Genomic DNA, 57,671 nt, shown 5'->3' with positions numbered 1-57,671 from the left:
TGATTTAGCCTCTTGCTCCGTGATTTTTCCTTTATTTAAATCTAGCCAAATTTCACTTTGAAAAATTGAATTACAGCGCGGTTGAAGATCATTAACCTCGCCAAAAGTAAGGCGAGTAATTTCTAATGGCGACCAGCGAACGATGACATTACCGATATCAAATACGACATTTTTGATGTTTTTGGATTGCATTGACTTTCCTCTTTCACGACGATCTGTTGGCATTTAGTTTAGCCAAAGCGCAGCAAAGTATTGTCAATAAAATCTAACTGTTTCGATGGCTATCTTGTTTTTGTTTATAAAAATAATACCCACCAATTAATGCCGCCATAGCACTACTTAGTGCACCTAAAGCGAGTGACCATCTTGGGCCGTAATGATCGGCTATCCAACCAACAATCGGCGCTCCAATTGGCGTACACCCCATTGCAATAGCCATACGTATCGCTATTACTCTGCCCCGCATGCTTGGTTCGGTAGTCAGCTGTAATAAGCTATTGCTGGATGTGTTAAAAGTTTGAACTGAAATGCCGATTAACATAAGTGTTGCGCCAAATAACCAATAGTTGGGGCTAATCGCTGCTACCGCAAACCCTATGGTGAGTACCGTACAGCCGACGACTAAAGATCGCATATTTGGCCCTTCACTTCTGGCTGAAAATAATGCCCCAGCAACCGAGCCTACTGCCATTAATGTGGTTAACAAACCAAAATGCCCAACTCCAACATCAAATACTTTCACTGCCATAGTTGAAATGAAAATTGGGAAGTTAAGCGCAAAGGTGCCAATCATAAATAGCATAAAGAAAATGGTGCGTAGGTCAGGGCGATTCCATGAATATTGGAAGCCTTTTAGTAATGCACCTGGCCCTTTAGCACTACGTGTACTTGGGTGTAATTCATCAAGTTTGAAATGAAAGAGTGAAAAGATCACGCCGATAAATGAAAGTGCATTGACGATAAATACCCAGCCAGTGCCAATGCCTGCGATAAGTAACGCCGCCAGAGAAGGGCCGATCATGCGAGCTGAGTTAAATGAGGTCGAGTTGAGTGCAACCGCGTTAGATAGATCTTTATCACTGACGAGTTCTGTCACAAAGGTTTGTCTGACCGGCGCATCAATCGCGGTAGTACAGCCTAAAATGAAAGCAAAAATATACACATGCCAAAGTTCAATATGGCCAGTTAAGGTAAGAATGCCGAGTAATAGCGGTAATAGAGCCAATAATGATTGAGTGATGATCAGCACTTTTCTACGGTCAAACTGATCGGCAATGTAACCTGAAAATGGCAGTAATAAGGCATGCGGGCCAAATTGCAAAGACATTACAATACCGACAGCGGTGGCATTATGCTGAGTCAGTTCTGTCAGTACCAACCAATCTTGAGCGGTACGCTGCATCCACGTACCAATGTTAGAGACCAATGCACCGATGGCCCACAGGCGGTAGTTAAAGAACCTTAAAGAGCGAAACGTGGCTTTAAATGCCGAAGCCATAACAGACCTTATTGAAAAGTGAGTGTGTGAAGAAGTTCACAAAAGGAGGGATATGTTACTCCGATAGACAGAGAAGCCCAAATTCCAAAAACATCTTAAAATAGGCATCATTATGACGAAAGGGCACTAAGATAGATTAATCTTAATGAAGCTGCGATGACCCGAGGAAAAAAGTCACGCTCAAGTGCTTTCAAGGGTAGAATGCCCTATATTTTTAATAAGTTATTTCAATTAAAGGAATTGATCCCTATGAAACCCATTGATGAAGCCTCTCGCGTGTTTGTGAATAACATGGTCGAGTCTGCCATCCGTATCGGTTTGATCTTTATTTTGGTGTGGGGCACGTACCACATTGTTCAACCTTTTATATTACCGGTACTTTGGGGTGCAGTTATTGCTGTGGCGCTGAACCCTGTTGTTAATATCTTAACCACTCGCATAAAAAGTAATCGTACCGTTGCTGCAACTATCGTAACCGTCGTTAGTATTTTGATTTTGATTGTTCCTTTCGCGCTGATCTCGACTTCTATTTATGATGGTTTGATGTATTTGACCAATATGGTGACATCCGGTGAATTAAAAGCATGGACACCAAATGTCGCAATCAAAGAATGGCCTCTAGTTGGAGAGCGAATTTTTGATGGGTTAACCTATTTAACGTTGCACATTAAAGAGCTGGTGGTTGAGTTTCTACCACAGATAAAAATGGTGCTAACGAAAATGCTATCGACCTTTGGTAGCGGACTAGGTAGCTTGATCATGTTCTTATTATCACTGGTGATTGCGGGTGTCTTCATGGCCGCTAGCGAGCCGATTTCGAATGTGGTGACTCAAGTTTTTGAGCGTAGTGCTGGAGATCATGGTAAGCATTGGGCGAATATGTTGGCAAACATTATACGTAGCGTGTTGGTTGGTGTTATCGGGGTAGCGTTTATTCAAAGTGCGATTATCAGTGCCGCATTGTTTACCTTCCATATTCCCGCGGCTGGACTGATTAGCTTATTGGTATTGGTGCTGTGTATTGCTCAACTACCTGCGATTTTACCGTTATTGCCATTGTTTGGTTATATGTACTTCACCGCAGATTTAACCTCATTTATCATTTTTACCGTGTGGGGTTTACTGGCAGGCTTGGCGGATAACGTACTTAAACCACTGCTAATGGGACGTGGCTCTATGGTGCCAATGCCGATTGTCGTGATTGGCTCATTAGGCGGAATGATGTTTGCCGGTATTATTGGTTTATTCCTAGGGGCTGTCGTGTTGTCACTATGGTGGGGCGTATTCACGGTATGGCTCAACACGGAAAAAGCCGAGAGCGAGAGCCTATAAATTAGCTTGAATAGTTCAAGTTTAATCTAAGAAATTAGAATAAACTGCCACTGGTCCCAACTTGGTATCAGTGGCTTTTTAGTTGTAGTAATGAGATAAACCACGGTGAAGTAGATACATCTATAACCGTTTGATTATATTGTGCGCACTTAAACAGAAATGTGCATAAAAGGGCTTTTTTTTTCTCTCGGTTGTGGCATAGTAACTCCCGTCTTCCAAAGACAGCTTACCCAGTAAGCGTGCGTCGTATAATGGCTATTACCTCAGCCTTCCAAGCTGATGATGCGGGTTCGATTCCCGCCGCACGCTCCAAATCTTCTAGCGACACCTTTCAAAAGCTACAGCATTCCAATATAAAGATTTGATAAATAACACTCTTTGTTGAGTGGTTTTGTGTTTCTGTCATTTTGGATTTATTCCCTCCAAATACTTCAGTGGCTAATGGGGCGATCTACTCTCTTTTGGCGTTAAATAAACAGACACTCCCCAATAAACAAAAAAGCCAATAACGACACCGTTATTGGCTTTTGAACTATACCTTAAATGGTTTTACTTTTTAAATGACGTTAACTCAAGTTTAGAGAAAGTCACGCTGTTGTAGTCACCATTTTTCACGTCAGTCGCGAAGTCACCAGTACCTGCACAGCCAGGAGACCAGAAACCATCATCGTCTTTCACGCTACATTGACCGTATGCGCCAGCTTTAAAGTAGAATGAATCTTCTGCGTAGCCACGTGGGTTATCTTTCTCATCTACAGTGCCGTCAGGCTTTAAGTTTTTAGATAGGTCGATTTTATATTCAACCGTCTTGTGGTTTTTCGAAGTGAAGGTTAAGTGCATGATGTTACCTTCAACATCAATAACATAGCTAAACTCTTCACCAAGTGCTAAACCAGCATCTTTAGGATCTTCTTTGTTTTCCCAAGTATTGCCCCAAACTGGGTAGGCAATATCAGTACGGTTTGGATCGTTCTTCTCTAAGTTACGTTCGTAGTTAAAGAATACAGAACCATTTTCATGTCCTGGCCATTTTTTGTAGAAGATTTTTAATGGCTCATTGCCGTAACCAAAGCCAGTTTTAGCTTCGATCATTTTTGGATCTTTGTTCGCGTGAATTTGACCTACCACAACAGAGTAAGCAGGGTATTTATCAGGCTGGTTAGCATGAGTCGCAACATGGTTTACTTTTAATGTTGCTTCAAGTTTGCCGCCAACTGCTGCGTATTTGTCAGCATCAGGGTGAGCAGCAATAGCAAAGTTATTTTCAGGGGCTTTTACGTGAATATCTAAGTTAGTGCCACGTAGCATTTGACGAAGTTCAGAGCGCGCATTCGATGAGCCAGATGTAGTGATGGCTTTATTTTGTACTTGGAAAACCATGTTGCCATCATCATCTAAAAAGAAATAGTCAGGGTTTGAATAGCTAAACATTGCTACCCCTTCAATTTCGTCAATTTTACCGTTTTTATCCCTGTCTTCTGGAACGGTAATTTTCCAGTTCATCATGTCAAACTTGTCAGCAGGTACAGGATCGGCTTGCGCCATCGCGTTTGCTGAACAACCTAGGATAACCGACATGCAGAGGAATTTTTTTAACATTTTCTATCCTTATTTAACGTTATGTTTTAATTGTTTTTTATACTTGGGTACAGATATCTAATTAACGTCTAGATAGTAAAATCTTATAATAATACAAAAGGTGGGGTGGTGAGTTTTGTCACATATTACGGAAGGGAAAATAGCGCAAGATCACTTTTTAAAACTTTTTATTCTCCCTAGCTTACATTTAACTAGGGAGAATAATTTTAATGATGGGATATCTTTATAACCCTCTAATTATTAATGAATTAAACCAAAGAATTTTGGTAAGAATAAGCTTAATGCTGGAATGAAGGTAATCAGCAATAAGGTAATAATTAGCACGCCACAGAATGGCAGAATGGCTCGAATAACTTTTTCAATTTTGACACCACTGACACTACAACCTACGAATAAAGCCGTACCAACTGGTGGGGTGGCAATACCAATACATAAGTTAAAGATAATCATCATGGCAAAATGAATCGGGTCCATACCAAGCTGTGCCGCGATTGGCATAAAGATTGGGGTGAAAATGAGCAGTGCAGGGGTTAAATCCATGAACATGCCGACGATTAATAAAATAAGATTCATTAATAGGAAAATAATGATCGGATTATCAGAAATAGATAACATCCAATCACTAATCATTCCCGGTAGGCCAGTAAACGCCATTGCCCAAGACATGATGGTAGAAGCACCGATAATAAACAGCATGATGCCAGTGATTTCAGTAGTTTCAATGCTGATTTGTTTAATATCTTGCCAGCTGATCGTTCGATAACACAGCGACAAAATAAAAGAATAAAGTACTGCGATACAAGCGCCTTCGGTTGCAGTAAATACCCCACCAATAATGCCGCCGATAACCACGAAGATTAAACCTAAGCTCGGTACGGCTTGCCATACAATAGAGGCCACTTGTCTTAAAGTATGACGCTCGACCGCGTGTTTATCGTAACCTTTACGTTTCGCAATAATGTAAGCCACAACCATGCAGCTTAAGCCCATTAATATGCCTGGAACGTAACCGGCAATAAATAAGGCCGCAACTGAAGTACCACCACTGACCACGGAAAAAACAATCAATGAATTACTTGGTGGAATAAGTAGGCCTGCAGGGCAAGAAGCGACGTTAACCGCCGTTGAGTAAGCCTTGTCGTAACCTTCTTTTTTCATTTCAGGTGCAAGGGTTTTACCTACCGCTGCCGCCGCCGCAACTGCCGAGCCAGATACCGCACCAAACATCATATTGGATAAAATATTAACGTGGGCAAGAGAGCCAGGAAGACGGCCAACTAACAATTTTGCAAAGTTAATCAACCTGCCAGCAATACCGCCTCGGTTCATTATATTGCCTGCCAGAATAAAGAATGGAATAGCAAGCAAACTAAAGCTATCGACCCCGGTGACAATCTTTTGTCCAGCAGTCATTGAAGCAACATCAAAAGGGAGAATGGTGTACATGATCACCAGTGAAGACATCGCAATTGCAATCGCAATCGGCACACTGAGCGCAACCATGGTTAAAAACAGGCATAACAGCCAAAAACCAACAGAAATATCCATATTCGCGGGACCTTAGTGAGATTCTTTAATAAAAGGTTCTAAAATGTTGAGTATTAAATAGAAAACAATTAGAACGCCGGACAAGGGTAAAATAAAATACACGTAGGCCATTGGGATTTGTAAAGCAGGGGAGAATTGCTGCATAGTACGCCCAATTAATGCCCAGCCACCTTTTAACATGGCAAGAGAAACAAAAGATAAAGCAAGGAAGTTAATAAAGAGTTGAAGGGCAGTGTTCCATTTAGGTGGAATATTATCAGCCAATAAAGTAATCGCTAAATGGCCTCTTTTACCAAATAAGTAACTGGCGCCCAGTAGGCCTAACCAAATCATTAAATAACGTGACAATTCATCAGTAAATGAACTTGGATCATTTAAAATATACCGACTAAATACTTGCCAAGTTACTGTGACAACTAAAGCCAGTAATGCAAAACCGCAAAAAATTAATATGGATTTATCTAGGTAGGATCTTATATTTTTAAGCAGAACAAACATGTGCGTTCCTTAATACTATCAAAAGCTGTTTACCCTTAGCCTACGAAGTTGAAACTGCAGATAAGTTGACAGTGTTTTTCACTTATCGCCTCACTGCAGTTCCAATTTTTTGGCTATATTGTTGTCAAAACTTCAATAGAGCAAACATGATAAAAGTACGATGTTGAATTATTGAATCGCTTGGATTTTATCGATGAAGTAGCTAAGTTTTGGATCTTTCTTCGCGTCATCCAGCATAGGTTTTACCTTCTCTTGGAATTTAGCTTTATCCACTTCAACAAACGTTACGCCCATTTTCTTCGCTTTTTCAACGTTAGCATTTTCAGTTTGATCCCAGATTTTAATTTCTTCTTCTAAAGATTCCGCTGCGGCTTCTTTCATGATCTTACGCTCTTCTTCACTTAGATTTGCCCAAGTGTTTTCAGAGATAATGATCAAATCAGGACTCATAGTGTGTTGGTCCATTGAGTAAAATTTAGCAACTTCACTGTGACGCATTTCAACTAAGCTCGACACGTTGTTTTCCGCTGCATCGATAACACCCTGTTGTAAGCCGGTATACACTTCTGTAAATGGAAGTGGCGTAGCTTTAGCACCAAGTAAGCTGATCATTTTCATCATGGTTGGAGATTCTGGAACACGAATTTTCAAACCAGCAAGATCTTCTGGGGTTTTAATTGGTTTTTTCGCATAGAAGCTACGTGAGCCTGAATCATAAAACGTTAAGCCAATGAAACCTTTACCTTTACTTGATTGAAGTAATTCTTCAGCAGAGTCACTACGCATGAATGAACGCATGTGCTCTGGGCTATTAAATAGGAATGGAATCGAGATAACTTTAAAGGTTGGTTCGAATGATTCTGCTAATGAACCATTGATTTTTGCCATATCAATCGCACCCGTCACAACTTGTTCTGCTTGATCACGCTCTGAACCAAGTTGCGCATTTGGGAAGATTTTGACCGTAAGATCCCCGTTCGATTTTTCTTTTACTTTGTCAGCAAAGATAACCATGCCTTTATGGGCTGCGTTGTCTAATGACATTGCATGGCCAAGAGTTAAGGTTTTTGCTGAGGCAGAAAAGTTAGTAAAGAGGGCCGCGATAGCAAGAGGTAAAATCAGCTTTTTCATGTAACGTCCTTATTATGTTGTTGTTTGATATTCAGTCTAGTTATGTAATTTTGTAATACAATAAATAAGGGTTCAGAATTTGACCGGCATCTTACATTTAGTCACATTTGTGATCTGAGTGGAATTAGTACTGAAATACATAAAACCACAATAAATGTATTGTTTATTATTGAGTTAAAAATAGTGTTTAAGTGATGGTTGTCACAACATTTTTATATTTCAATCGAATGACGTCTATTATTGATAGATTTAATTTGTAGTATTAAATTATTTAAAATGTGATCTCGATATGAACAAGTTTATGATTGGCTGCTATTTTATTTGAGCAGGCCAAAATGAGTATGTATCAAAAACTGGCTTGTATCCCTGCTTTACTAAAAGACGTGCTTTGCTAAAAGAAAGCATACTTTTCAAAAGACATGTTGATTCATAAGATATTTTTATTGAGGAAATATTCAGTTGAAAGGGCAGGGGTTAAATATTGATGGACCAATATTTAAGTAGTAATTGAAATATCAATATTCACAATAATTTTAATAAATGGTGAATAGAATGAAGTCATTTGGAAAAACAGCAAAAATAAGCTCATTAGCAGCATTAATTTCGCTTAGCTCAGCTGCCAATGCGGCACAATTAAATATCGTTGAAGCCTCAGACTGGGGTGGCGCTCATAGTAATTATCCAGCGTCTAAAGCGATTGATGGCACAACTCAATGGGAGTCGCGGTGGGCGGCTTATGATTCCGGCAGTGATGTTAACTTGGTGCTGGATCTAGGTGAGGTGAAGAACCTTAACTACATAAAAGTTGCTTGGGGTCGAGGCGACCAATTAAGTAACCGATTTGAGATTCGTACACTTGCCGATGGTTCAAGTAATACTTGGACTAAAGTGTATTCGGGAAATAGCTCAGGTTCATCGGCACAATTAGAAACCTATGATTTTGATGATATTCAAGCTCGTTGGGTTCGCATTAAAGTGTTTGATAATACCGCTGGCAGTGATTGGACCAATATTATGGAGGTTCAGGCCTTTGGTGATGATAGCTCGTCAGGCTCAGGCGGCTCGGGGTCAGGATCTAACTCAGGTGGTACGGACTTTGATCTAGATGCAAGTAAAGCACCTTCTAGCAATTTTGACTTACTAGATTGGTATCTAAGTATTCCTTTAGATGAAGGTGACGGTTACGCAACATCAATTAAAGAAAATGAATTAGCCGCAAGCTATGAAGATGACTTTTTCTACACAGGTTCAGATGGTGGAATGGTCTTCTATACGCCAGTGAAAGGCTATAAAACATCCGAAAACACTAAGTATGTTCGTACAGAACTACGTGAAATGTTGCGTCGTGGTGATACCTCTAAATCGACCAGTGGTGCAGAAAATAACTGGGCGTTCTCAAGCATTTCAAGTAGTGACCAAGGCGACTTTGCTGGTATCGATGGAACATTAAAAGCCACGTTAGCGGTGAACCATGTAACGACAACTTCATCAAACAATGAACAAGTTGGTCGTATTGTGGTTGGGCAGATCCATGCTCAGAATAATGAACCGATTCGCCTGTACTACCATAAGTTGCCGAACAACAGTAAAGGGGCGATCTACTTTGCTCACGAAACATCAAAATCAGATGGTGGCGATGAAACCTGGTACAACTTACTTGGTTCAATGGTGAGCTCTAGTGGTAGCTTAAATTCAACCAGCAATCCATCAGATGGTATTGAGTTGGATGAAACCTTCTCATACGACATTACGGTCAACGGTGACGATTTAATTGTGACGATTAGCCAAAATGGTTCACAGCTCGCACAGAAAACGGTCGATATGTCGGGCAGTGGTTATGATGATGCAAGTAACTACATGTACTTCAAAGCAGGTATTTACTTACAAGATAACACCAGTGAAGACGATGATTATGCGAAAGTCACTTTCTACGAGTTAAGCAATACTCACGACAATTACAGTCATTAATAGAATAGACAAATCTTAAGATAATAAGAGCTTACTTATCGGTAGGCTCTTATTTTTTTATCCGTCTAATGCTGAGAAAGATCACAAAAATGAACTTATTTGTATGATTAATCTTTGTAGGGTTGATTGTGCTGATGCTAGACGAAACAAGGCTTTAACGGCTTTTCGATATTAACTTCCTTGCCTTTTCAGTTGCTTGTAGTTGAATGAAAAGATTATAAATCTACCCACCTCACATTAAGTAATACAATATTAAGTTATAGTTTTTTGCATTAGAGACGCAGTTATTATCTGAATTAGGGAATGTATCTAAAATGAAAAAAGTATATTTAGGATTGGTTGTTGCAGGTCTATTAGCGGGTTGTTCGACAGCAGAACAATCAAACTCTACATCGACAGCCATGGCAGCTCCGACTGCAACCCAAGCAGAGTTAATCAAACAGCTTGATGTCAATAAAGCGCCTGCTGAAAACTTTGACTTATCTAAATGGAAAATTAACTTACCGTACCCAGATGATAAACCAGGGCGTCAAGGTAAGACCATGGAATTATCAAAAGAACAGTTAAACAACCATGTTCCTCCATTCTCACATCCAGATTGGTTCTTTACTGACCCAGAATCTGGCGCGATGGTATTTAGTGTTCCAAACCATGCGGTAACGACGCCAAATAGTAAAAATGCTCGTACTGAGTTACGTGCAATGCTAGGAACAGAATATAAAGCACCAGATAACAACTTTGCGATCGCAGCTAATGACAATGCTGATGAATACGGTTCAGTGGGTGGCCACTTATCTGCAGTCTTAAAAGTAGATTGGGTGAGCACCAGTGGTAATGATTCAAAATCTGGCGCACATGCGGTGGTTATTGGTCAAATCCATGGCTCAAACAACGAACCATTGAAGATCATTTACCGCAAACTACCTAACCACGATCTAGGTTCACTTTCTTGGAACTATGAAACAAACCCAGAAAACAAAGCTGACCGTAAAGACATCAAACACGATGTATTTGGGAAAAATCGCTTAAAGCAATCTGATGCATCACCAGAAGATGGTATCGCACTAGGGGAAGTTTTCTCTTACGATGTCAATGTTGAAGATAACGTTATGCACCTAACATTCAAAAAGAATATTGGTGAGCCGACTGAAATCGTTAAAACCTTTGATATTGATTTAAGCAAGCCGTACCCAGGTGAAGCGAAAGATACTAGCTACGCACAAGATTGGATGTACTTTAAAGCGGGTGCATACAACCAATGTAATACTGGCTCATCTCAATGTACCAACAATGGGATAGAAGCGGGTGATTACACAAAAGTAAGTTTCTACAAGTTAACGCTTGATCAATAGAAGATTTTTAATCCTATGCTCCACTGATTTGCTCTTATAGGTTGAAGTACTTTGCCCCACATTATCGTGGGGCTTTTTTTGCTTATGATTTATCTTGGATGCTAGTTCAAATCTAACCAACGATCATTTTTACGAATGTGGTCGATAATTTGTTGGTACTCCGCGCCTTCTTTAAAACCTTGATACGGTTCTACGTTTTCGCCTTGTAAATCCAGCACTAATTGCTTAGCTAAGTGAGTCCAACTTCTTTGGGTATCATCTTCGATTTTAGGCAGTTCATCCGCAATATGTTGAGGCAATTCAACTTCTACCCATTCTTTGTTTTCACCCCATAGATACAGTGGGCCATTACCATAGTGACCTTTAATGTAAATCGAGCCTTTGCTGCCGTGGAAAACAATATGATCTTCATTAAAGCGTGGAGTTAAGCCACCATGTTTGAATAGAACAGAAACCGGTTGAGCGGCAGGCAGTCGGCTTTCAATCTTGATTAATACCGTATAAGACCACTCTACATTACAATCTTTCCATTCTAGGCTTGGATCATTGATGTCTTTTGGAATGAAATTTCGACGCTCAGTAAAGTTATGTACCCCTGAAACCACAGGCGCTTTTGGCATATCGTTACGGACTTCACCTTGTACCGCTAAAATGTTTTCACCTACTACCGATGTGACAATCGACACCAAGTGAGTGAAGTTATTATTTAAACGACCGCCGCCATTTTCGATGGTATGTGACCAGCCAAAAGGAATGTAAGGGTCGAGATTAAAGTGCGAAATACACTCAACTTCACGAGGTTCACCAATATAGCCTTGAGCCACTAATTCTTTAGCTTGCATGATGTGTGGCATATAACGGAAGCTTGCCGCAAAAGCTGTTTTCACTTGTTTTTCTTCGGCCAATCGATACAACTCTTGCGCCGAATCACCACCTTCGGTTAATGGCTTATCACAAAAAACATGGCAGCCAAATTGGATAGCTTGCTTGATAGGCTCCACATGAGCGCCACCTGGCGTTGCAATCGATACAATATCCGGTTGGCAAGTTTCTAATGCTTGTTGCCAATCGGTACCAAAATAAGGAACGTTAATTTTTTTCGCGACTTCTTCAACGATGTTTGGGGTACGACCCACAATGCCTACCACTTCAGCGCCAGCATCACGAAATGCTTGTGCATGGCCTTGTCCGGCAAAGCCTGTTCCATATACCAATACTTTCAGTTTGCTTGTCATGGAATTCTCCTTAATTCTATTTAAATGCTTGATTACCAGTGCCACAAGGTGCCATCTTCTAAACGGCTTACTGGCAGATATGAACGCTTATAAGGAAACTCTGCGGCTTTGGTTTCATCAAACTCGACACCGAGTCCCGGTGCATCACTAATGATCACCATGCCATTTTCTAGCGTCATGCCATGTTTAAAGATGGTTTTAGATTCTTCATTACCAAACCCAACGAACTCTTGAATGCCAAAGTTATGGGTCGAAATATTTAAGTGCATGTGCGCGGCGAAACAAATTGGAGAAAGATCCGGTGCGCCATGAGGAGCAGTACGAACATTGTAAACGGCGGCAAAGTCAGAGATCTTTTTCACTCCGGTAATCCCACCTGCATGAGTTGCTGCGACGCGAATATAATCAATCAACTGGTTTTGCAGCAGATCTTTACAATCCCATATCGTGTTATAAGTTTCACCTAATGCTAAAGGCGTGGTGGTGTGATGACGAATAAGTTTGTAGTTTTCTTGGTTTTCGGCAATCGACGCATCTTCTAAGAATAACAAGTTATATTCTTCTAACATCTTGCCTAATTTAGCGGATTCGATAGGGGTGAGGCGACTATGGACATCATGTAAGAAGTGAACTTGGTCGCCAAAACGTTCGCGAGCTTTTTTGAATAATTCCGGGACAAGTTTGAAATATTTTGCCGTTGACCATTCTTGCTCGGGCGGTAGTGGACGGTTGCCTTGTAGCTCGAAGTAATCTTTTTTATCGCCTAATACTCCGTAAGTTTCAGATAACCCAGGAATAGCCGATTGCAGTCTGACAGCTTTAAAGCCTTGGTCGATACATTCTTGGACTTTATCCAATGTATCGTCAATATTTTCGCCATTGGCATGAGCATACAAACTGACACCAGTACGGCATTTACCACCTAGTAGTTGATAAACCGGTAGGCCAGCGACTTTACCTTTAATATCCCATAAAGCCATATCAATTGCGGCAATGGCAGCCATAGTGATTGGTCCACGACGCCAATACACACCTTGATATAGGTATTGCCAAATATCTTCAATACTGTGCGCATCACGGCCAATTAAGCAAGGAACAACGTGTTCTTCTAAGTAGGTGGCCACGGCTAACTCGCGTCCATTGACCGTCGCATCGCCTAAACCGTAAGTACCATCTTCTGTGATGACCTTAACGGTGACGAAGTTTCTTCCCGGACTGCAAACGAATACTTTTATGTCTTGAATTTTCATTACTTACCTCGTGAATGATGACGGTAACAGAAGATATTTTGTATTTTACCAAATCGATTTAGTAAATCGGTTTACTTGATTAGAATAAAGGATCCAGATAGGATGTCAAATAACCAAGTTGATCCAGTTAACAAAAAATAATAATGACTAAAATTAGAATGATTGATGTGGCAAATCATGCCAACGTATCGAAAAGTACGGTTTCCCAATACTTTAATGGCCGCTATAGCCACATGTCTGAAACGACAAAAGAAAAGATCCGTATTGCGGTGGAAGCGCTGAACTATGTGCCGAATCCAATTGCACGAAGTTTAAAAAGCGATAAAACCAAAACGATTGGTGTGATAGTGCGAGATATTACCGGCTTTAATACCAGCCGGATCTTACGAGGCATTGATGATTTCTGTAAGCAAGCGGGCTACAACGTTTTAATCTATAACACCGACTTTGATGAAGAAATTGAAAAACGCTCGTTAATGGCATTAAAGCAAATGTGTGTCGATGGCATTATTATTACTTCAACGGGCAAAAATGCCGATTTGATCAATCAATACACTGCCAGTGACTACCCAGTCGTTCAATTCCAATTAGAGTACCAACATTGCCAAACCGATATTGTGCTATCTGATTTTAAACAAGCGGCTAGGAAAGCCACAGAACATTTGATTGCATTAGGTCATAAACGAATTGGCTTTATGACTCAGGACTTTGAATCAAGCATCTCAAGAAAAGAACGCTACTTGGGCTATGTAGAAGCTTTGAAGGCACATCAAATTCCTTTTGATAAGGATTTGCTTAGCATCTGGGATCGAGAATCTGGCTTTGAGGTTTCTCCGGTTGAGCAACTGCATACTAGCAATCCGCCAACCGCATTTTTTACTCAACATTTGGCGATTACTGTCGATTTACTGAAAGCACTCGATGAGCATCAAATTGAGATTCCACAACAGGTTTCTGTATTGGGGTTTGATGAAATTCCGATGGTCGATATGTTTAAAGTGCCAGTTAGTGTCATTCAACAAGACTCTTATCAACTCGGTGTTGAATCGGCGAGCTTATTATTAAATCGATTAAATGAATCATCTGATTCGGTGGGCTATAAAAAAGTGGTGGTGCCATGCCGATTAGTCGAAAGAGCTTCTATTCAAAAGAATTAGGCACTTTGAAGCTAGTGGCTATAAAACTAGTTATCAATAGATAAAAAAAAGCCCTGACAGGGGAGTCAGGGCAAAAAAATCATTCGGGGTGAGAATGATAAGATTTTGTACTTAGGAAATACAATTACTTTATACCCAAGTGTCTTGGGCAACTTTAAACTAGTTTACTTTTGCTACTGCATCTTTAACTAATGCACCTAACTCATCCCATTGCTCGTTATCAATAAGAGAAGTTGGAACCATCCAAGTGCCGCCACAAGCAAGTACCGCTGGGATAGATAGGTAGTCATCAATGTTTGATAAGCTTACGCCGCCAGTTGGCATAAATTTCACTGGGTAAACAGCGGTTAATGCTTTCAACATGCCAACGCCACCAGATGGCTCTGCTGGGAAGAACTTAACGGTTTTAAGACCTAATTCCATTGCTTGCTCAACTAGGCTTGGGTTGTTAACACCCGGAACAATTGGCATGTTCTTTTGTTGACAGTATTTAACCGTCGTTGGGTTCAAGCCTGGGCTTACGATGAAATCAACGCCAGCTTCAATAGCTTGATCAACTTGCTCAGGTGTCAAAATTGTACCCGCGCCAATCAGCATCTCAGGGTACGCTTCACGCATTGCTTTGATTGAACCTACAGCAGCTTCGGTACGGAAAGTAATTTCTGCACAAGGCATGCCGTTTTCCATTAATGCTTTCGCAAGCGGAAGGGCGTGTTCAACTTTATTCAGTGCAATCACTGGAATGACTTTTAAGTCAGCAAGTTGTTGATCTAAGTTAGACATTTTTAAATCCTTAAATTTTATAAACTGGTCGTTAATCGACCAGCTTTTAGAAGCTAATATTTACAAGCCAATGTCAGGCATGGCTTCACTTGGAATAATCGCGCCTTGATGTTGGATAACAGTGCCAGCTACTTTGTGACCTGATAGGGCAGAGTCTTTCGCGCTGTGACCATTTAAACGTCTAGCTAAATAACCCGCACTGAATGAGTCACCTGCGGCAGTCGTGTCGACTACGTTATCAACCGGTTTAGTTGCAACGTATTGAATGCTGTCTTCTTCTACAACAACACAATCTTTGCTGCCACGTTTAATCGCAATCTCTTTAACGCCTTGGCCTTGAGTACGAGCAATACATTGTTCGATATTGTCGTCACCAAAGAGGTCTTGTTCATCATCGAATGTCAGCAAGGCAATATCACAGAATGATAGTGTTTTAAGATACGCTTGTTGCGCTTCTTCAACCGATTCCCACAATTTTGGACGGAAGTTATTATCAAAAATCACTTTGCTGCCATTGGCTTTCAATTTACCAAGTAGTGTGAACAACTGCTCACGACCTTGCTCAGTCAAAATAGCTAATGTGATACCACTTAAATAAACCGCATCGAAGGTTGATAATGTTTCGATCAGTTGAGCGCTCTCAGCTTGATCAAACATGTATTTCGCAGCGGCATCATTACGCCAGTAGTAGAAGCTACGCTCACCAGTGTCATCGGTTTCGATGTAGTACATACCGGGTTGCTTGTTTTCAAAACGAAGGATGTGTTGAGTATCAATCGCTTCTTTTGACCAGCTATCAATCATGTTTTGGCTAAAGCCTTCACGACCAAGTGCGGTAATGTAGCTTGTTTTAATAGCAGTATGTTTGGTTAGGCGAGCAAGATACAACGCAGTATTAAGCGTATCACCACCAAATTTTTGCGTTAGGAATTCGCCTGATTTTTGCAGTTCAATCATACATTCGCCAATTACTGCAATATTGAATGTTGTCATTTGTTCACCTAATCCAAGCTGTTATTTTAAGAAATCTTCACGTACTGGAGAGAATACATCCAGTAATACGCTGCCTTCTTCAAGAGCAACTGCGCCGTGCATAAAGTGTTTACGAGCAAGGTATGCATCGCCTTTTTTCAGCACTTGTTTAACACCGTCGATTTCTGCTTCAAAGCTGCCTTCAGCAACATAACCAATTTGGTCATGGATATCATGGCTATGAGGTTCACCAACGGCACCTTTTTCGAAGTGAACGTAAACGGCCATAAGGTCATCAGTATAGCCAACAATCTTACGCTTAATACCGCCGCCTAAAACTTCCCATTCGTTTTCGTCAAATTTAAAAAAGTTGCTTGAGAATATGCTCATGTGTCCTCTCCAATGTATTTTTTTATTCATTTCGATTTCAATTGATAGATACATCATAGCGTAAAAATCAATTTGTAATACAATAAGCCTAGCTGTTCGTGACCTAAGTCAAATAAATTCTTATAATTCTACTATCAACAATGAGGCTTATGCATGAATTATCAAGGTTTGAGGCTAGATAGCCTACAGTGTTATCGTTGTTTATTAATGTGACTCATATCTTCGTTTAGTAAAAACAAAGATGAAATTCAAGCCTTATTGTATTACTTTTAACGTAATTAGTTTAATTAGATTTTGTATTGTCGCTTGAGGTTTAAGATGAAAAATGAAGTATCAGCTGTACTGCTTAACACTGCAGAAGTGAAAGCGTTGCAGAAAGAAGTGGGCCGTGACAGTTTGATGGGTAAAACCATTGCGACCATTAAAAAAGATGTCGATGCCTTTATGGCTCTGGGTTACGACGTACCTGGACATGGTGAAGCGGGTGGTTATGAACACAATCGCCATAAGCAAAACTATAACTTTATGAACCTTGCAGGTCGTCTTTATCTCGTAACGAAAGAAGAAAAATACGCTCGCTTTGTGGCTGAGCTTTTAACTATTTATGCCGACAAATATCTGCAATTTGATTTTCATGTACAAAAAAACACCAATCCAACCGGTCGTTTATTCCATCAGATCTTAAACGAACACATGTGGCTAATGTATTCTAGCTTGGCGTATTCTTGCGTGAAAGGCTTTATGTCGCTGACAGAGCGCAATCACGTTGAAAGCAATTTATTCCAGCCTATGCTTGAAATGTTTACTGTGAAATATGGCCATGACTTTGACCGTATTCATAACCACGGTATGTGGGCGGTTGCTGCGGTCGGGATTTGTGGCTTAGCGATTGATAAACGTGAATACCTAGAAATGGCCGTGTTTGGTTTAGATAACTATAATGCTGGCAAAAAAGAAATGGGCGAGTGTGGCTTTTTAGCACAAATCTCTAAATTGTTTGCACCTTCTGGTTATTACATGGAAGGCCCTTACTACCACCGCTTTGCGATCCGTCCTTTATGTGTATTTGCAGAAGTTCTGCACCGTCACATGCCTGAGTTAGACATTTATAACTTTAAAGATAAAGTGATTGGCAATACGGTTCAAACGCTACTTGCCACCGCTTATCCAAATGGTGAATTCCCAGCATTGAATGACTCATCTCATACCATGGGTATTACTGATATGGGCGTACAAGTTGCGGTGAGCTTATACAGCAAGCACTACGGCCTAGATGATAACTTGCTTGGTATGGCAAAAATTCAAAACCAAGTATGGATGCATGCTTGTGGTCTAGAGTTATCTCGCGCCTTTGAAAAAGCACAAAATGAGCGCCCGAACGATATTGGTTTGCCATTCTTCCCAAGCGTGGAGTTAAACGAAGGCCCAGAAGGTCACAATGGCGCGCAAGGTTTTATTCGCATGCAAGATCAAACCAAAGATGTGTTCCAACTAGTCATGAACTATGGTCAACATGGTATGGATCACGGTCACTTTGATACTTTAGGTATTAGTTACTTCAACCGTGGCCAAGAAGTATTACGTGAATATGGTTTCTGTCGTTGGGTGAATGTTGAGCCTAAGTTTGGTGGCCGTTACCTTGACGAGAATAAATCGTATGCCCGTCAAACGATTGCACACAATGCCGTAACGATTGATGAGCAATGCCAGAATAACTTCTCAATTGATGAAGCGGATATGGTTCATGGCTTGCCGCACTTCTTTAAAGTAGAAGACGCAAAAGTAAATGGCATGAGTGCGTTTGCTAATGATCATTACCAAGGTTTTGACATGCAACGTAGTGTATTCATGCTAAAACTCGATGAGTTAGAAGCGCCGTTGTTACTCGATCTATACCGTTTAACATCGGAAGACGACAAGGCACATCAATTTGATTACTCACACCAATATGACGGTCAAATTGTTCGCACTAACTTTGAATATCAAGCCAACCAAGAATTAGACACACTAGGTGAAAACTTCGGTTATCAGCACCTATGGAATGTGGCAAGTGGTGAAGTGAAAGGCAGCGCTTTAGTGAGCTGGCTACAAAATAATACTTACTACACTTGGTTAGGCACTAGCTCCAACAATGATGGCGAAGTGATCTTCACACGCACAGGTGCCAATGATCCAAGCTTCAACTTGCGCAGTGAGCCTGCCTTTATCTTACGTGCTAAAGGTCAATCAAGCTTATTTGCATCTGTATTAGAAACGCATGGTTACTTTAACGAAGAGTTTGAACAATCGGTGAATGCTCGTGGTCAAGTTCAAGACGTACGTGTGGTTGCCCATAACGAAGTTGGCTCTGTGGTAGAAATTGAAACGCAACAATCGGTGGTTACTTTTATGGTAAGCAATCAATTGGCTGCGACAGATACCACTGCGCATCAAGTTTCAGTCGATGACAAAACTTATCAATGGAATGGTTTCTATTCATTAGAAGTACAAGGTAAATAATACCAATCCAAGTCATCTATCTAGATTTAAGAAGTAGGAAAGAAGAATGAATTACCAACCACTATTAATGAATTTTGAAGAAGCGGCTGAACTAGCGAAAGAGTTAGGTAAAGATACTCTGCTAGGTAATGCACTGGCTCGCGATATTGCTCAAACCGATGCGTATATGGCAGATGTGGGTATTGAAGTTCCAGGGCACGGTGAAGGTGGTGGTTACGAGCATAACCGTCACAAGCAAAACTACATTCACATGGATCTTGCGGGTCGTTTATTCTTGATCACTGGTGAGCAAAAATACCGTGACTACATTGTTGAACTACTCACCGCGTACGCGACGGTTTACCCAACACTAGAAAGCAATGTTAGCCGTGACAGTAATCCTCCGGGCAAACTGTTCCACCAAACATTGAATGAAAACATGTGGATGCTGTACTCATCGTGTGCCTATAGCTGTGTTTACCACACACTTGAAGAGTCGCAAAAACGCCAGATTGAAGATGACTTGTTCAAACACATGATCCACATGTTTGTTGTAACTTACGGCCATGACTTCGACATCGTACATAACCACGGTCTTTGGGCTGTTGCGGCAGTGGGTATCTGTGGTTACGCAATCAATGACCAAGAATCAGTAGACAAAGCTCTATATGGCTTAAAAATGGACAAAGTAAGCGGTGGTTTCTTAGCTCAGCTTGATCAATTGTTCTCGCCAGATGGCTACTACATGGAAGGTCCGTATTACCACCGTTTCTCATTGCGTCCAATTTACTTGTTTGCCGAAGCGATTGAGCGTCGTCAACCAGAGTTAGGCATTTATGAATTTAACGATTCAGTAATCAAAACCACCTCATACGCCGTATTTAAAACCGCTTTCCCAGACGGAACGCTACCAGCGCTAAACGATTCATCGAAAACCATCAGCATTAACGATGAAGGCGTGATCATGGCAACGTCTGTGTGTTATCACCGTTATGAGCAAACTGAAGTATTGCTAGGCATGGCGAACCACCAACAAAATGTTTGGGTACATAAAGCCGGTTTGACTCTATCTCAAGCCGTTGAAGCTGCCGATGAAATTAAACCTTTCAGCTGGGGCAGCTTGTTTATGACAGATGGCCCACAAGGTGAGAAAGGCGGTGTGAGTATTCTTCGTCACCGTGATGCAAAAGATGATGACACCATGGCACTGATCTGGTTTGGTCAACATGGCTCAGATCACCAATATCACTCCGCGTTAGATCATGGTCACTACGATGGTTTACACCTAAGTGTATTTAACCGTGGTAATGAAGTGCTGCATGACTATGGTTTTGGCCGTTGGGTAAACGTGGAGCCTAAATTTGGCGGTCGTTATATTCCAGAAAATAAATCTTACTGTAAGCAAACTGTGGCACACAACACAGTAGTGGTAGATCAAAAAACGCAAAATAACTTCAATACGGCATTAGCAGAATCGAAGTTCGGTCAGAAACACTTTTTCTTAACCGAAGATGAAAAATTCCAAGCCATGAGCGGTACCATTTCTGAGTACTACGACGGTGTGGATATGCAACGTAGCGTATTACTGCCTGAGCTAGAAGAATTTGAAAAACCACTTGTGGTTGATGTGTACCGCATTACTGCGGATGCTGAGCATGAATACGATCTACCATACCATCATAAAGGCCAAATCATTCGCACCGATTTTGACTACCAAACGGAAAGCAAGTTGCGTCCATTAGGTGATTCCGATGGTTATCAGCATTTGTGGAACGTGGCTTCAGGTAGTGTAGAAGGTAGCTCATTAGTTAGCTGGTTACATGACTCTAGCTACTACAGTTTAGTTTCTAGCGCACCGACAGGCAGCCAAGTGATCTTTGCTCGCACGGGTGCCAATGATCCTGATTTCAACTTACGTTCAGAGCCTACTTTGATTTTGCGTCAAAAAGCCAAAGATCATGTGTTTGCTTCGGTACTTGAAACCCACGGTTACTTTAATGAGTCTATTGAAGCCTCAGTCGGTGCTCGTGGATTGGTTGAAGCGGTGCAAGTGATTGGTCATAACGCGACAGGCACTATCGTTGAAATCAGTTTAACCACCGGTAAGAAATACGTATTTGCGATTTCTAATAAACCGAATCCAGAAGGTGAACACAAAGTTGAATTCAATGGCGTGCAATACCAATGGACGGGAGCAACGGCTCAGCTATAAGTTGTTCTTAAGGGCTGCTGAGCTCTAACCAACCTACTTAAGCCGGAATGTCTATATACCTTGGTCTCTGGGTATTGGGTATTCCGGTTTTTTCTGTTTACTGTGAGGTACTTGTAGACAATGGATAGTTTAGATATTTCCATCATTGCTGGCTATTTTGTTTTTATTATCGTTGCTGCTTTTATCTTTAAACGCTTTGCTAAAACTTCCTCTGGCTTTATTCGCGGTGGCGGTGCCATGATGTGGTGGATGGCAGGGGCGACCGCCTTTATGACGCAATTCTCTGCTTGGACATTCACTGGCGCGGCGGCCAAAGCGTATGAAGATGGCTTAGCGGTGTTGTTTTTATTTTGGGGTAATGCTTTAGGCTTTTTTGTGGCCGCCATGTACTTTGCATCTCGCTATCGCAAATTACGTGTGGATACCGCAATGGAAGTGATACGTAAGCGTTTTGGTAAAACCTCGGAACAAGTATTCACTTGGCTACAATTTCCTTTAACCACTATTTCAGCTGCGATTTGGCTTAATGGCTTGGCAATCTTTGTTGCAGCGGTTTTTCACATTGATTTATATATCACCATTATTGGCGTTGGCATATTAGTGACCTTTATTGCTGTAAGTGGTGGCTCTTGGACTGTTTCTGCAACCAATGTGATTCAATTGGTGTTGCTGATGGCGATTACCTTAACCGTGGGCGCTTACGCATTAATTTATATTGGTGGCCCTGTTCAGTTAATTGAAAAATCAGAAATTCCATCTTTCATGGGAACCGATATCAACTACTGGCAGATCTTTGTGGTGTGGGTAGTGTTTATCATGGCTAAACAAACCATGGGCACCAACAATGCGATGTCTTGCTATCGTTTCCTCGTCACCGTGAATGAAAAAGAAGCCAGAAAAGCAGCGTGGGTAGCAGGTTTAATGTTTGTGATTGGCCCAATCATGTGGTTTATCCCACCTTGGGTGACCGCAACTATGCATGTCGATTTACAAACCTTTTATCCAAACCTAGGCGCAAGTGCGAACAATGCCGCCTATTTATTCTTTATTCAAAACTACATGCCGCAAGGAGTACTTGGCTTAGTGCTCGCCGCCATGATTGCCGCGACGATTGCGCCAATGACCACAGCATTGAACCGTAATGCGGGAATTTTCGTACGTAATGTGTATCAGTCGGTGATTAATCCCGAGGCGACAGAAACTCAGCAAATGCGTATGAGTAAGATCTCGACCTTATTTAATGGGGTGATTTCGATTGCTGCGGCCTTGTTGTTTGCGTCGATAAAAGAATACAGCTTCTTTGATTTGATGATGCTATTTGGCGCGTTACTGCAAATGCCTTTGGTGATCCCATCATTGCTGGCGTTAGTGTTTGTTAAAACGCCAGATTGGTCTGCGTGGGCAACCTTGATTGTCGGGCTGTTAGTGTCTTGCTTTATGCAGTTTGTGTTTGATGTGAATTGGTTATTGCCGTTATTTGGTGCAGATGCCTTTACTCATCGTGAAAGTGTTGATTTAACCGTTGTGGCGATGCTGGTGGCACAAATTGTGATTTCTGGTGGTTTCTTTGCTTTATCTTCACTGTTCTATAAAGAGCCTCAAGGTGTGCGTAAGCAAGAATTAGAAATCTTCTATCACAACCTTGCCACACCAATTAGTGCGCAAGAAGAAGCCTTAGTGGATGGCAAACAAGGTGCTTACTTAGGTCGTTTATCGCAAGTGTTAGGGGCGTTGATTATCTTAGTCGGGGTTATATTTGAAACCGGTTACGATATGCTTACTTTCATAGTGATAGGGGGCTTGATCTTATGGGCAGGCAATCACCTGTATAAAAGCCGTTTGGCGATAAGACAAGTGACGGAAGAGAGCATTATTTCGAACGGGCAGTAAATTTCTGTTGGGAAGTTAGCTCTTAAAAACGAGAGATTGTAAATACTAAAAAGCTCATTTCATGTCAGTGTGAAATGAGCTTTTTTAATGGGTACTTAACTTAGGAAATTAAATTGAACGCTTAAAACGGTAAAGAGTCGTCTACGCAGGGTTGAGCGACAGCAACTCATGGTTGTTTTTCAATAAGATATTAGAGGCCATTCTGGCGGCTTCTGGGTCTTTATCCATAATCGCTTGATAAACCGCGCGATGCTCTTTAATACAAAAATGTCCTCGTACAGAAGTATGGTTAAAGAAACATTGGTAAACCGTCGTTAACACATTACCAAAAGGGGTAAAGAAGTCATTTGAAGTCGATTGAAAAATCAAAGCATGAAAATTCAGATCTGCCAACGTCCAAGCATCGGCATCTTTATTTTTGCTCGCTTTCTCCATTGCATTGAAATGGGTAGTTAAACGCTGGCGTTGTTCTTCAGTGGCAAACTCAGCACTAAACGCACAAGCGGCCGGTTCAATCGATTTACGTAACCCTAAGAATTGTTTTAAAAAATGCTGAGGATCTTCACTGTCTTTTAGCCATTCCAGTAATTGGCGATCTAAAAACTGCCAGTACTTACGAGGTTGGATAAAAGTACCCACTTTAGGCTTAGAGGTAATTAAACCTTTAGATGCTAATAACTTGATCGACTCTCTTAAAGCGGTACGACTGACACCAAATCGTTGGCATAAATCTAATTCATTAGGCAACTTTGAGCCGACAGGCAGTTGGCCACAGATAATTTGGCTAGCAATTTGTTGAGCGATATAGACATTAAGCCGATAGGTCATAGGGGTGAAACTGAAACTTTCTTCGGTCATTAGGTCTCTCTCAAAATGGAAAAAAGCCAGTAAAGCACTGGCTATAAAGCGAATTCCAACGTGTCAAATTACTCGAGCGATAAAAACTATCACCACTTTAAAAGTAAAAGACAAATAAAGTAGGCATCTTGAGAACAACGCTAGGAACGTATGACTAAATTAAAGCGAGTATTTAGTCACTCAAGAGTATTAATAATACAATATTACTAAATTGCGTCAAATTATGAGGCGTTTATTTGTCTATTATTGGCGAATAATGTGAGCTCGATCTAAACAGGCGGAAGGACAATATTTTGAGAATAGGGGCACTATCTATAAATAAGTGACACATATCACCTAAACCTTGTTTTTAAATACTGGAGCAGGGACGTTATAGTGATACAATGTCCATAAATAAGACAAGAATCTATATAAGAAGAATTATGATGACGAATGAATTTAATTCAATTTCAGGCTCTAAGCGTAGTTTGCATGTGCAAGTGGCACGTGAAATCGCACGCGGCATTTTGTCTGGTAAATTACCGCAAGGCTCAATTATTCCTGGTGAAATGGCTTTGTGTGAGCAGTTTGGCGTGAGCCGCACCGCACTTCGTGAAGCGGTCAAGCTACTTACTTCAAAATGCTTATTAGAGTCGCGCCCTAAGATTGGTACTCGTGTGGTTGCACGTGCCAATTGGAACTTTCTTGATCCTCAATTAATTGAGTGGATGGATGGCCTTATTGATAACGATACTTTCTTTCATCAGTTTTTAGGTTTGCGTCGTGCGATTGAGCCAGAAGCCTGTGCACTTGCCGCGCAAAATGCCACTGTAGAGCAACGCATTGAGTTATCAGAAACCTTCCAAAGAATGTGCGATGTTGCGGCTAAAAAAGAAGAAGAGTTTTTTGATCAAGCAGAATGGACAGCAGCCGATATGCATTTCCATAACTTGATTTTTAACTCAACCGGTAACGATTTCTACCTACCATTTGGCAATATCTTGATGACTATGTACAAAAACTTCATTGTGCATTCATCGCAAAAAGGTGGGTTATGTTTGCAAGAACACCGTGATATTTACGAAGCCATCATGGCGGGTAATGCAGATAAAGCGAGAGCTTGTTCCGCAAACCACTTGCAAGAATCTAAGCACCGTTTGCCAGAGTTAAACTAAGCAATTCGTGTTTTATTGATACTCAAAGTTATAGAGTTCAAAGTTTTACCATTTAAGCAGCGGAAGTTGATTCCGCTGCTTTTTTTATAGGTATACAATTAAATATTACAATAATATAAAATCGAGGATGTCTATGAATGACTCACTTCTTGCCAATATAGAACAATATATATCGACCATAGAGCCTTTTAATAACTTATTGAAAGAGGATATTCGAGAGCTCGCGAGTATTGTTCAAATTACTTATGTCAGCTGTGGTGAAGTCATTGACCCATGTGGCGATCTAACGGAAAAATACCTCTACATTGTGCGAACCGGCGCGATGGAACAGAGAAAACTCGATGGTCAGTTACGCTCCCGTTTAGGTCGAGATGACATCTTTGGTTTTACCTTCCTAGGCGAAACCACAAGCGAAGATAACCGTTATACCGCCGCCGCAATAGAAAACTCATTACTCTACTTAATTCCCCATTCAGCATTATTGCGTTTGTTTGAACGTAAACCTGAATACGCAGAATACTTTGCTTCTCAAGCGGATGTACGTTTAACTACTGCTCATGATGTCGTATGGTCGAACAAAGATAAAGGCTTGTTTATCAAACGTGTAGGGGATGTAGCAAGCGGTGTGATTGCTGTGGTTAACGCCAACATGTCGATTAAAGATGTGGCCCATGAAATGCGAATCGTAAAGCGTTGTTCGTGTGCGGTTGTGTATGAAAATGGCAGCATTGTGGGTTTGATTACCGACCGTGATATGACCAAGCGTGTGATTGCTTTAGAAGCGCCACTGCAAGATCCAATCAAAACAGTCATGACACCAAATCCATTAGTGTTAAGTCCAGATGCTTTGATTCTAGAGGCGGCATCAATGATGATGGAATACAACATACGTAATATTCCAGTGGTGAAAGATGGCCAAGCAGTTGGCTTATTGACGACGACCCACTTGGTGCAAAATCACCGCATGCAAGCCATCTTCTTAATTGAAAAGATCAAATACACCAACAGCGTGACTGAGTTATCTCAGCTCACACTGGAACGCCAAGCGATTTTTGAAGCCTTAGTGGAAGGGAAAGTGTCTTCTGAAATCATTGGCAAAGTGATGTCGATGATCATGGATGCTTATACACGCCGCTTAATTCAAATCGCCATTGATAAGTTGGGCAAACCGCCTTGTGATTTCAACTGGATCAGTGCCGGTTCTCATGCTCGTAATGAATTGAATATCACATCTGACCAAGATACCGCTTTAGTGCTCTCTGATGACGCGACTGATAGCGATAAGATTTACTTCAGACATTTAGGCGCTTATGTGTCAAACGGTCTAGATCGCTGTGGCTATCCGTTATGTACTGGTAAATATATGGCAGCTACGCCGAAGTGGTGCCAACCCTTATCGGTATGGAAGGAATATTATAAGAAGTGGGTGAGTAACCCTGAATATGAATGCTTATTGAATATCAGTGTGTTTTTAGAAATACGTTCTATTTATGGTAATGGCGAATTTACCAAAACACTACGCGATGAAATGCATAAGAATATTAAACAAAATAATAGCTTCTTGCCGGCATTGGTTCGTGATGCGGTGAATACCAATCCACCGTTAGGTATTTTTAATAGCTTTGTATTAGAAAAAAATGGTGAACAAACCAAGGTGCTGAATATTAAAAAGTATGCGATTAATTTAATTATCGATTTAGCGCGTATTTATGGTTTAGCGGTTGAGTGTGATTCATCTAATACTGAAAGCCGTTTTGCCGCTGCCAAAGAAGCGGGAATTTTAAGTGAAGATGCTTATAAGAATATTATCGGCTCTTACCATTTTATCGCTCAGTTCCGTTATAACCACCAATTACAGCAGCTAAAACATGGTGTCGCACCCGATAGTTACATCGACCCGAATAACTTCGGTAGCTTTGAACGCCAGCACTTAAAAGATGCCTTTAGAATCATCGCCGACTTGCAAGACGCCGCAAAACTGCGCTTTGGTTCGGTAGGGTACTAAATCAAAAATAGTTAACCTCAACTGCGGATAAGAGTGGTTTACTTATTGGTAGTTGAGGTGATTAATTTGAGAGTAAATATGAGGTATTAAAAAAGGACGCTGGGGAGCGTCCTTTTTGGTTGAGCTAATTTATATTATTAGAATAAATCAGATTTAATGTTATCGAAGTAGGCTTTGGTTCCAGTACTGCCGTTATCACCAGTATATAAAGTTAATTGTGTTGGTAATGTGGATGATAGACCTGTTTCTGATTGACTCATACTATGCTCTAATGTTCCATTAACAGAGACATCAACCATACCATTTTCCCAAGACAAAGTTATTGTATTCCATGAATCTACAGGTACCACACTTTGTAGTTTTACATCTGGATCTATTTCTTCATCAGAATTCTCAGGGATATATTTATCACCGGCTTCAAGGTATAAGCTTCCACTTGAAAGTCTCATTTCAAAATAACGTTTTGAATCTGATTTGTCTGTTCCAATATTAATATAAACACCTTTATTATTTGAGCTAGGTACAAATACATCTAAAGAAACCGAACCAGATGTTGCAGCGCCAGCGCTAAAATCTCTAACGACATAAGGTTTACTACCATCTAAATCTTCAATAAGTAAGGAATTATTATCAGTAGTAGATTGGTCCGAAGAAACCATTGCAATTGAAGTATATGCTGCAGAATCATCAAAAATTGTATTATATGATTTCCAAGGCGAACCGGTATCTTCGATATGTGTTCCAACGTTATATGAATCAAAACCTTCGGTTATAACCGAGCCGCTGTCAGTTTCACCACCGGTGTCAGTGCCGTTATCTGTTTCGCCACCGGTATCAGTACCGTTGTCAGTTTCACCACCGGTGTCAGTGCCGTTATCTGTTTCGCCACCGGTATCAGTACCGTTGTCAGTTTCACCACCGGTGTCAGTGCCGTTGTCAGTTTCGCCACCGGTATCAGTGCCGTTGTCAGTTTCACCACCAGTGTCAGTCCCATTATCTGTTTCACCACCAGTATCTGTTGAATCGTCTGAACTGCTTGTGCTTTCATTGATAACTGTGGCTTCGAAGCTGCTTCCATTGTATGGATTTTCAGATAATTCATGACCTTCTTCATAGCCTTCAAAATTATCAGTGAATTTTTCAGAGTTATTTGAATAAAGTTTAAGATTATCAATTAGCAATTCATACGGTGTTGTTTTTGATGTATCCCCCAATTTAATGGCAAATACAGAAACTCCACCATTAGGGTTATAACTTTGAATCGCATATTCTGTACCATTAATTTTGAGCGTAGCATCAGATGCTGACCAAGAGATTTCTACCTCAAGTTTTTCCCCCTCATTGAATGAACCATCAACAGGTAATTTATCATCTATTATCCTGTATTCCATCTCACCCTTATTTAAGATTATTTCAGTGTGTAAATCGTTACTGCTTGTGTTTCCGCCTGGATTAAAGAGTGAAATATAAACACTATCACCACTATCAGTAGCGTCTTGAATAGTATCTTCATCTAACTGATACGTTAGGTCGAAGCTAACTTTACCTGAAACAATAGTTTCTACACCTACATCAGTTGATGAATCAGCAAATTTAATGCGCAGTTCACCAGAATCCACGGTTGTTGTATCTAGTAGCTGGGCAACTTTATTACCAAAAGAAATTCCAGCTTCTTTATTCGCTGCACCTATTGCACTTTCGATGCTGGAATCATCAGATTTATCTGAAGCTGATAGAACACCAAAACTACCACCGGTATCAATTGTAAGGATGCCATCTGAAACTTGGTATTCACCATCAACTTCAGTCGAAGTATTATCATGGTAATGAGTAAATCGAAGTGTGGCAGCTTCGGCATTTTGCTCAAGAGCATGTGTTGTTACCGTATATGTTCCAAAGTCAGCATCATCATCGTAGTAATATTGTTTATCGCCATCAAAAACATGCACGTTTGGTAAATCTTCTGAATAAGTTGATACACCACTTAACGTTGCTGCATTGCCACCAATATTCCAGTAAGCATCAGAAGATAATGTTGTTGGGACAGTGCCACTTCCGCCATCATCTGCCTCACTTTCATCACTTGAACCATCAAAATTACAGCCTGTAAGCGTGGCAGCAAATATCAATGACATCAGAGGTACAATTGGTTTTAATTTCATAATTATCATCCTAATAGTTAGTCGAACCTTTTTGTTGTCCCGGTTCTTTGAAATAGTTTTTCGGAATCGTTTACGTAATGCGTTAAGTCATGTTTGTGTCAAAAATGTTTTCTCTATCCTTGAGATCATCACTTATTGATTAATGTGTTTATAATTTTGGGTGTTATAATTTAATAATACAATTGTTTATTGAGATTGATGTTGGATTCGTGATCTAGATTGAAGATAAATAAATTTACAAGGTGAAATAATATAAATGTGAGGATGGTTATTTTCATTTAACTTTATGTATTTAAAGTTTTATTTTATTTTGTGGTGATCTGGATCAAACATTTATTGGTGTGGTTATAAGCGTGGTTAATATTGATCTTTATGTTATTAATATCACACTATTGCGATCTTTTTGTATGATTAATGGTGGCTTTGAAAGATTATTATTGAATGTTAATTAGAATAATCACTAATGGCTGTAGCGGCATGTTTAGTGTGATCTTTCATTAAGGAAATATCAATGAAGCCATGGATGAAAAAAACAACGTTAGTGCTGTCAATATCCGCTATTTTAGCAGGGTGTGGCGGGGGATCATCTTCATCTGATTCGGATGAGGCAAGCTCTGATAAAGGAAATGCTGATACCGCTTCATTGGTATCACCATCTACTAGCTTTAATTTAGATCCTATGTTGCCACCATCAATGAACTTTGATTTAACTAAATGGTATCTAGGAGCACCAATTGATATAGATGAACCATATGGAAAATCTGACAGCATTTATGAAGAAAAGTTAAATAATGGTTATGAACTAAAAGATTATTTTTATACATCTGAAAGTGATGGCGGCATGGTATTTAAAGTCGAAGTTGAAGCTCCTAAAACCTCTGAAAATACCAGTTATACCCGAACGGAGTTACGTGGAATGCTTCGCCAAGGTAATACCAATATTAAAACGCAAGGTGTGAATAAAAATAACTGGGTATTTTCTTCTGCACCGATATCAGAACAAGCTAAAGCGGGTGGGGTAGATGGGGTTTTAAATGCCACGTTAGCCGTTAACCATGTCACAACAGGCGGTAAAGGTTACCAAATTGGGCGAGTGATTATTGGTCAAATTCATGCAAATGATGATGAGCCGGTTCGTTTGTATTACCGTAAACTGCCTAATAATTCTAAAGGCTCAATATATTTTGCCCATGAAACTCGCAATGGTAGTGAATATTGGCATGAGATTATTGGTAGTAAGGATGATGATGCGAGTAATCCATCAAATGGTATCGCATTAAATGAAAAGTTCAGCTATCAAATTAAAGTGGTCGGAGATAAATTAACCGTTACTATTGTGCGTTTAGATAATACTTATGTGAGCAAAACGATTGATATGCACGGCAGTGGTTATGCTGATGCTGGTCAGTATATGTACTTTAAAGCTGGCGTTTACAATCAAAATAACACCAGTTTTGACAGCGATTATGTCCAAGCGACTTTCTATTCGTTGTCTACTCAACATAATTAAGAATAATACCTCAAATTAAGCGTACGATATTTTATTCGTGCGCTTAATTTATCCCCACCTTTGAAGTGTTTTAGTTAACCATTCGCAACCTTTCCCAATCTTTCCCTGAATTCAACTCTGAACGCTTCATTCTATTAGTAGTTGACCATTAATTTATAAAAAGATACTGGTAAAGGGAAGGGCTTTCTTTGGTGTGGTTGTTTCTCTAATGTTACTAATTAATCGATAAACTTACTATGCATTAGATACTAAAAAGCCAGACTATAAGCCTGGCTTTAAATATTGTGTAGTATCTAAAAATGATTAGAAGCTATAAGTGATACCTACACGGCTACGTAATTGACGCTTGTCAGTTGAGCTACTTTCACTTACGTTACCGAACTCAACATACGGACGCCAGTTTGAGTCATTCTTGTAACCGATTTTTAGGTTGTAATCGTAGTTCCAAGTATCATTATCATATAAAGTCCAAATATCTTCATGAGCTTTTTCATAGTTAGCTTCAAAACCAAATTGGATCATATTGTTCCAAGTATAATCTAGGTTCGCGGTAACTTTACTTTTCTGCCATGTATCACCATTGTATTTTGAATCATCAGTGTAATCACGGAACTCATGACGGTAGCGTAGTTTAGTTGTGATTCCAGAATCAAAATCATAACCAATACGTAGCTGTGGTTTATAAGTTACGCGCTCTTCACCAAAGGTGATTGGCATACCAGGCTGTACATAGAACTTGTCAGTTATGTAATGTTTAAATTCGTATACAAACTCTGAATCACCGCGCTCTAAATCCTGATAACCGTAGCTTTCTGATTTACCGTTAAATTTCATTTCTACTGAGTAGTAATGCGTACCTAACTCAACTTTGGTGCTACCACCAATTTTAATGCGATCCCCGTTTGATTCCGTACCGTGTTTGTATTCGTGACGGTAATCAACAGAAGCAGCGTTTACATTAACCGCTGTTGTAGCAAGTAGAGCGGCAGTAGTAGCAAGTAAAACTTTATTTAATTTGAACATATCCAACGTCCTGTGTAGTTATGGTTTCTAATTGTGTAACTGTGAAATGAGCCAGCAAAGTTATTGCAAAAGGAACAACATTCTCATTTCTTTAATTTGTGTTATTGAACTTAAATAATACAAATGAAATATAAATAAGTTATGGGTCGATGTATGTGAAACAGATCTACTTATTCTAAATAGTTCATATTTTTAAGCTGGTTAGATCGAAAAGTGTGATCTCAATAAACAAATTAATGGTTTTCTTTTGATGAAAATAAGGCTCTACAATTTAATTTCTAGTTGTATAGCCTTGATTCTATAAGGCTTTATCGAAGGTTAATCGATGGTCATTTAGTGAGATAATTATTTTTTGGTGATTTTGAATTCATCCACACGAACTTCTGTTTGCTTACCAATGTCACCATTTTTATCAATTTGGCTTGGATCGGTGATTGACATATATAAGAAGACTTGTGCATTTGTATTACTACCGGAATTGAAATCTAGGGTAGTTAACTTAAAACCACTTTTTACGCTGCCCGATGGATTTTGTGCTACATCACGAGCATGAACGGTTTTAGAAGCAATATCTTTACCCGTTGAATCTTTTAAACCAAATTCAACTTCACTGATAGAGTTAGTGCCTTTGTTGTCGTAATAATAGAAAGAAAGGCTGTAGTCGGTGTTTTGCTCTAAACCTGTTACTTGTTGTGTTAAGCCAGGCGTTGCAGAAAAGTCATCATTTGCACTCATAAAGCGTATACGAGCTGAGCCTTCATCATCAAAAGCAGTGTCTTTTGAACTACCTACATCACCAAGGCCTGCACTTTTGTCTGCGTGTTTTACCCAAACATCACTACTACCACTGTTCGCTCTAAAGTCTGTTAGTTGACCATCTTGAATTAAGCTACCAGTTTGAGCGGCGGTTGTTGCACTCGGTGTCGCGTCGTCAGAAGTAGATGCACAACCCATTAATAATGAACTGACCGCTAAACCTAATACTATCTTTTTCATATTAATACTCCCTTATTAAGTTGCTAATAAAGTAATCTATTATTGTATGACTTAATGTGAAGCGGTAGAAATTTTTATTATTCGATAACGTTGTGAGCTATCCAATTTAAAAAAGTGTGCTCTCGATCATTTTAAAGATATTGCATGATATTTAATCGTTGATGTTATGAGTTGATACTTTTTCTTGTTTCTAAATTGTTATATTTAAAGGCTAATATTTCATAAGGTTAAGCTTAAAGGGGGAAGAGCTAACTTATATATAGAAGGCGTTTTTAATTTTGCTGGCGAGAAATGTGTCTATTTGTAAGTAAGGATGAAATGATTTTATTGACTCAGATCACTTGTCATACAAAATCGGAGGGGTGAAAGTCGATGAAGGTCACGCAATGGCAATATTGTACTACAAATAGAATTTTTGTTGGTTATATTGTTCTGGAAATCAAAATTACAAAAAAAGGATATCACGATGGAACTTGATTTAAATACTGCCATTGTCGGAATCTACTTCCTCTTCTTAATCGCAATTGGATGGATGTTCCGCACATTTACTAGTAACACCAGTGACTACTTCCGTGGGGGCGGTAACATGCTCTGGTGGATGGTTGGTGCTACGGCATTTATGACACAGTTTAGTGCATGGACCTTTACGGGTGCAGCAGGTAAAGCTTATAACGATGGTTTTGCAGTAGCAATTATCTTTATTGCCAACGCATTTGGCTACTTGATGAACTACGTTTACTTCGCTCCGAAATTCCGTCAATTACGCGTTATTACGGTAATTGAAGCCATTCGTATGCGTTTTGGTCGTGGTAATGAGCAAGTATTTACTTGGTCAAGCATGCCTAACAGTGTTATCTCGGCAGGTATTTGGTTGAATGGTCTAGCGATCATTGCTTCTGGTATCTTCGGCTTTGATATGAACACGACAATCATCCTAACGGGTCTGGTTGTACTGGTAATGTCAGTAACAGGTGGTTCTTGGGCGGTTATCGCATCTGACTTCATGCAAATGGTTATTATCATGGCAGTAACGGTTACGGCTGCGGTTGTTGCAATGATTCAAGGTGGCGGTGTGACTAACATCGTAAACAACTTCCCAACTGAATCGTTCATGACAGGTGGTGACCTTAACTATGTAAGCATCTTCGGTATCTGGGCATTCTTCATCTTCGTGAAGCAGTTCAGCATTACTAACAACATGCTTAACTCTTACCGTTACCTTGCTGCAAAAGATTCTAAAAACGCACGTAAAGCGGCGCTTCTAGCGTGTATCTTGATGACTATGGGCCCAATCATTTGGTTCATGCCTAGCTGGTTCATCGCAGGTCAAGGTGTTGACTTAGCCGCGCATTACCCAGAAGCGGGTAGTAAAGCAGCTGACTTCGCTTACCTATACTTCGTACAAGAGTACATGCCTATCGGTATGGTTGGTCTACTGATTGCTGCAATGTTTGCTGCAACTATGTCTTCTATGGACTCAGGCTTGAACCGTAACTCAGGTATCTTTGTTAAGAACTTCTACCAAGCTGTATTGCGTCAAAATGCGACTGAAAAAGAATTAGTACTTGTGTCTAAAATCACATCTACCTTCTTCGGTCTAGCTATCATCATGGTTGCATTGTTCATCAACTCACTGAAAGGTCTGAGCTTGTTTGACACAATGATGTACGTTGGTGCGTTAATCGGCTTCCCAATGACTATTCCAGCATTCCTTGGCTTCTTCATCCGTAAGACTCCAGACTGGGCAGGTTGGGGTACGCTAGTTGTCGGTGGCTTCGTTTCTTACTACGTAGGTTTCGTTATCACTGCAGACCACGTATCAGCATGGTTCGGCCTAGAAGAGCTAACTAAGCGTGAATGGTCTGACTTGAAAGTTGCGATTGGTCTAGTTGCTCACATCGTCTTCACTGGTGGTTTCTTCATGCTATCAACGCTGTTCTATAAGAAACTTGCTCCACACCGTGAGAAAGACGTTGACCTATTCTTTACTAACCTTGCAACACCGTTAGTAAACGAAAGTGCTGAACAACAAAACCTAGATAACAAACAGCGTCGTATGCTAGGCACACTAATCAGTGTTGCAGGTATCGGTGTAATGGCAATGTTCGTTATTCCAAATCCACTATGGGGACGCTTCGTGTTTGTTCTTTGTGGTGCGATTGTACTAGGTGTTGGTCTATTACTTGTGAAAGCGGTAGACAACAAAGTAGAAGATGCTCAAATTGAAGCGGATTCTAAATCGTAAGCTACTGCTCTAAGCGATAAAGAAAGTCACATTTCTTTATAACAATCAAAAGCCAGCGAATTGACTCGCTGGCTTTTTGTTCGTTTAATGAAGATGAATATTTTTATAATTAGGTAAGGTAAATAGATGTTTGAGCATATAAAGTCGCAGTTATTTGGTCATCCTCTGACCAAAATTGAAGATGCCCGCAAACGTATTTCTATTAATGACCAATGGCCCGATGGCTTGCGACAGTTACTTTCTTATCCTGCTCCCAAGTTGGGCACTCCGGTAGATTCTTTACACTTTCTAGCTTTAGATTTTGAAACCACAGGGTTGAACCCATTGAAATGTTCGATTCTTAGTATTGGTACCGTTCCAATGGTTAAGTCGAAGATTGATGTGGAAATGGCAAGGCATGTTTATCTTAACCGTTCGGAAGGGATTAATTCAGAAAGTGCCATCATTAACCATATCGTGCCTGAAATGCTTGAAGATGGGCATGAACTTGACCAAACCATGGACAAGCTTTTTGAAATGATGCGTGGCAAAGTAGTGTTGGTTCATGGCGCTGTGGTAGAAAAGCAATTTATTGATCACTATGTGCAACAAAAATTTGGCATTGATCAACTACCTGTCGTGTGGATTGATACTTTAAAAATCGAAAAATGTTTAACTTACATTCAGCACCCTGAAACCTGTAGCTATCAGTTAACCGATGTTCGATTAAAACACCATTTACCGGCGTATCCTGCTCATAATGCTTTAATTGATTCAATATCTTGTGCGGAGCTTTTCCTAGCTCAAATGGTGAATATTTTCGGTAATCAAGAGCAGGAAATTAAAATTGAAGATATTTTCAACAAGCATACTGCACCAGTATCTAAAAATGTCTTTGGTTAATGTCTAAACCCACTCATATTTATACCCACTGAAATGCATAAAAATTACGAATGAATAGTGAGAGAATCATTTGTTTTATCATTATTTAAATGGTGGGTTTACTGGCTGAGTTTGTGCTTTGTCTCATCATTTTTTCTTCTCTAAAAAGCCATCTCTTTTCTTTGGTTATCAATTTTAAGATCTCATCCAAAATTTTAAGTTTAAATCGATTGCAATAGCTGATCTTGGTCTCGTTTTTATATTTAGACTCTTATTTGTATTATAAGAGTATGAAAGAATGGCCTTGTTTGATTCATTTAGTAAATAAAATTTTAACTGATAAACCTTTGATTTTTTAACCTCATTTTATAGGTGATGTAGAGATGAAACATATTTTTCTAAAAAGCTTGCTGGCTTCATCTGTTGTATTAGCAATGGGCTGTTCATCTAATGGCGCCGATGCTCAAAAAGCCGCTGAAATGGCAGCAAAACAAGAGGGACCTCGTGTTGCTGTTTTGACTCCAACCGCGATTGATGCAAGCAGCCATGATGGTAATGGTCCAGACCGTATGTTTGACCAAGATCTAACGACTCGTTGGTCTGCAAATGGTGACGGCGAATGGGCAACCTTTGATTACGGTTCAGTACATGAATTTGATGCAGTGCGCGCAGCTTTCAGTAAAGGTAATGAGCGTGTAAGCAAATTTGATGTGCTTGTCAGTGTTGATGGTAAAACTTGGACACCTGTTCTAGAAGGTCAAGAAAGTTCAGGTCGCGTTATTGGTTTAGAACGTTTTGACTTTGAACCAGTACAAGCTCGCTATGTTAAATATGTTGGTCACGGTAACACCGGCAATGATTGGAACAGTGTGACAGAGTTTGCCGCAATCAACTGTTCATTAAACTCTTGCCCAACGTCAGAAGTGATTACTGATGATGTTGTTAAAGCTGAACAAGCAATGATCGCTCAAATGGCGGCAGAAGCAGCAGCACAAAAAGAAGCGCGTAAAGACCTACGTAAAGGTAACTTCGGCGCACCAGCAGTTTACCCATGTGATACTAGCGTTAAATGTGACACAAGAAGTGCACTACCTGCGGTAACTGGTTTGCCAGCAACGCCAAAAGCGGGCAATAAGCCAAGCGAAAACTTTGACCTAACAGAATGGTACTTATCTCAACCATTTGACCACGATGGTAACAACCGTCCTGATGATGTTTCAGAATGGAACCTAGCAAACGGTTATGAACACCCAGATGTATTCTACACTGCTGATGACGGTGGTTTAGTCTTTAAAACTTTCATTAAAGGTGTTCGTACTTCGAAAAACACTAAGTACGCACGTACTGAAATGCGTGAAATGCTACGTAAAGGTGATGAGTCGATCTCAACGAAAGGTGTAAACAAAAACAACTGGGTATTTGGCTCAGCACCGGTTGAAGATCTAAAAGCAGCTGGCGGAGTTGATGGTGTTCTTGAAGCAACATTGAAAGTTGACCACACGACAACGACAGGTGAAGCAGGCCAAGTAGGTCGTTTCATTATCGGCCAGATCCATGACCAAGATGACGAACCAATCCGTTTGTACTACCGTAAACTACCAAACCAAAATACAGGTACGGTTTACTTTGCTCACGAAAACACATTAAAAGGCACAGATGCGTTCTATGACCTTGTTGGTGGCATGACGGGCGAAATCGGCGATGATGGTATTGCTCTAGGTGAGAAATTCACTTACCGCATTGAAGTTAAAGGTAATACTCTAACGGTTACTGTTAAGCGTGATGGTAAAGAAGATGTACAACAAGTGGTTGATATGAGTGAAAGTGGCTATGACGTTGGCGGCAAGTACATGTACTTTAAAGCTGGCGTATACAACCAAAACATCTCTGGCGACTTAGATGATTATGTTCAAGCGACATTCTATAAACTAGAAAAATCGCACGGCACATACACAGGTAAATAATCCAGTTACTGACTGATTAATACCCCCCTAAAATTCAATGGCACTGTTCGGTTACGTTCAGTGCCTTTTTTACGTCTATACCCTTCGTACTTGAAGCTGCAGCTTTGTTGACCGCGCTCATTCACTTGTCGCCTCACTGCAACTCCAATTACTTTGGGTATATACTATTCGCGATAATAAGGCTTAATAAAAAGTGTTAATGAAAATAGTGACTTAAACTCAAGGGAACCTGCATCTTGAGCAACTAGGTTATATAGGGAAATCAAATGAACAAGTTAATCAAAGAACGTTTTGATGAATATCCTGAAAGTGCTCGAATTCGATTAGAAGCGTTGAGAAGCCTGATCTTTAAAGTGGCTAATGACCTAGAGTTAGGCGAAGTGGAGGAGTCGCTTAAATGGGGCGAACCGAGCTACTGTACCAAGATGGGAACGCCAATAAGAATGGACTGGAAACTGAAATCACCCAATCATTATTATCTTTTCTTTCATTGCCAAACTAAGTTACTTGATACCTTTCGAGAGTTGTATGGTGAAGAATTAGAGTTTCAGGGGAACCGAGCCATCGTGTTGTCGTTATCAAAACCATTGCCTGAAGCCGCCATTCAACATTGCTTAGCGCTAGCATTAACTTATCAACAACGTAAGCATCTACCTTTACTTGGTGCATAAAAAAGCTGCAATATAATCGCTTATATTGCAGCTTAACTTTGTTATCAAGTAATAGGTTATTTAATGATTACTTTTTCAAACCCATGAAGTAATCAAAGATAACTGGTACATCGTTTTGGCCAAGACCAGCATCAACTGCTGCTTGTAGGCTTGTAGAAGTACCTTGAGCGATTAGAGACTCAGTACCTAACTCTTCACATAGTGCAAGGAAGTAACCAAGGTCTTTGTTTGCGTTTGCAACAGAGAAACCTAGTTTTTCTTCGCCGTCTACAGCGTAGAACTTACAGAATTGCATGAACGGAGAGTTAGAAGGACCAGCAGACATGATGTCGAATAATTGCTGACCGTCAACGCCTGCTAGTTTTGCAACTGCGAATGCTTGAGACATAGTCGCAACAGTTGTCATACCCATGAAGTTGTTCACAAGCTTAGTTACGTGACCAGAACCTAGAGCACCTAGGTGGAATACGTTTTCGCCTTGGTCATCAAGAACTGGTTTAACTTTGTTGAAAGTTTCCATGTCGCCAGCTGCCATGATGTTTAGCAGACCATCTTTAGCGTGAGCTGGAGTACGACCAAGAGGAGCATCGATCATACCTGCGCCTTTAGCAGCAAGGTCAGCACCAATCTTCTTAGTAGAAGCTGGGATAGAAGTACCGAAGTCGATTAGCGTTTTGCCTTCAGACATACCCGCTAGGATACCTGTTTCACCGTATACTACTTTCTCTACAACTTCAGACGTTGTTAGACAAAGCATTACGATGTCGCTTTTTTCAGCCAGTTCTTTACCAGATGATGCTTCTGCTGCGTTGCCACGAGCTAGAACAGCTGCAACAGCGTCTTTATTAAGATCCATTACATTTACTTGGTAGCCACGAGTTTGTAGGTTTTCTACCATGTTGCCGCCCATAAGGCCTAGGCCGATAAAACCAATAACAGGTTTAGTCATCATATCTCTCCAATTGTATTATTATATAGCTAAGTGAGGTGATTCTATAGGTATGGATTTGGTTTAGCAATCAAATGAAGGAAGATAAAGTTGCTTTCTGTGACTTAAGCAACATAGATCACGAAATTGACACTAATAATAGAGTGGAATTCACTCAGTATTGCCTTTTGTACTATGAGGAAACCTTATGCGCTGCGCCCAAAGCCTGCCAGTGTTAGGTTTCAATATAATGATGCATGGATGACGTTTTAAAGTAGGAAATGTGCCTTTTCTAGTCAACCTGATACTTGGCTGAGATCTCATTTTTGATCTTTCTGTGATAAATAAAATTGAAAATCACCGTATTTGTCATACAATAAGATCAACTATTTTGGTGATGAATGTTGTTCACCGAGCAAAATTTATAAATGGATGATTAAAGAGAGAATGACTATGTCTAAAAAAATTGCTTTTATTTCTGGCGCAACTGGCGGTATTGGTTTTCAAGTTGCAAAACGTCTTGGTACTGATGGTTACACGGTTGTACTTAACGGTATCGAAGATGATAAAGGTGCTGAGCGCGTAGCAGAATTAAAAGAACTAGGCATTGAAGCTGAGTACTATGGTTTTGATGTAACTGATGATAAAGCGGTTACTGAAAACATCACTGCAATTGGTGAAAAATACGGCAAGCTTGATGTTGTTGTTAACAATGCTGGTGGTCTAGGTGGTCGTAGCCCAATGGAAGAAATGACAACCGATTTCTACCGTTTCGTTATGGCACTTAACCTTGATAGCGCATTCTTTGTTTCTCGCGCTGCTATTCCATTCTTGAAGAAAGCAGAAGGTGGTTCAATCATCAACTTCACTTCAAATGCAGGCTGGAATGCTGGTGGCCCAGGTGCTGGTATCTACGGTGTTTCTAAAGGCGCGGTTCATACTTTAACTCGCGCACTGGCTAAAGAGCTTGCTCCTGCTGGCATCCGTGTAAATGCGGTTTCTCCAGGTACAATCGACACACCATTCCACGCTCAAATTAAAGCAACTAAGCCAGAAGTTTTCGCTTCTTGGAAAGACAGCATTATGCTTGGTCGTTTAGGTCAACCAGAAGAAGTAGCATCAGTGATTGCATTCCTAGTAAGCGAAGATGCATCATTCATCACTGCTGAAACGATTCAAATCGGTGGCGGACAAGCGTTAGGTATTTAATCCGGTTTTTAGAAGCCAGTTAAACAAAACACCGGCCAAATCATGAAATAACCCCCAATAGCTTTATAACTATTGGGGGTTATTTATGTCTAAATACACCAGAAAATTAAAGCATGTATTGATGGTGAATATTCAATAAATCTTGGAAAGATGCCTCTATTTATTACGCTAAAGCTTCTTTAACGAATGCTTTAATTTCATCATCTTGGCAGTTGTCGAAGAAACATTGTTGGAAGCGTTCGCCGGTTACGGCAGTTTTCACCAGTTCAGGAGCGATAGCACGTAGTATATCTAGGTAGTTCTCTTTACAAACCGCAGCTTTTACTTCATTGAGAATACCGGCGTTCCGAACTTGTGGTTCTTTACGCTCAACTGGGTAACCTTCACCTCGTGGGCCAGTGAATGCTTTTTCGAAGATGTAACGAGCATTAAGTTCAGCTGCCCAACCAAAGCCTTTCGCAAATGCTAAAGCAAGTGCGTTACCGTTGTTGATTTGGTTGAATAGGAAAGCATCTGATGGATCTAGGCAGTAACCACAAGCCACACCTGGGTGTAGGTTCAGTGACATCATTGCACCTTGACCAGTACCACAACCCGCAATTACAAAATCAACCGCTTTAGAGTTAAGTAGGATGCTTGCTTGAATACCAAGGTGAATATACGTTAGCTGATGATCGTTTTCATCACTCATACCTACGTTAGCAACCGTGTGACCTAGTGGCTCAACAACGCTTGTTAGTTCGTTAAGAATGGTTGCGTTTTTGCTTGCTTGGCTGTTTTCCATCATTAGTGCGATTTTCATTGATATTCTCCGATAGGAATTGAGTAAATTATTTTAATGCTATTAACGTGCTAACCAACCGCCATCAACAGCAACCGTATAACCATTGATGTAATTTGCAGCATCAGATGCTAAGAATACACAAGGTCCAGCTACATCTTCTGGCTTGCCCCAGCGATTCGCGGGAATACGCTCAAGAATAGCGGTATTGCGTTCCTCGTCGTCACGTAGCGCAGCAGTATTGTTAGTGGCCATGTAACCTGGGGCAATTGCGTTTACATTGATGTTGTATTTTGCCCATTCATTTGCCATTGCACGCGTAACTCCCATAAGTGCACTTTTGGAAGCGGTATAAGAAGGCACTCGAATTCCACCTTGGAAAGACAGCATAGAAGCGATGTTGATGATCTTGCCACCATTACCTTGAGCGATGAATTGCTTAGCTACCGCTTGAGACATAAAGAAGACCGTTTTAGAGTTGATGTTCATAACGTCATCCCAGTTCTGCTCAGAGAATTCGATAGCATCTTCACGACGAATGATACCGGCGTTGTTGACTAAGATGTCAATTTGACCGAATTCAGCCAGTGCTTTTTCAATAATAGTAGGGATGTCATCTTGAGTTAATAAGTTTGCTCGGACATCAAGAAAGTTATGACATTCTGCTTTCATTAGCTCTATGGTTTCTTCAGGTGCGCTACGATTAACACCAACTACCTTACAACCTGCTTGTGCTAGGCCTAACGCCATACTCTGACCAAGACCTGTGTTGCAGCCAGTCACTATGGCTACTTTACCTTCTAAATTAAATGCATTAAGAATCATAGCTATTTCCTTTGTTGCTTATGGGCAGTTATCTAATACAGTGTAGTGGTGATGATTAAACCTATCCTAGCAATTTCAAAGTGTCACATCAAATTAAAATAAAACATGGTTTTGAAAAAGCGCAAACGCCACTTCATTTAAAGTAATGGTATTTATTATTCATGTTTTAAAAAATCACAATAAGGGTAGAATGAGCGAATAGGAATATTTTAAGGTATAAAAATATGGAAAAAGCGAAACAACCAGATGTAGTATCATCAGTAATGAAAGTTTTTGTTATTATACAATCACTTAGTGAGCAAAAAGAAATTGGTGTTACTGAATTGTCACAGCGTTTAATGATGTCGAAAAGTACTACGTACCGTTTTTTGCAAACGATGAAAGTGTTGGGGTATGTAGAGCAGGAAGGTGAAGCTGATAAGTATTCGTTAACCTTAAAGTTATTTGAAGTGGGTGCAAAATCTTTAGAGTATGTGGATATTATTTCACTTGCTGATAAAGAGATGAGAGTGATTTCTGAAAAAACCAATGAAGCTTTGCACTTAGGGGCTTTAGATGTCGATCATATTATCTACACTCATAAAATCGACTCTGGTTATAACTTGCGTATGCAATCTCGAGTAGGGCGTCGAAACCCTCTTTATAGTACAGCCATTGGTAAAGTGTTATTGGCTGATAGAGATACAGAATTTGTGCGTAAAACTCTCAAAGATGTTGATTTTATTAAGCATACAGAAAAAACGCATGAAGATGTTGATCAATTATTAGCTGAGCTCGTCACTGTGAAACAGCAAGGGTATGCTGAAGATAATGAAGAACAAGAGCCAGGCTTATATTGTATCGGTGCACCGGTTTATGACCGTTTTGGCCACGTGGTTGCGGGCTTATCTATTTCGTTCCCAACGATTCGTTTTGATGAAAATCGTAAAGCAGAATATGTTGCTATGCTTCAAAACGCTTGTAAGAACATCTCCGAACATTTGGGTTACCACGAATACCCAATGTAAGAAGTATCGTAATGGTTTGAGAGCGAATGAAAAACGCTGCTATCGAGTTTGATAGCAGCGTTTTTATTTATGACGTTATAAGAAATCCAACGTATTCCTGAGTTCGATATTTTCTTCAGTCTTGTGGTAATAAATCCCTAATAATGGGAGATATTTCCTATAAATTTCGTTAAAATGGCAGGAATTATGACCAATGTATTTTAGTTAACTATAATTTGGCTTAAACGACTGGTTTGTTAACAATTTCATCGCGTGTGAAAGGGAATATAATATGAGAAAAATTTACTTAGCTTTAGCTATTGCAGGGGTGCTTGCTGGATGCTCTTCTAACTCGGATAAAGCGCCTGTAAATACTACACCGGTACCCGCTATGGGCAAAGTCGCTGATGGTGCATTTACTCGTTTTGCTTTAAATGGCAACAGCAGTGGTGCTTGGTTGGTGCATGCTACGCCAGAGTTAGGTTTGGGTGCGGTTGAAGCAACGAATATTACCGCTTCTGGTGATCCGGGTTCTCTACGTTTGTTTTACCCTTCAATCAATGAAAGCTCAACATTACAATCGGGGCCTGGTGTAAGCCAAATCATTCCTAACATTGAACCCGATACTGATTACCTTTTAACGGTGTACTACCGTGATGAAAAAGGTGATGAGTCACCAAATGTACTTGAGTTGGGTGTGAAAGATATGGGGGTTGGTTCTTTAGCGGGCAATACCGTAAGAACAAAGACATTCACCAATGATGATATCGATTCTGATGGCGATGATACGAATGGTTTCCGTAAAGTGGAATTAGCCTTTAATTCAGGCAGTAACACAACGTTAGAAGTTTATGCGCTAACCCACCTTAACAGCACTGAAAATATCGACATGAATGGTGATGTAGCCTTCCAAACAGAAGTGTTTATTGATGATGTCGTGTTAGAGTCTGATGATTAATCGCAGGCTCTAATCATTAGAACTATAGAAGTTAACGCCAGAAAACCTCCTGATATTTTCTATCAGGGGGGTTTCTTTTTATGGTTATTTGTCAGCGTTTTTATGACCGTTTAATTCTAGCTTATCGGTAATGAACCCTTGGAAGCGTCGAATATCAAGCTCAACTAATTGATCAATTTGTTTTAAATTCTCTACATGAGTTGCAATCATGCCAATGTCTAAGTTTTTGGCGATGCGAGTCATAGAAGCGAGAAGGTCATATTTAGCTGGATCATCCAATTGGCTCGTATACGTAAAATCTAATTTGACATAGGTCGGCTGTACTTGATGTAAGTAATCAATAGAGCTGAAACTATGACCAAAGTTATCAATACCAAACTTAAACGAATGCTGAAGGAGTAATTGAGTAATGACTTTGGTTTCTTCAAGGTGTTTAGTGAAGCAAACCTCAGGAAATTCAAACACTAGCGTTTCTCTGAGCTGAGGGTTGGCTTTTAGCATTTGAGTTAAGAAGACAACAAATTGGCTATTATGAAGACTATCTTTACTTATATTAACGGTAATCGGTGACTTGCTAGGGTTAGCAGCCAATTGCTTACTCACAAGCGTTAATACATGATTATCGAATTGATAGGCCACATCACTATCTTCTAGCGCAGTAATAAAATGATTGGCTGTGTAGATAATATTATCCACTTCAATATAGGCAAAGGCCTCATAGTGCAAGATTTGTTGCTCTTTATTAATCGCCGGTTGAAGTCGAATTTTGACTTGTTGATTCTCAATACCTTGTTTAACAAAGTTCTGCCATTCAATTTTACCCTTAGTAAACTCAGGCAAAATAGTATTCTCATTATATAAAAATGCTTTTAAGCCGCTTTGTTGACGAGCTTGAGTTAAGGCGCTATCAAGTTGGGTGAAAACTGTTCTCATGTCGGTTTGATGATGTAAAACCATCATCCCAATAGAGGCTGAGTTATCTTCAATTAATTCGTTCGGTTGCCATTCATTAACGAGATTAAGTGCGGTCTCTGATACTTGTTCTAAATACTCATAATGGCAATGAGGGACCAGTAAAATAAACTCAGAACGACTAAAGCGAGAAAAGGTACTTCTTCCGTCAACAAATGAACTTAATTTCTGAGCAAGTTCTTTAACCATGCTATCGGCTTTCTCAAATTCTTTGTTTTCATACGCATCTTCAATGGCATCGACTTTCATTAACCACAGACCACAATGATCATGGGTGTTAGAAGTTAGCCATGGTTCAAGCTGAGTGATGAAATATTCACGATTACTTAACTCAGAAACAGGATCTTGGTAAGCGCGCATACGTAGGCGTTTAACTTCATTTGCCGATTGTACGTAATGAGCTTCAATATGCTTACTCATGTAATTAATCGCTTGTATTACATCAGAGAGTTCACGAGTATTGACTTGAGGTATAGGGTCACCAAACTTATTTAAGCTAATTTCATTCGCACGCTTTTGTATGTCCTTTAATGGTTTGAACATGACTCGAAGTATGATGATCATCGAGATTGCAGCAAGTAATGAATTAATAATAAATGCGGTGAGTAAGCGTAGAGTCAGCGCCCATAATTGGTCATAACCTGTTGCCGTATTATTGGTGACAGTTAAGGTTGCGGCTTGCATCCAACCATCCATTAATACGCGAGATTCTGTTAGCTTTTCAAAAGGCGCGATTTTTTGAAACCATTCAGGTGAGTCAGAATTTTGATTAAGATTCTTACGTTGAATTTGGGTATTACTATCATTTATTTTGAGTGTGATAGAACCGTAGAAGCCACTATCAAAAGAGGCATTAATGACGGACTCTAAACCCACTTTATCTTTTTGATGAATGAACGGAGTTAGCGCAATATTCAATGCGCTGATCATGTTCGTCATCTCAATCTTTTGCTGAGTCTTCAGGTAAGTATGGCTAGAGTGAAGTAGTAGGCCAAAAACCGATGTCGTCAATATTAAGAAGGTTATCGATAACCAAATTTGGAATTTATTATATAGACTCATAGCATCATTGATCCAAGTTTATAATAGGGTGATGAGTGTCATGCTGACTTCGTTTACGTAATTTTTGCCACATACTTAAATTGGAGACATTACCGGCCGGCACTGATTGGCTTCCAGCTGCACCTCCTTTTGTGATCCATAAGTTAGTGGCGTTAAAACTATAGACAGGAACGAGATCGCTTCTTTGACTGGCCGGTTTTATTTCGCCATCAATATTATCTAAAATTAAAGGCATTGAACTTGGCGTTTCATAATAGGCAACGACCATATGAAATTGGTTTAATGTCAGTGATTTTACGTAGATTAAGCGCAATTTCTCGTCATCTACCCCTAATTCTCGCAGGGTATAATATTTGGCAATACTAAAATCTTCACAGTCTCCACCGCCAGCATTAAGAAACTGCACCGGTGTTGCCCAATAATCATCTTCACCCCATAACTTTATATCATCAATAAATACTAATTGATTAAAAAAGTTATTCACTTCGGATAATTGTAGAGAGAGGGAGTGATTCTGTAAGCTATGGGTGAGCTCTAGCCATGCTTTGATTCGTAAGCCAGCACGTTGTCCAAAATGCTCATGACTGAAGGTAATGATTTGTTGTTCAACAGCAGTGAGAGCCGAAGCTCTCACTGAAATGATTAACAAGATTAAGAAGAGACAGGCGGTAAGCGAAAAAGAGAGGAAAGGTCTCTTAGTCTTTACGTTGATCATAGATAGTCCAGCTTTCTACTACGCTGCTATCCATCCCTACCACTGAGGCGGTAACACGACGGCTTAATGTCATAGTTTCTTCTCTCGATGTTGCTTGAATTGGATCGCTGTCACCGTAACCTACGGTTTCAATACGTTTAGGACTGACGCCAGCGGCAACCAAGGCTTTATAGACATTCGCTGCACGATGTATCGAGAGGTACTTGTTGTGCTCTGCCGGGCCTACTGGACTAGCATAACCGTTAAGTACAATATGAGTTTGTGGATATTTATCTAAGAAACTACTCATATTCTTAATGTGCTTATCATAAGCTGCAGGAATCACGGTTGAATCGTTAGCAAATAAAATGTGTAGTTTATTTTCTTCTTCTGAATGGACAACAGTAGGGCAACCATTGTTATCAATCACGGCGTTTTTACGAGTATTAGCACATAAATCACGTGCGTTAATCACTCCGTCATTATCTGAATCGCTTAAATCTTTTGAATGAAAGGCGATTGGCGGTGGATCGGATTCTAGGTTTGAACATGCACCCAATAGTAAAACCAATAAAGAAAGAGTTAATGCTTTCATAATATTTCCTTATTTAGACGAACGAGCCCATTCATCAGGGATGGCAACACGTAATTCATTCAGAAGTAGGCCTGTTGAATTCAATAAGCGATAATCAGCAACAATGCCAGAATAGTGCGCGGCTAAATAAGCCTTACGAGATTCAAATAATTCATTTTCGGTGTTTAATAGATCCAATAAGGTTCGTTTACCGATTTTGTATTGCTTCTCATAGGCAATGATGGTTTTTGCTGCAGAATCTACGTGTTGTTGAAGGAACTTTTCTTGTGATTCAGCCAGTTCTTTGGCGCTCCAAGATAAACGGGTGCTTTCTTCTAATAGGCGGTAGGCGTTATCACGAATGTTTTTCGCTTTGCTTATTTGGCTGGCAGCTGAACGACTGTCTGCTGCATCACTACCACCGTTGTATAGGTTGTAGTTCATTTTAAGCATTACTTTAAGCTCATCGGTGTCGCCATCAGATGCGTCTAGTTCATCACCATATTTCTGTGAACCTTCGACAGTAAATGTCGGTAACATTGTGCCTTTGGTTTGTTCGTATTGATACTGAGCGGCTTGTACGTCATGGTAAGCCAAATACATCGTTGGGTTATTGGCTTTGGCTTTCTCAAGCGCATCATTTAGAGACTTAGCGACGTAAGTATCATCAATTTTAGGTTTTCTTAAATCTTGAGGATAAGAGCCAACTACTTTTACAAAAGCAGTAATTTTGTCATTAAGGTTACTTTGAGCTGAAAGTAGGTTGGTATTGGCTTGTGCAACACGACCCTCAACCTGAATGAGGTCGGCTGTTGAACTTAAACCTGAATCTGTACGTCTTTTGATATCACGGTAGATGCGCATGTGCACATCATGGTTAGCTTGAGATAGGGTAACCACTTCTTGAGCCTGAATGACATCAATATAAGCTTCAACAGTGGATAATGCCATGTCTTGGGCATCAGCGAGTAATTGATAGCGTTGAGATTCAGCTTCTGCTTTAGTTCTTTTTATATCGTTATAAGTGCTTGAACCATCCCAGATTAGCTGACGAATACTGATTTGAGCGTAACGAGGGTTATACTCGCCTTGAGAGCCGGCGCTGTTGTCATAATCTTCATAGCCTACACCCGCTTCAAGATCGACCGACGGTAAGTATTTACCTGTTGAGGCTCGGCTGGTTTCTTTTTGGCTGATAAATTCATTGTAGGTCGATTGAATATTTGGATTCGTTGCTAATGCAGTGGCAATCGCTTGTTCAAGAGATTGCGCGTATGTTGGCAGTGCGATTAATTGGCAACCAAGGAAAACGGCTAATTTATTTATCTTTGGAGTTCTTATCATCATCCTCTTAATGCTAAATAATTAAGCGTTAAGGAAAGGGGTACATAAAGCCGAAAACGGACAAAAATTTAGATTTACACGATCTTACAGGGTATTTATAACAAATTATATACCGTTTCACTGATAGACGGTGTCAAATATATAAATTTAAACGCATGATTTCGTTTGAATCTTATCAGTCTAGACGAAATCATGCGAATAAATTAGTTGTATATTTGTTAAATCGGTCTTGTTTGAATGGTTGGCTTATTCTGATTCGTTGCCGTTGCTTGTTTGGCAGCTGTAGTTGATGCTGGTTTAGCATCAGTATTACTTGCTGCTTTCGCCTTAGCTGCACTTGGCTCTGAAGCAGAAGGCGCTGTATCACTTGGTTTAGCCGCTGGAGTTGGGGCTTTTTTAGCAACAGTCGGTGCTGATTTCTGTGATTTTCCAGAGCGAAGCGCTTGCAATACTTTATCTCTAGGGCCATCGGCAATGATTTGACCTTGTTCCATTACTATTAAACGATCAACTAAGTCTAGCATGCCGGTTTTATGAGTAATTAAGATCAGGGTCTCATCTTTACTAAAGTTACGTAATTGGCGCTTGATGAACATTTCAGTACGGTTATCCATACTACTGGTTGGTTCATCCATGATCATAACAGGCGGCTTACCTAATAATGCACGTGCAATCGCAATTGCTTGACGTTGACCACCAGATAACGCGGCACCACCTTCACCGACTTGTTTCTCTAAACCAGCGCTGTCTTTTTGCGTAAAGCTTGTTACCCCAGCGCGTTCAGCAGCAAGAATGATATCTTTATCACTGGCAAGAGGGCGGCCAAGTGCAATGTTGTCACGGATGCTACCGTAGAACAGAGTGATATCTTGCGGTACACAGCCTAAATTACGGCGTATATCGATCTGGTGTAACTGCTTAATATCCGTATCATCGATTAAAACGGTACCTGAAGTCGGTTGGTATAATCCCATTAAAATACGTTCTAACGTTGTTTTACCTGAACCAATACGGCCGATAATACCAACACGCTCACCTGGATTAATCGTTAGGTTAATATTTCTCAACGAAGGCGAGGTTGCATTCGGGTAGGTGAAGTTCACATTATCAAATTGGATCTTACCTTTGATAATAGGGCGGTGGATATAACGCTTACCCGGCTCTTGTTCAGTCGGCATTTGCATTAAGTTATCGATAATACCCATCGCAGATTTCGCTTGGTTATAGCGAGTCGATAGCATTGCCACTTGGATCATCGGGCCAACTGCACGTCCACTCAACATGGTTGCTGCAATCAAACCACCCATGGTTAGGTCGCCATTCCCAATTAAGTAAACACCGACAACGATCATTGCTACGTTCAAAAATTGCTGAACAAAACCCGCGGCATTTTGCAGTGAATCTGTGAGGCGACGAGACTTTAAGCTCCAGTTTGCCATGTGGGCAACCGCTTCTTCCCAACGATATTGATACTGACTTTCTGCACCAAACATTTTCAGTGTTTCAAGACCAGATAAGCTCTCAATAAGGTTTGAGTTTTTTTGTGAAGCTAAGCGAGAACCTTCTTCAATGGTACGTCGTAATGGCTTTTGTACGATAAAACTGTAGCTGATCAGAATGATCACACCAATTAAAGGAACGATTGCGAGTGGTCCTGCAATAATGTAAATCACTAACATGAAGAACAAAGCAAAAGGCAAGTCGATCAAGGTTGTGATACTCGCTGATGTAAAAAAGTCACGAATAGATTCAAACTCTTGCATGTGTCTGGCAAAAGCACCAACCGAAGGCGGTTTAGATTCTAGGCGCGTGCCCATTACATGGCTAAAGATCTTAGATGAGATTAAGATATCTGATTTTTTACCTGCAACATCTAAGAAGTAACTGCGCATCATCTTTAAAACAAAATCGAAAATGAAGATGATAAATACACCTACTGCTAAAACCCAAAGTGAGTCATAGGCTAGGTTAGGAACAATTTTGTCATACACTAAACGTGAGAATAGTGGGGCGCTTACGGCAAAGATATTAATTAAGATCGAAGCAATGAATACGTCACGGTAAATTTTACGTGACTGCCACAGTGTGCTCCAGAACCAATGGCCATCGTTATTTTTCAGAACTTCAGGTGAGCGTTCATCGTAACGGAAGCTCTTTTTAACTAAGAATAATTGGCCGGTGTATTGCTTATTAAGTTCTTCTAAACGAATCCATTCTTGAGTGCTGTCATCATTTTGCGACAAGATCACTTCGGCTTCGTTTTTCTCGTAATCGACAGACAAGATAACGCACGCGTCACCATTTTTAAGCAGCGCAACTACCGGTAAAAGTAGTGGCGGTAAATCATTGAGTGGTAATTGTTCAAGCTTTGCATTTAAGCCCGCGGTTGCTGCCGCGCGAGGGAATAAATGTACTGTGAGTAAACCATCTTTGAGTGGTAAACCTGCAACGAGCGCGTCAGGTGAATTGGCCTGGCCGTAATAACGACTGATATAAGCGAGCGAATTTAATAGTGGATCTTTTATTGTATTCATTATGCCTGACCTTCAGTGACATTATTAATTTGCTCAGTAACAAAACCTTGGAAACCACCAAGTTCGAGCTCGATCAGTTTGTTTTTCTGTTCCATTGTTTCTACGCGAGAAGCAATAGTAGTGATTGATAAGTTGGCGGCAGTACGTGCAATGGAGAACACCACATCTGCTTTTTCGTTATCATCTATTTGAGTTGTGTAGGCAAAATCCAATTTGACATAAGCAGGGCGGTAGGCATTGAGATAGCCAATCGAACCAAAGTTATGACCAAAGTTATCGATACCAAAACTGTATTTGTGTGAAGTGATGATGTTACACAGTAGCTTGGTATTATCTGGCTGTTTAATAAAGCAAATTTCAGGAATTTCAAAGAATACACGATTGGCATATTCAGGATTGGTTTCCATTTTTTGGCTTAACCAGCGCATAAAGCCAGTATCATTAACACTGCTTTGAGTCAGGTTAACTGCAATTGGATATTTCGGATCGTACATATCGACTTGTTCGAATACGGCGTCGATGATGTGCATATCAAAGTCTTGGCCTTTATCCAGGCTTTCAAGTGCACTTAGGAAGTTACCTGCCGAGTAGCGCGTATCGTCTTTTTGTATGGCAGCAAACACTTCTTGGTGCATCATTTGATTATTGCTGTCGATGGCTTTTTGATAGCTAAGTGTAAATTGTTTATTTGCGATCGCTTCATCAACAATGGCTTTCCATTGCTGCTTACCAAAACTTGGTTGGTTTGCATTACTATCTGCAGGAACTAAGAATATTGGCTCTTCACGGTTAGCGCGAGCTTGAACAAGTCCGTTATCGGCACGAGCAAGGAGTTCTGAAATACTGTCGTCAGTGTGCTTCATAATTAAAGCTACTGCAGCTTGAAGAGGGGCGACATCGAGCGGATCATTTTGTAGCGCGGCAACGCGATTTAGCATTGCACGGCCAAGCTCTAACATGTCTTCATCTGAAGTATTTGGCGCAAGTAGCATAAACTCAGAATTGTTTAAGCGAGCAATGTTGAACTCATCAGAAGAAATTTCCATTAATGATGCGGCAAAACTACGAGTTAGCTCATCACCTTGTGTATAACCTTCTTTTTCATAGACTTCATCAAGTTGATCGACCTTGAGAAGGGCAATACCACCGGTTGCTCCACCTTCAATCCAAGATTCAAGTTGAGTCATCATGTATTTGCGATTAGCCAACCCAGATACTGGATCTTGATACGCACGAACACGTAGTTTGTCTGCTTCTTCTGACTGTTGTTCAAAGTGTGCGCGAAGTTGCTTGGTCATTTGATTAAACGCTGAAACGACATCGTTTAATTCTTGGTATTTAGAGGATTCTAATACTTCATCAAATTTATTGTTAGCAAGATTTTGAGCACTCACCTGGATAACCTGTAGCGGTACTAAAATTCGACGGAAGATAAGCGATAATCCTGCAATCAGAATCACACCACAAAATGTTAGAGCAAAAAGAATAGATTTCGTGTTATTCCATAGCTTCTCATAAACAAAAGTAGGGCGACCGGTTACTTTTAGGTTGGCTAATGGCTGCCAATTAGAGGTGATTTGTACCGTTTTTTGCGCAGGTTCGATATTCGACAATGTCATAAACCAACCCGGTGCCACATCTTTTGGTTCTTTGAAGTCGAGATTAACCGCTTCACCCGATGTAATGGATACAAGAGTGGCGGATTGATAGTTATGGTTATCAAATATTTTTTTGATAATAGCTTGAGCTTCTTTAGTATCTTCGCCTTGCAGATAAGGTGAAAGTGCAAAAGTGGCAGCATCTAATGTGTCATTGAATCGCACTGCTTGTTGTTCGATTAAATCGTTACGCGCGTGATGGAATTCAAGAGCAAATAAAACTACGGATATAGCGATGAAAATCCCCATACTCCAAGTTAATAGCTGTTTATACAATGTCATATCATTTCTCATTAAATAATTATTGCAATTGACCAAGAGAGACAAGCTGATTTTATTGGCTCAAACCAGCTTGCAGTAGTCGTTATGACGACTTGATGATGCTTATTGCTCTCTTAGTGCAGAATCGGTGGCTTTTAGAACCGGTTTTAATAGGTAACCCATTACAGTGCGTTTGCCGGTAATAATATCGGCTGAGGCAGTCATACCAGGAATAATAGGTAGGGATGTGCCGTCTTTACTGGTTAAAGCACTTTCATCCGTTCGAATTTTAACTTGGTAGAAGCTATTGCCTTCTTCGTCTTGAATGGTGTCTGCACTGATTGTTTCAACCGTACCATCAAGACCACCGTAGGTAGAGAAATTGTAGGCGGTAAATTTAATCAATGCTGGTAAGCCAGGGTGTAAGAAACCGATATCTTGAGGCGCAATTTTCGCTTCAATGAGTAACGTATCTTCTGTTGGGACGATTTCGATTAGATCCATACCCGGCTGGATAACACCACCGATAGTATTGATATAAATCTTTTGAATCGTGCCGGTAACAGGAGAGGTAACGACGGTGCGATTTACTTTATCTTGCAAGCCAACTTGAGATTCGCTTTGGCTAGATAATTGAGCACTGACCTTATTCAATTCGTTCTGGTTATCACTACGATACTTCAGAGCAATGTCTAGGTATTTTAGGATCGCTTCGTGCACTGCAGATTCAGCAACTGGAATCTGCATTTTAGTTGAAGTCAAATCACGACGAGTATCAATTAATTGACGACGTAATTTTAATAATTCAATTTCAGGAACCACACCATCTTTTGCTAAAGGCTCTGTCATATTAAATTCGTGATTTGCTACATTATAGCTACTTTGTAGGTTGCTATAGCGAGATCGGTTTTCATCTAGTTCACGTTGCTTTTGTGTGACTTGTTGTCTAGCAACCGATAATTGGTTTTCTAGATTAGAGACGTTACCTTGATACTCGTTTAATTGGCGGGCAACTAAGATTGGGTGCTTTTTCGCAAAATCTTCATCAAAAGCAGGAACAAGAGATTCGTCAACAATTACGCTATCTTCCCAACTGTTAGTTTGCTTTGCTTTTTGCTTATCAATTTTCACGGCAGCAATTTGTGCTTTTAGGCGAAATTGATCCGCTTGCATGTTGGCAATGTCAGAAGCTTTACCCTGAAAGTCAGAGCGAGCTTGTGTGTCATCAATTAAAAGTAGGCGTTGGCCTTTTTTAACCGGTTGCCCTTCACGAACGAGTACTTGTTTAACAATACCGCCTTCAAGGTTTTGTATCACTTGCATCTGAGTGGATGGAATAACTTTACCTGTCCCTGTGGTGACTTTATCAAGCTTAGTCAGGGATGCCCAAATGACCGCAATGATAAAAAAGGCCACGATTGTCCAGAGCATAATTCTGGTGGTGTAGGCGGTGCTGAGCATTAATGCTGACGACTTGTCATCGACGAAATCGAGTTGTTCGGATGTGAGTTTTTTTTTCATTGAATTACCAAGAGCAAGCGCAATTTGTTAACCATTAGATGGCATTGAGTTAATTTTATGTTGATAACTAACTGTTTTTACCATTAATTTTGCAAGGCAAATTACTGCGATGAATTGATGGCATTTGTTTAAATATATTATATAGGAATTATGTTTTAAGTCACCTGCATTGATGGTTGAACGAGTTATTGAGTTGCATAATTTTAAATCAATTTGTTCTACATCAAAGTATGGTGTCTTGTAGTGGCTCAACTGTGAATAAATTGAATGGAACTATACTGAGTGGTATAATTTTAAATAGTTTTACTTATATATAACAGAGCTATTATTCGGTGCTTTTACATAATGTCACGGAATGTGTTTTTAGTTTTGTCTAAGCTTGTTATTGCTGCTTTAAAATCAAATTCCTATAAATATAAGATTGGCTTTTCCTAGTGACTTAGGGAAACAATCAATTAACAGATTGAGTTATCTATGGAAAATAATATTCCTTCTTCAAATGTCACCAACGTTAACGTTGAAAGTGGTTCAGTTTTTGTCATTAAAGCTGGTCAGGGAGCGGTGTTGGTTACAGGAAGTTATCAATTGAAACCTGATGAGGTTTTATTGGTAACTCCAGGGGCGAACGCAACCGTCTCAGGGCAAGGACAGCAAGTACATATCCATGATACTCAATCGACGGTTTCTATTGTGCCAAATGCAACTGGACCAGTGGCGACTACATTGGGTCCACAAGTTCAAATTAATGCTGAAAATGCACAAAATGCGAATTTTACTGAATCGGATATTGCGAATATCCAACGCTCGGTAATGAACCAGCAAGATCCTAGTCAGGCTATTATGAATCCTGGCAATTCGGATGAACAAGATTCTCAATCAAATCAAACTGATGATATTGCAGCTATTCAACAAAGCATTTTGGCAGGACAAGATCCAACTCAAGAAGCAGAAGCGCCTGCAGCTGGTGGAGCCGCGGGAGACACCGCCAATAACTCTTTTGTATCGATTGACTACAATTACGACGCTGTTTTAACTCACGCTGGATACGATACTGAAGGTTTTGAACGTGAATACCGTGATGAAGAAGATGAACGAGTTGTTCTTATTGCTGCAGGTGGTGAGAACCTTGCTGTTGAAGTCACAGAAGGCGATTTAGACAGTGGTGTAGGTTATCCAACCGAAAGTACGGCTTCTGTTGTAGTTGAAAAGGGTACTTATGCTCTAGATCCGGATTCGTTTTATATCCCGCAAGAAAGCGTAGATTCTTTACTGAGTGAACTAAATGCCGAGATTACATCAGGTGGTGAACCTGTTGAATTTAGTTACGATGCAGAAACCAATACTTTCACTGGTATGCAAGATGGTGAACCAGTCGTTTCATTTGATGTTGATTTCGTTGCCCTACCGAATGGTGATTTAACCGTTTCTATTACTACAACCGTTAATCAACCTATCGACCATATTTCAGGTGATACTACGGGTATGGTGAGCAATCAAGGGGATGATATTCATATTGAGTTCCCAGTTTCAGGTACGGATATTAATGGCAATGAAATCAAAGAACCGATTAATATTGGAATTGATGTTAATGATGGTGCTAATGAACAATTTGGTACCGATTCCGGCACTACGATTAATGAAACTGATGATCGTGATGTAGTTGTAGATGGCCAAGTGCCACTGGATCTTGGTAGTGATGAAATTGCCACTATTGTCTTCGATCCAAACCAGCCTTCATTAGATGGGTTAACGAGCAATGGTGAACCAACAGAATATACCGTTGATGGTAATGTTGTAACCGTAACAGATATTAATGGCGAACCTGTTTTAACCGTTGAAGTTCAAACCGATGGTTCTTATACCGTTCAAGTCACTGGTCCTCTTGATCAGGATGCAGATGATATAACAAATCTAGATTTAGGTATTACCGCAACAGATGATGATGGTGATACTGCCAACGGTACAATAGTTATCAATATTGAAGATGGTGAGAATGCTGCTGATGTGAGTGACGCTGTCACAATAACTGAAGGCGATCTGGAAAACCCAGCAGCAGGTAACGAATATCCTGTGCATGGTACGAGTAGCGTTACCATTACTGCAGCAGATGACAACTTAAACCCTGCAACGCTACGCTTAAGTGAAGAAGGCAAGGCGCAACTGGCCTCTGAAGTGGGCGAGATTACGACTAATAATGGTCAGTCGGTTGAATTTACCATGACCACTGATGAAAACGGTGTGGTGACTATTTTAGGGGTAGATGGAGATGGTAAGCCAGTTTTAGACATCACCATGACACCAACTATGTCGGAAAACGGCGATGTCACCGTGGTCACCGATGTAAACCAATACCAACCATTAGACGATATTAATGGTGATGGCACGACAGACGGCCTTATCACCAATAATGGTGATGTGATTTCGATCGACCTACCGTTGGAAATTGATGATACCGATGGTGATACGTCTAAGGTTGATATCACGGTTAATTTTGCAGATGGTGAAGATCCAAGTTTTGGTGACAATACCGAGATTGCTGAAATCACAGAAAACGACGGTGAACAAACGGCCAATGGCAGCATTGAATTTGACCAAGGCAGTGATGAGGTTGACCAAATTGTT

Annotated in this window: 43 protein-coding genes and 1 tRNA gene (1 of these 44 running past the window's edge); 19 read left to right on the top strand and 25 right to left on the bottom strand. The window is 40.3% G+C overall.

Features of this window, described 5'->3' with window-relative positions:
• Both L3V25_RS00220 and L3V25_RS00215 read right to left on the bottom strand, forming a co-directional pair.
• On the bottom strand, positions 1-192 hold the 5' end (the start) of the coding sequence (locus L3V25_RS00220) for an HAD family phosphatase (protein WP_237293527.1). 426 nt of this gene lie to the left of the window's left edge; only the first 192 of its 618 coding nucleotides appear in the window; the start codon lies at positions 190-192; its stop codon lies beyond the left edge, outside the window.
• A gap of 73 nt (positions 193-265) precedes the next feature.
• Entirely contained in the window at positions 266-1,498 is a 1,233-nt protein-coding gene (locus tag L3V25_RS00215) for an MFS transporter (RefSeq protein ID WP_237293526.1), read from the bottom strand.
• Positions 1,499-1,747: 249 nt separating this feature from the next.
• On the opposite strand from L3V25_RS00215, the gene L3V25_RS00210 reads away from it, so the two are divergent.
• Together L3V25_RS00210 and L3V25_RS00205 are read left to right on the top strand one after the other, a co-directional pair.
• A complete protein-coding gene (locus L3V25_RS00210) occupies positions 1,748-2,830 on the top strand; it encodes an AI-2E family transporter (RefSeq protein ID WP_237293525.1) in 1,083 nt (360 codons plus the stop codon).
• 237 nt (positions 2,831-3,067) lie between these two features.
• A tRNA-Gly gene (locus tag L3V25_RS00205) sits at positions 3,068-3,142 on the top strand.
• 237 nt (positions 3,143-3,379) lie between these two features.
• Here the strand turns inward: L3V25_RS00205 and L3V25_RS00200 are convergent.
• The 4 genes from L3V25_RS00200 to L3V25_RS00185 all read right to left on the bottom strand — a co-directional run bounded on the left by L3V25_RS00200 (position 3,380) and on the right by L3V25_RS00185 (position 7,606).
• Positions 3,380-4,429 carry a polysaccharide lyase family 7 protein gene (locus tag L3V25_RS00200; protein ID WP_237293524.1) on the bottom strand — a complete coding sequence of 350 codons (1,050 nt, stop codon included), beginning with the start codon at positions 4,427-4,429 and terminating at the stop codon, positions 3,380-3,382.
• Between the two features lie 240 nt (positions 4,430-4,669).
• Complete coding sequence (locus L3V25_RS00195; protein WP_237293523.1) at positions 4,670-5,977, bottom strand: TRAP transporter large permease; 1,308 nt, start codon at positions 5,975-5,977, stop codon at positions 4,670-4,672.
• Positions 5,978-5,989: 12 nt separating this feature from the next.
• Positions 5,990-6,475 carry a TRAP transporter small permease gene (locus tag L3V25_RS00190; protein WP_038149496.1) on the bottom strand — a complete coding sequence of 162 codons (486 nt, stop codon included), beginning with the start codon at positions 6,473-6,475 and terminating at the stop codon, positions 5,990-5,992.
• Between the two features lie 168 nt (positions 6,476-6,643).
• Positions 6,644-7,606 carry a TRAP transporter substrate-binding protein gene (locus L3V25_RS00185; RefSeq protein WP_237293522.1) on the bottom strand — a complete coding sequence of 321 codons (963 nt, stop codon included), beginning with the start codon at positions 7,604-7,606 and terminating at the stop codon, positions 6,644-6,646.
• 552 nt (positions 7,607-8,158) lie between these two features.
• On the opposite strand from L3V25_RS00185, the gene L3V25_RS00180 reads away from it, so the two are divergent.
• Positions 8,159-9,574 (top strand): polysaccharide lyase family 7 protein, encoded by a 1,416-nt coding sequence (locus L3V25_RS00180; protein ID WP_237293521.1) that lies wholly within the window; start codon positions 8,159-8,161, stop codon positions 9,572-9,574.
• A 314-nt stretch (positions 9,575-9,888) separates the two neighbouring features.
• Positions 9,889-10,926 (top strand): polysaccharide lyase family 7 protein, encoded by a 1,038-nt coding sequence (locus L3V25_RS00175; protein ID WP_237293520.1) that lies wholly within the window; start codon positions 9,889-9,891, stop codon positions 10,924-10,926.
• A gap of 101 nt (positions 10,927-11,027) precedes the next feature.
• Here L3V25_RS00175 and L3V25_RS00170 read toward each other — a convergent pair whose 3' ends face one another.
• Both L3V25_RS00170 and manD read right to left on the bottom strand, forming a co-directional pair.
• Entirely contained in the window at positions 11,028-12,161 is a 1,134-nt protein-coding gene (locus L3V25_RS00170; RefSeq protein ID WP_237293519.1) for a Gfo/Idh/MocA family oxidoreductase, read from the bottom strand.
• A 32-nt stretch (positions 12,162-12,193) separates the two neighbouring features.
• Positions 12,194-13,411, bottom strand: a complete 1,218-nt coding sequence (gene manD, locus L3V25_RS00165) for a D-mannonate dehydratase ManD (protein ID WP_237293518.1) — start codon at positions 13,409-13,411, stop codon at positions 12,194-12,196.
• Positions 13,412-13,554: 143 nt separating this feature from the next.
• Between manD and L3V25_RS00160 the strand changes: the two genes are divergently transcribed.
• Entirely contained in the window at positions 13,555-14,568 is a 1,014-nt protein-coding gene (locus tag L3V25_RS00160) for a LacI family DNA-binding transcriptional regulator (RefSeq protein WP_237293517.1), read from the top strand.
• Between the two features lie 159 nt (positions 14,569-14,727).
• Here L3V25_RS00160 and L3V25_RS00155 read toward each other — a convergent pair whose 3' ends face one another.
• From L3V25_RS00155 to L3V25_RS00145, 3 genes are read right to left on the bottom strand one after another with little or no spacing between them, the layout of a single operon-like run.
• Positions 14,728-15,351, bottom strand: coding sequence for a bifunctional 4-hydroxy-2-oxoglutarate aldolase/2-dehydro-3-deoxy-phosphogluconate aldolase (locus L3V25_RS00155; protein ID WP_237293516.1), 624 nt, complete (start codon positions 15,349-15,351; stop codon positions 14,728-14,730).
• Between the two features lie 60 nt (positions 15,352-15,411).
• Entirely contained in the window at positions 15,412-16,344 is a 933-nt protein-coding gene (locus L3V25_RS00150) for a sugar kinase (RefSeq protein WP_237293515.1), read from the bottom strand.
• 21 nt (positions 16,345-16,365) lie between these two features.
• Positions 16,366-16,713, bottom strand: coding sequence for a cupin domain-containing protein (locus tag L3V25_RS00145; protein WP_237293514.1), 348 nt, complete (start codon positions 16,711-16,713; stop codon positions 16,366-16,368).
• Between the two features lie 318 nt (positions 16,714-17,031).
• On the opposite strand from L3V25_RS00145, the gene L3V25_RS00140 reads away from it, so the two are divergent.
• The 3 genes from L3V25_RS00140 (at position 17,032) to L3V25_RS00130 (ending at position 23,293) form a co-directional block, all read left to right on the top strand.
• Positions 17,032-19,212: a heparinase II/III family protein gene (locus L3V25_RS00140; RefSeq protein WP_237293513.1), complete on the top strand. Its 2,181-nt coding sequence runs from the start codon at positions 17,032-17,034 to the stop codon at positions 19,210-19,212.
• 46 nt (positions 19,213-19,258) lie between these two features.
• On the top strand, positions 19,259-21,403 hold the full coding sequence (locus L3V25_RS00135) for a heparinase II/III family protein (RefSeq protein ID WP_237293512.1): 2,145 nt from the start codon (positions 19,259-19,261) through the stop codon (positions 21,401-21,403).
• A 120-nt stretch (positions 21,404-21,523) separates the two neighbouring features.
• Positions 21,524-23,293, top strand: a complete 1,770-nt coding sequence (locus L3V25_RS00130) for a transporter (protein ID WP_237293511.1) — start codon at positions 21,524-21,526, stop codon at positions 23,291-23,293.
• A gap of 141 nt (positions 23,294-23,434) precedes the next feature.
• On the opposite strand, the gene L3V25_RS00125 is transcribed toward L3V25_RS00130, so the two are convergent.
• Positions 23,435-24,151: a FadR/GntR family transcriptional regulator gene (locus tag L3V25_RS00125; RefSeq protein ID WP_237293510.1), complete on the bottom strand. Its 717-nt coding sequence runs from the start codon at positions 24,149-24,151 to the stop codon at positions 23,435-23,437.
• 425 nt (positions 24,152-24,576) lie between these two features.
• On the opposite strand from L3V25_RS00125, the gene L3V25_RS00120 reads away from it, so the two are divergent.
• Together L3V25_RS00120 and L3V25_RS00115 are read left to right on the top strand one after the other, a co-directional pair.
• Positions 24,577-25,305 carry a FadR/GntR family transcriptional regulator gene (locus L3V25_RS00120; RefSeq protein WP_237294309.1) on the top strand — a complete coding sequence of 243 codons (729 nt, stop codon included), beginning with the start codon at positions 24,577-24,579 and terminating at the stop codon, positions 25,303-25,305.
• A 133-nt stretch (positions 25,306-25,438) separates the two neighbouring features.
• Positions 25,439-27,310 carry a DUF294 nucleotidyltransferase-like domain-containing protein gene (locus tag L3V25_RS00115; RefSeq protein WP_237293509.1) on the top strand — a complete coding sequence of 624 codons (1,872 nt, stop codon included), beginning with the start codon at positions 25,439-25,441 and terminating at the stop codon, positions 27,308-27,310.
• A gap of 137 nt (positions 27,311-27,447) precedes the next feature.
• Here L3V25_RS00115 and L3V25_RS00110 read toward each other — a convergent pair whose 3' ends face one another.
• A complete protein-coding gene (locus L3V25_RS00110; protein WP_237293508.1) occupies positions 27,448-29,472 on the bottom strand; it encodes a hypothetical protein in 2,025 nt (674 codons plus the stop codon).
• A gap of 511 nt (positions 29,473-29,983) precedes the next feature.
• Between L3V25_RS00110 and L3V25_RS00105 the strand changes: the two genes are divergently transcribed.
• On the top strand, positions 29,984-30,982 hold the full coding sequence (locus L3V25_RS00105) for a polysaccharide lyase family 7 protein (protein ID WP_237293507.1): 999 nt from the start codon (positions 29,984-29,986) through the stop codon (positions 30,980-30,982).
• 303 nt (positions 30,983-31,285) lie between these two features.
• Here L3V25_RS00105 and L3V25_RS00100 read toward each other — a convergent pair whose 3' ends face one another.
• Together L3V25_RS00100 and L3V25_RS00095 are read right to left on the bottom strand one after the other, a co-directional pair.
• Positions 31,286-32,005 carry an oligogalacturonate-specific porin KdgM family protein gene (locus L3V25_RS00100; protein WP_237293506.1) on the bottom strand — a complete coding sequence of 240 codons (720 nt, stop codon included), beginning with the start codon at positions 32,003-32,005 and terminating at the stop codon, positions 31,286-31,288.
• A gap of 345 nt (positions 32,006-32,350) precedes the next feature.
• On the bottom strand, positions 32,351-33,001 hold the full coding sequence (locus L3V25_RS00095; RefSeq protein WP_237293505.1) for a hypothetical protein: 651 nt from the start codon (positions 32,999-33,001) through the stop codon (positions 32,351-32,353).
• A gap of 466 nt (positions 33,002-33,467) precedes the next feature.
• Between L3V25_RS00095 and L3V25_RS00090 the strand changes: the two genes are divergently transcribed.
• The 4 genes from L3V25_RS00090 to L3V25_RS00075 all read left to right on the top strand — a co-directional run bounded on the left by L3V25_RS00090 (position 33,468) and on the right by L3V25_RS00075 (position 38,742).
• Positions 33,468-35,246, top strand: coding sequence for a transporter (locus L3V25_RS00090; protein ID WP_237293504.1), 1,779 nt, complete (start codon positions 33,468-33,470; stop codon positions 35,244-35,246).
• Between the two features lie 126 nt (positions 35,247-35,372).
• The gene (locus L3V25_RS00085) at positions 35,373-36,128 is read left to right on the top strand and encodes an exonuclease domain-containing protein (protein WP_237293503.1); all 756 of its coding nucleotides are present in this window, start codon (positions 35,373-35,375) and stop codon (positions 36,126-36,128) included.
• Between the two features lie 362 nt (positions 36,129-36,490).
• The gene (locus L3V25_RS00080) at positions 36,491-38,071 is read left to right on the top strand and encodes a polysaccharide lyase family 7 protein (RefSeq protein WP_237293502.1); all 1,581 of its coding nucleotides are present in this window, start codon (positions 36,491-36,493) and stop codon (positions 38,069-38,071) included.
• Between the two features lie 266 nt (positions 38,072-38,337).
• The gene (locus L3V25_RS00075) at positions 38,338-38,742 is read left to right on the top strand and encodes a DUF1801 domain-containing protein (protein WP_237293501.1); all 405 of its coding nucleotides are present in this window, start codon (positions 38,338-38,340) and stop codon (positions 38,740-38,742) included.
• Between the two features lie 67 nt (positions 38,743-38,809).
• Here L3V25_RS00075 and L3V25_RS00070 read toward each other — a convergent pair whose 3' ends face one another.
• Complete coding sequence (locus tag L3V25_RS00070) at positions 38,810-39,691, bottom strand: NAD(P)-dependent oxidoreductase (protein ID WP_237294308.1); 882 nt, start codon at positions 39,689-39,691, stop codon at positions 38,810-38,812.
• A gap of 432 nt (positions 39,692-40,123) precedes the next feature.
• Here L3V25_RS00070 and L3V25_RS00065 point away from each other — a divergent pair, with 432 nt between their 5' ends.
• Positions 40,124-40,879 carry an SDR family NAD(P)-dependent oxidoreductase gene (locus tag L3V25_RS00065; protein ID WP_237293500.1) on the top strand — a complete coding sequence of 252 codons (756 nt, stop codon included), beginning with the start codon at positions 40,124-40,126 and terminating at the stop codon, positions 40,877-40,879.
• Positions 40,880-41,042: 163 nt separating this feature from the next.
• On the opposite strand, the gene L3V25_RS00060 is transcribed toward L3V25_RS00065, so the two are convergent.
• Both L3V25_RS00060 and kduD read right to left on the bottom strand, forming a co-directional pair.
• Positions 41,043-41,681, bottom strand: coding sequence for an RpiB/LacA/LacB family sugar-phosphate isomerase (locus tag L3V25_RS00060; RefSeq protein WP_237293499.1), 639 nt, complete (start codon positions 41,679-41,681; stop codon positions 41,043-41,045).
• A gap of 42 nt (positions 41,682-41,723) precedes the next feature.
• On the bottom strand, positions 41,724-42,485 hold the full coding sequence (gene kduD, locus L3V25_RS00055; protein ID WP_237293498.1) for a 2-dehydro-3-deoxy-D-gluconate 5-dehydrogenase KduD: 762 nt from the start codon (positions 42,483-42,485) through the stop codon (positions 41,724-41,726).
• A 224-nt stretch (positions 42,486-42,709) separates the two neighbouring features.
• On the opposite strand from kduD, the gene kdgR reads away from it, so the two are divergent.
• Both kdgR and L3V25_RS00045 read left to right on the top strand, forming a co-directional pair.
• A complete protein-coding gene (gene kdgR, locus L3V25_RS00050) occupies positions 42,710-43,492 on the top strand; it encodes a DNA-binding transcriptional regulator KdgR (protein WP_237293497.1) in 783 nt (260 codons plus the stop codon).
• Positions 43,493-43,763: 271 nt separating this feature from the next.
• Positions 43,764-44,429: a hypothetical protein gene (locus L3V25_RS00045; protein ID WP_237293496.1), complete on the top strand. Its 666-nt coding sequence runs from the start codon at positions 43,764-43,766 to the stop codon at positions 44,427-44,429.
• An 84-nt stretch (positions 44,430-44,513) separates the two neighbouring features.
• Here the strand turns inward: L3V25_RS00045 and L3V25_RS00040 are convergent, their stop codons facing one another.
• The 7 genes from L3V25_RS00040 to L3V25_RS00010 form a co-directional block, all read right to left on the bottom strand.
• Complete coding sequence (locus L3V25_RS00040; protein ID WP_237293495.1) at positions 44,514-46,463, bottom strand: EAL domain-containing protein; 1,950 nt, start codon at positions 46,461-46,463, stop codon at positions 44,514-44,516.
• A 4-nt stretch (positions 46,464-46,467) separates the two neighbouring features.
• Complete coding sequence (locus L3V25_RS00035) at positions 46,468-47,178, bottom strand: transglutaminase-like cysteine peptidase (protein WP_237293494.1); 711 nt, start codon at positions 47,176-47,178, stop codon at positions 46,468-46,470.
• A complete protein-coding gene (locus tag L3V25_RS00030; protein ID WP_089139926.1) occupies positions 47,159-47,752 on the bottom strand; it encodes an OmpA family protein in 594 nt (197 codons plus the stop codon). Before L3V25_RS00030 ends, L3V25_RS00035 begins: the two co-directional genes overlap by 20 nt.
• Before the next feature lie 9 nt (positions 47,753-47,761).
• A complete protein-coding gene (locus L3V25_RS00025) occupies positions 47,762-49,075 on the bottom strand; it encodes a TolC family outer membrane protein (RefSeq protein WP_237294307.1) in 1,314 nt (437 codons plus the stop codon).
• 218 nt (positions 49,076-49,293) lie between these two features.
• The gene (locus tag L3V25_RS00020; RefSeq protein ID WP_237294306.1) at positions 49,294-51,600 is read right to left on the bottom strand and encodes a type I secretion system permease/ATPase; all 2,307 of its coding nucleotides are present in this window, start codon (positions 51,598-51,600) and stop codon (positions 49,294-49,296) included.
• A gap of 8 nt (positions 51,601-51,608) precedes the next feature.
• The gene (locus tag L3V25_RS00015) at positions 51,609-53,549 is read right to left on the bottom strand and encodes an EAL domain-containing protein (protein WP_237293493.1); all 1,941 of its coding nucleotides are present in this window, start codon (positions 53,547-53,549) and stop codon (positions 51,609-51,611) included.
• Between the two features lie 102 nt (positions 53,550-53,651).
• Positions 53,652-55,049, bottom strand: a complete 1,398-nt coding sequence (locus L3V25_RS00010) for an HlyD family type I secretion periplasmic adaptor subunit (RefSeq protein ID WP_237293492.1) — start codon at positions 55,047-55,049, stop codon at positions 53,652-53,654.
• Between the two features lie 474 nt (positions 55,050-55,523).
• Here L3V25_RS00010 and L3V25_RS00005 point away from each other — a divergent pair.
• A partial coding sequence (locus L3V25_RS00005; RefSeq protein ID WP_237293491.1) for a retention module-containing protein occupies positions 55,524-57,671 on the top strand: 2,148 nt, incomplete at its 3' end.

It is taken from the genome of Vibrio sp. CK2-1 (assembly GCF_021726515.1).
In the GTDB taxonomy this organism is placed as follows: Bacteria; Pseudomonadota; Gammaproteobacteria; order Enterobacterales; family Vibrionaceae; genus Vibrio.
Note: the sequence above shows the minus strand (reverse complement) of the source record. Positions and strands in the feature narration are given on the sequence as shown.

What these genes read in the sequence shown, in the direction of transcription:
- L3V25_RS00100 (WP_237293506.1), bottom strand. Translation starts at nt 32,005, where the DNA reads ATGTTCAAATTAAATAAAGTTTTACTTGCTACTACTGCCGCTCTACTT.
- L3V25_RS00155 (WP_237293516.1), bottom strand. Translation starts at nt 15,351, where the DNA reads ATGTCTAACTTAGATCAACAACTTGCTGACTTAAAAGTCATTCCAGTG.
- L3V25_RS00130 (WP_237293511.1), top strand. Translation starts at nt 21,524, where the DNA reads ATGGATAGTTTAGATATTTCCATCATTGCTGGCTATTTTGTTTTTATT.
- L3V25_RS00070 (WP_237294308.1), bottom strand. Translation starts at nt 39,691, where the DNA reads ATGACTAAACCTGTTATTGGTTTTATCGGCCTAGGCCTTATGGGCGGC.
- L3V25_RS00210 (WP_237293525.1), top strand. Translation starts at nt 1,748, where the DNA reads ATGAAACCCATTGATGAAGCCTCTCGCGTGTTTGTGAATAACATGGTC.
- L3V25_RS00075 (WP_237293501.1), top strand. Translation starts at nt 38,338, where the DNA reads ATGAACAAGTTAATCAAAGAACGTTTTGATGAATATCCTGAAAGTGCT.
- L3V25_RS00060 (WP_237293499.1), bottom strand. Translation starts at nt 41,681, where the DNA reads ATGAAAATCGCACTAATGATGGAAAACAGCCAAGCAAGCAAAAACGCA.
- L3V25_RS00135 (WP_237293512.1), top strand. Translation starts at nt 19,259, where the DNA reads ATGAATTACCAACCACTATTAATGAATTTTGAAGAAGCGGCTGAACTA.
- L3V25_RS00170 (WP_237293519.1), bottom strand. Translation starts at nt 12,161, where the DNA reads ATGACAAGCAAACTGAAAGTATTGGTATATGGAACAGGCTTTGCCGGA.
- L3V25_RS00120 (WP_237294309.1), top strand. Translation starts at nt 24,577, where the DNA reads ATGACGAATGAATTTAATTCAATTTCAGGCTCTAAGCGTAGTTTGCAT.
- L3V25_RS00065 (WP_237293500.1), top strand. Translation starts at nt 40,124, where the DNA reads ATGTCTAAAAAAATTGCTTTTATTTCTGGCGCAACTGGCGGTATTGGT.
- L3V25_RS00125 (WP_237293510.1), bottom strand. Translation starts at nt 24,151, where the DNA reads ATGACCGAAGAAAGTTTCAGTTTCACCCCTATGACCTATCGGCTTAAT.
- L3V25_RS00080 (WP_237293502.1), top strand. Translation starts at nt 36,491, where the DNA reads ATGAAACATATTTTTCTAAAAAGCTTGCTGGCTTCATCTGTTGTATTA.
- L3V25_RS00105 (WP_237293507.1), top strand. Translation starts at nt 29,984, where the DNA reads ATGAAGCCATGGATGAAAAAAACAACGTTAGTGCTGTCAATATCCGCT.
- L3V25_RS00035 (WP_237293494.1), bottom strand. Translation starts at nt 47,178, where the DNA reads ATGATCAACGTAAAGACTAAGAGACCTTTCCTCTCTTTTTCGCTTACC.
- L3V25_RS00115 (WP_237293509.1), top strand. Translation starts at nt 25,439, where the DNA reads ATGAATGACTCACTTCTTGCCAATATAGAACAATATATATCGACCATA.
- L3V25_RS00140 (WP_237293513.1), top strand. Translation starts at nt 17,032, where the DNA reads ATGAAAAATGAAGTATCAGCTGTACTGCTTAACACTGCAGAAGTGAAA.
- L3V25_RS00185 (WP_237293522.1), bottom strand. Translation starts at nt 7,606, where the DNA reads ATGAAAAAGCTGATTTTACCTCTTGCTATCGCGGCCCTCTTTACTAAC.
- L3V25_RS00045 (WP_237293496.1), top strand. Translation starts at nt 43,764, where the DNA reads ATGAGAAAAATTTACTTAGCTTTAGCTATTGCAGGGGTGCTTGCTGGA.
- L3V25_RS00015 (WP_237293493.1), bottom strand. Translation starts at nt 53,549, where the DNA reads ATGACATTGTATAAACAGCTATTAACTTGGAGTATGGGGATTTTCATC.
- L3V25_RS00040 (WP_237293495.1), bottom strand. Translation starts at nt 46,463, where the DNA reads ATGAGTCTATATAATAAATTCCAAATTTGGTTATCGATAACCTTCTTA.
- L3V25_RS00010 (WP_237293492.1), bottom strand. Translation starts at nt 55,049, where the DNA reads ATGAAAAAAAAACTCACATCCGAACAACTCGATTTCGTCGATGACAAG.
- L3V25_RS00110 (WP_237293508.1), bottom strand. Translation starts at nt 29,472, where the DNA reads ATGAAATTAAAACCAATTGTACCTCTGATGTCATTGATATTTGCTGCC.
- manD (WP_237293518.1), bottom strand. Translation starts at nt 13,411, where the DNA reads ATGAAAATTCAAGACATAAAAGTATTCGTTTGCAGTCCGGGAAGAAAC.
- L3V25_RS00200 (WP_237293524.1), bottom strand. Translation starts at nt 4,429, where the DNA reads ATGTTAAAAAAATTCCTCTGCATGTCGGTTATCCTAGGTTGTTCAGCA.
- L3V25_RS00145 (WP_237293514.1), bottom strand. Translation starts at nt 16,713, where the DNA reads ATGAGCATATTCTCAAGCAACTTTTTTAAATTTGACGAAAACGAATGG.
- L3V25_RS00215 (WP_237293526.1), bottom strand. Translation starts at nt 1,498, where the DNA reads ATGGCTTCGGCATTTAAAGCCACGTTTCGCTCTTTAAGGTTCTTTAAC.
- L3V25_RS00180 (WP_237293521.1), top strand. Translation starts at nt 8,159, where the DNA reads ATGAAGTCATTTGGAAAAACAGCAAAAATAAGCTCATTAGCAGCATTA.
- L3V25_RS00095 (WP_237293505.1), bottom strand. Translation starts at nt 33,001, where the DNA reads ATGAAAAAGATAGTATTAGGTTTAGCGGTCAGTTCATTATTAATGGGT.
- L3V25_RS00160 (WP_237293517.1), top strand. Translation starts at nt 13,555, where the DNA reads ATGACTAAAATTAGAATGATTGATGTGGCAAATCATGCCAACGTATCG.
- L3V25_RS00175 (WP_237293520.1), top strand. Translation starts at nt 9,889, where the DNA reads ATGAAAAAAGTATATTTAGGATTGGTTGTTGCAGGTCTATTAGCGGGT.
- L3V25_RS00195 (WP_237293523.1), bottom strand. Translation starts at nt 5,977, where the DNA reads ATGGATATTTCTGTTGGTTTTTGGCTGTTATGCCTGTTTTTAACCATG.
- L3V25_RS00025 (WP_237294307.1), bottom strand. Translation starts at nt 49,075, where the DNA reads ATGATAAGAACTCCAAAGATAAATAAATTAGCCGTTTTCCTTGGTTGC.
- L3V25_RS00030 (WP_089139926.1), bottom strand. Translation starts at nt 47,752, where the DNA reads ATGAAAGCATTAACTCTTTCTTTATTGGTTTTACTATTGGGTGCATGT.
- L3V25_RS00090 (WP_237293504.1), top strand. Translation starts at nt 33,468, where the DNA reads ATGGAACTTGATTTAAATACTGCCATTGTCGGAATCTACTTCCTCTTC.
- L3V25_RS00085 (WP_237293503.1), top strand. Translation starts at nt 35,373, where the DNA reads ATGTTTGAGCATATAAAGTCGCAGTTATTTGGTCATCCTCTGACCAAA.
- kduD (WP_237293498.1), bottom strand. Translation starts at nt 42,485, where the DNA reads ATGATTCTTAATGCATTTAATTTAGAAGGTAAAGTAGCCATAGTGACT.
- L3V25_RS00150 (WP_237293515.1), bottom strand. Translation starts at nt 16,344, where the DNA reads ATGACAACATTCAATATTGCAGTAATTGGCGAATGTATGATTGAACTG.
- kdgR (WP_237293497.1), top strand. Translation starts at nt 42,710, where the DNA reads ATGGAAAAAGCGAAACAACCAGATGTAGTATCATCAGTAATGAAAGTT.
- L3V25_RS00190 (WP_038149496.1), bottom strand. Translation starts at nt 6,475, where the DNA reads ATGTTTGTTCTGCTTAAAAATATAAGATCCTACCTAGATAAATCCATA.